General features: G+C 61.2%; 54 protein-coding genes and 1 pseudogene (2 of these 55 cut by a window edge). 26 read left to right on the plus strand and 29 right to left on the minus strand.

The features are described from left to right. On the minus strand, positions 1-37 hold the 5' portion of the coding sequence (gene erdR, locus NA647_RS11320) for a response regulator transcription factor ErdR (RefSeq protein WP_256057778.1). It extends 614 nt beyond the left edge of the window; 37 of the gene's 651 nt are visible here — the first part of the coding sequence; the start codon lies at positions 35-37; its stop codon lies beyond the left edge, outside the window. Positions 38-271: 234 nt separating this feature from the next. Here erdR and NA647_RS11325 point away from each other — a divergent pair, with 234 nt between their 5' ends. Continuing rightward, positions 272-1195 carry a DMT family transporter gene (locus NA647_RS11325; RefSeq protein WP_256057779.1) on the plus strand — a complete coding sequence of 308 codons (924 nt, stop codon included), beginning with the start codon at positions 272-274 and terminating at the stop codon, positions 1193-1195. 14 nt (positions 1196-1209) lie between these two features. Here the strand turns inward: NA647_RS11325 and NA647_RS11330 are convergent, their stop codons facing one another. Further along, complete coding sequence (locus NA647_RS11330) at positions 1210-1926, minus strand: tRNA-uridine aminocarboxypropyltransferase (RefSeq protein WP_256057780.1); 717 nt, start codon at positions 1924-1926, stop codon at positions 1210-1212. Positions 1927-2044: 118 nt separating this feature from the next. Here NA647_RS11330 and NA647_RS11335 point away from each other — a divergent pair, with 118 nt between their 5' ends. Together NA647_RS11335 and NA647_RS11340 are read left to right on the plus strand one after the other, a co-directional pair. Continuing rightward, on the plus strand, positions 2045-2437 hold the full coding sequence (locus NA647_RS11335) for a PA3611 family quorum-sensing-regulated virulence factor (protein ID WP_256057781.1): 393 nt from the start codon (positions 2045-2047) through the stop codon (positions 2435-2437). A gap of 315 nt (positions 2438-2752) precedes the next feature. Then, positions 2753-3835 (plus strand): LOG family protein, encoded by a 1083-nt coding sequence (locus tag NA647_RS11340; RefSeq protein WP_256057782.1) that lies wholly within the window; start codon positions 2753-2755, stop codon positions 3833-3835. A 74-nt stretch (positions 3836-3909) separates the two neighbouring features. Here NA647_RS11340 and recX read toward each other — a convergent pair whose 3' ends face one another. The 4 genes from recX to NA647_RS11360 form a co-directional block, all read right to left on the minus strand. Continuing rightward, complete coding sequence (gene recX, locus NA647_RS11345; protein WP_256057783.1) at positions 3910-4377, minus strand: recombination regulator RecX; 468 nt, start codon at positions 4375-4377, stop codon at positions 3910-3912. 5 nt (positions 4378-4382) lie between these two features. Further along, positions 4383-5426, minus strand: coding sequence for a recombinase RecA (recA, locus tag NA647_RS11350; protein ID WP_181102714.1), 1044 nt, complete (start codon positions 5424-5426; stop codon positions 4383-4385). A 90-nt stretch (positions 5427-5516) separates the two neighbouring features. Beyond that, positions 5517-6011 (minus strand): CinA family protein, encoded by a 495-nt coding sequence (locus NA647_RS11355; RefSeq protein WP_256057784.1) that lies wholly within the window; start codon positions 6009-6011, stop codon positions 5517-5519. A gap of 168 nt (positions 6012-6179) precedes the next feature. Continuing rightward, positions 6180-6350: a hypothetical protein gene (locus NA647_RS11360; RefSeq protein WP_256057785.1), complete on the minus strand. Its 171-nt coding sequence runs from the start codon at positions 6348-6350 to the stop codon at positions 6180-6182. A 263-nt stretch (positions 6351-6613) separates the two neighbouring features. On the opposite strand from NA647_RS11360, the gene mutS reads away from it, so the two are divergent. Together mutS and fdxA are read left to right on the plus strand one after the other, a co-directional pair. Continuing rightward, positions 6614-9193, plus strand: coding sequence for a DNA mismatch repair protein MutS (gene mutS / locus NA647_RS11365; protein WP_272889650.1), 2580 nt, complete (start codon positions 6614-6616; stop codon positions 9191-9193). Positions 9194-9322: 129 nt separating this feature from the next. Continuing rightward, a complete protein-coding gene (gene fdxA / locus NA647_RS11370; RefSeq protein ID WP_014851990.1) occupies positions 9323-9646 on the plus strand; it encodes a ferredoxin FdxA in 324 nt (107 codons plus the stop codon). 103 nt (positions 9647-9749) lie between these two features. On the opposite strand, the gene murB is transcribed toward fdxA, so the two are convergent. The 8 genes from murB to NA647_RS11410 form a co-directional block, all read right to left on the minus strand. Beyond that, positions 9750-10769 carry a UDP-N-acetylmuramate dehydrogenase gene (gene murB, locus NA647_RS11375; RefSeq protein WP_256057786.1) on the minus strand — a complete coding sequence of 340 codons (1020 nt, stop codon included), beginning with the start codon at positions 10767-10769 and terminating at the stop codon, positions 9750-9752. Continuing rightward, entirely contained in the window at positions 10766-11230 is a 465-nt protein-coding gene (locus NA647_RS11380; protein ID WP_256057787.1) for a low molecular weight protein-tyrosine-phosphatase, read from the minus strand. The genes murB and NA647_RS11380 overlap by 4 nt, the downstream gene beginning before the upstream one ends. Further along, positions 11227-11997 carry a 3-deoxy-manno-octulosonate cytidylyltransferase gene (kdsB, locus tag NA647_RS11385; protein WP_256057788.1) on the minus strand — a complete coding sequence of 257 codons (771 nt, stop codon included), beginning with the start codon at positions 11995-11997 and terminating at the stop codon, positions 11227-11229. The genes NA647_RS11380 and kdsB overlap by 4 nt, the downstream gene beginning before the upstream one ends. After that, positions 11994-12179, minus strand: coding sequence for a Trm112 family protein (locus NA647_RS11390; protein WP_131648208.1), 186 nt, complete (start codon positions 12177-12179; stop codon positions 11994-11996). Before NA647_RS11390 ends, kdsB begins: the two co-directional genes overlap by 4 nt. A 41-nt stretch (positions 12180-12220) precedes the next feature. Further along, positions 12221-13225: a tetraacyldisaccharide 4'-kinase gene (gene lpxK / locus NA647_RS11395; protein WP_256057789.1), complete on the minus strand. Its 1005-nt coding sequence runs from the start codon at positions 13223-13225 to the stop codon at positions 12221-12223. Continuing rightward, entirely contained in the window at positions 13225-13653 is a 429-nt protein-coding gene (locus NA647_RS11400; RefSeq protein ID WP_256047891.1) for an ExbD/TolR family protein, read from the minus strand. The genes lpxK and NA647_RS11400 overlap by 1 nt, the downstream gene beginning before the upstream one ends. Beyond that, complete coding sequence (locus NA647_RS11405; protein ID WP_256057790.1) at positions 13650-14282, minus strand: MotA/TolQ/ExbB proton channel family protein; 633 nt, start codon at positions 14280-14282, stop codon at positions 13650-13652. Before NA647_RS11405 ends, NA647_RS11400 begins: the two co-directional genes overlap by 4 nt. A gap of 71 nt (positions 14283-14353) precedes the next feature. Next, positions 14354-16579 (minus strand): DNA internalization-related competence protein ComEC/Rec2, encoded by a 2226-nt coding sequence (locus NA647_RS11410; RefSeq protein WP_256057791.1) that lies wholly within the window; start codon positions 16577-16579, stop codon positions 14354-14356. A 177-nt stretch (positions 16580-16756) separates the two neighbouring features. Here NA647_RS11410 and NA647_RS11415 point away from each other — a divergent pair, with 177 nt between their 5' ends. Next, on the plus strand, positions 16757-17272 hold the full coding sequence (locus NA647_RS11415; RefSeq protein ID WP_256057792.1) for a DUF2062 domain-containing protein: 516 nt from the start codon (positions 16757-16759) through the stop codon (positions 17270-17272). A gap of 202 nt (positions 17273-17474) precedes the next feature. Here the strand turns inward: NA647_RS11415 and NA647_RS11420 are convergent, their stop codons facing one another. From NA647_RS11420 to NA647_RS11430, 3 genes are read right to left on the minus strand one after another with little or no spacing between them, the layout of a single operon-like run. After that, positions 17475-18722 (minus strand): lipoprotein-releasing ABC transporter permease subunit, encoded by a 1248-nt coding sequence (locus NA647_RS11420; RefSeq protein WP_256057793.1) that lies wholly within the window; start codon positions 18720-18722, stop codon positions 17475-17477. Further along, positions 18722-19420: a lipoprotein-releasing ABC transporter ATP-binding protein LolD gene (lolD, locus tag NA647_RS11425; RefSeq protein ID WP_131648948.1), complete on the minus strand. Its 699-nt coding sequence runs from the start codon at positions 19418-19420 to the stop codon at positions 18722-18724. The genes NA647_RS11420 and lolD overlap by 1 nt, the downstream gene beginning before the upstream one ends. Before the next feature lie 7 nt (positions 19421-19427). After that, positions 19428-20675 (minus strand): lipoprotein-releasing ABC transporter permease subunit, encoded by a 1248-nt coding sequence (locus NA647_RS11430; RefSeq protein ID WP_256057794.1) that lies wholly within the window; start codon positions 20673-20675, stop codon positions 19428-19430. A gap of 99 nt (positions 20676-20774) precedes the next feature. On the opposite strand from NA647_RS11430, the gene NA647_RS11435 reads away from it, so the two are divergent. From NA647_RS11435 to NA647_RS11445, 3 genes are read left to right on the plus strand one after another with little or no spacing between them, the layout of a single operon-like run. Next, a complete protein-coding gene (locus tag NA647_RS11435; protein WP_256057795.1) occupies positions 20775-21347 on the plus strand; it encodes a PilZ domain-containing protein in 573 nt (190 codons plus the stop codon). A 1-nt stretch (position 21348) separates the two neighbouring features. Then, positions 21349-21654, plus strand: coding sequence for a phosphodiesterase (locus NA647_RS11440; RefSeq protein WP_256057796.1), 306 nt, complete (start codon positions 21349-21351; stop codon positions 21652-21654). After that, a complete protein-coding gene (locus tag NA647_RS11445; protein WP_256057797.1) occupies positions 21651-22373 on the plus strand; it encodes a glycerophosphodiester phosphodiesterase in 723 nt (240 codons plus the stop codon). Before NA647_RS11440 ends, NA647_RS11445 begins: the two co-directional genes overlap by 4 nt. Positions 22374-22545: 172 nt before the next feature. Here NA647_RS11445 and sthA read toward each other — a convergent pair whose 3' ends face one another. From sthA to NA647_RS11495, 10 genes are all read right to left on the minus strand, one after another. Continuing rightward, positions 22546-23940: a Si-specific NAD(P)(+) transhydrogenase gene (gene sthA / locus NA647_RS11450; RefSeq protein ID WP_131648198.1), complete on the minus strand. Its 1395-nt coding sequence runs from the start codon at positions 23938-23940 to the stop codon at positions 22546-22548. A 175-nt stretch (positions 23941-24115) separates the two neighbouring features. After that, positions 24116-24346, minus strand: coding sequence for a (Na+)-NQR maturation NqrM (gene nqrM, locus NA647_RS11455; RefSeq protein WP_256057798.1), 231 nt, complete (start codon positions 24344-24346; stop codon positions 24116-24118). Continuing rightward, positions 24343-25368 carry an FAD:protein FMN transferase gene (locus tag NA647_RS11460; protein ID WP_256057799.1) on the minus strand — a complete coding sequence of 342 codons (1026 nt, stop codon included), beginning with the start codon at positions 25366-25368 and terminating at the stop codon, positions 24343-24345. The genes nqrM and NA647_RS11460 overlap by 4 nt, the downstream gene beginning before the upstream one ends. A gap of 1 nt (position 25369) precedes the next feature. Beyond that, on the minus strand, positions 25370-26593 hold the full coding sequence (gene nqrF / locus NA647_RS11465) for an NADH:ubiquinone reductase (Na(+)-transporting) subunit F (protein WP_256057800.1): 1224 nt from the start codon (positions 26591-26593) through the stop codon (positions 25370-25372). 15 nt (positions 26594-26608) lie between these two features. After that, complete coding sequence (gene nqrE, locus NA647_RS11470) at positions 26609-27217, minus strand: NADH:ubiquinone reductase (Na(+)-transporting) subunit E (protein ID WP_122165194.1); 609 nt, start codon at positions 27215-27217, stop codon at positions 26609-26611. Beyond that, positions 27217-27891, minus strand: coding sequence for an NADH:ubiquinone reductase (Na(+)-transporting) subunit D (locus NA647_RS11475; protein WP_256057801.1), 675 nt, complete (start codon positions 27889-27891; stop codon positions 27217-27219). The genes nqrE and NA647_RS11475 overlap by 1 nt, the downstream gene beginning before the upstream one ends. Next, on the minus strand, positions 27888-28676 hold the full coding sequence (locus tag NA647_RS11480; RefSeq protein WP_256057802.1) for a Na(+)-translocating NADH-quinone reductase subunit C: 789 nt from the start codon (positions 28674-28676) through the stop codon (positions 27888-27890). The genes NA647_RS11475 and NA647_RS11480 overlap by 4 nt, the downstream gene beginning before the upstream one ends. Next, positions 28669-29880 (minus strand): NADH:ubiquinone reductase (Na(+)-transporting) subunit B, encoded by a 1212-nt coding sequence (locus NA647_RS11485; RefSeq protein WP_256057803.1) that lies wholly within the window; start codon positions 29878-29880, stop codon positions 28669-28671. The genes NA647_RS11480 and NA647_RS11485 overlap by 8 nt, the downstream gene beginning before the upstream one ends. Before the next feature lie 3 nt (positions 29881-29883). Beyond that, positions 29884-31221 carry a Na(+)-translocating NADH-quinone reductase subunit A gene (locus NA647_RS11490; protein ID WP_256057804.1) on the minus strand — a complete coding sequence of 446 codons (1338 nt, stop codon included), beginning with the start codon at positions 31219-31221 and terminating at the stop codon, positions 29884-29886. A gap of 309 nt (positions 31222-31530) precedes the next feature. After that, entirely contained in the window at positions 31531-32982 is a 1452-nt protein-coding gene (locus NA647_RS11495; RefSeq protein ID WP_256057806.1) for a glyceraldehyde-3-phosphate dehydrogenase, read from the minus strand. A 159-nt stretch (positions 32983-33141) separates the two neighbouring features. On the opposite strand from NA647_RS11495, the gene mfd reads away from it, so the two are divergent. From mfd to NA647_RS11520, 5 genes are all read left to right on the plus strand, one after another. Further along, positions 33142-36591, plus strand: a complete 3450-nt coding sequence (gene mfd, locus NA647_RS11500) for a transcription-repair coupling factor (RefSeq protein ID WP_256057808.1) — start codon at positions 33142-33144, stop codon at positions 36589-36591. 44 nt (positions 36592-36635) lie between these two features. Beyond that, entirely contained in the window at positions 36636-39917 is a 3282-nt protein-coding gene (locus NA647_RS11505; RefSeq protein ID WP_256057809.1) for a DEAD/DEAH box helicase, read from the plus strand. A 212-nt stretch (positions 39918-40129) separates the two neighbouring features. Further along, entirely contained in the window at positions 40130-40687 is a 558-nt protein-coding gene (locus NA647_RS11510) for a hypothetical protein (protein WP_256057810.1), read from the plus strand. Positions 40688-40853: 166 nt separating this feature from the next. Further along, complete coding sequence (locus NA647_RS11515; protein WP_256057811.1) at positions 40854-41870, plus strand: ligase-associated DNA damage response exonuclease; 1017 nt, start codon at positions 40854-40856, stop codon at positions 41868-41870. Between the two features lie 76 nt (positions 41871-41946). Continuing rightward, positions 41947-43650: an ATP-dependent DNA ligase gene (locus NA647_RS11520; RefSeq protein WP_256057812.1), complete on the plus strand. Its 1704-nt coding sequence runs from the start codon at positions 41947-41949 to the stop codon at positions 43648-43650. A 526-nt stretch (positions 43651-44176) separates the two neighbouring features. Here the strand turns inward: NA647_RS11520 and NA647_RS11525 are convergent. After that, positions 44177-44626, minus strand: a pseudogene (locus NA647_RS11525) (REP-associated tyrosine transposase). Positions 44627-45054: 428 nt separating this feature from the next. On the opposite strand from NA647_RS11525, the gene NA647_RS11530 reads away from it, so the two are divergent. The 5 genes from NA647_RS11530 to NA647_RS11550 all read left to right on the plus strand — a co-directional run bounded on the left by NA647_RS11530 (position 45055) and on the right by NA647_RS11550 (position 50394). Then, positions 45055-45888 carry an urease accessory protein UreD gene (locus NA647_RS11530; RefSeq protein ID WP_256057813.1) on the plus strand — a complete coding sequence of 278 codons (834 nt, stop codon included), beginning with the start codon at positions 45055-45057 and terminating at the stop codon, positions 45886-45888. A 91-nt stretch (positions 45889-45979) separates the two neighbouring features. Beyond that, positions 45980-46282: an urease subunit gamma gene (gene ureA / locus NA647_RS11535; RefSeq protein WP_131648182.1), complete on the plus strand. Its 303-nt coding sequence runs from the start codon at positions 45980-45982 to the stop codon at positions 46280-46282. Positions 46283-46391: 109 nt separating this feature from the next. Further along, positions 46392-46697, plus strand: coding sequence for an urease subunit beta (locus NA647_RS11540; protein WP_256057814.1), 306 nt, complete (start codon positions 46392-46394; stop codon positions 46695-46697). A 106-nt stretch (positions 46698-46803) separates the two neighbouring features. Beyond that, entirely contained in the window at positions 46804-48504 is a 1701-nt protein-coding gene (ureC, locus tag NA647_RS11545; RefSeq protein WP_256057815.1) for an urease subunit alpha, read from the plus strand. 423 nt (positions 48505-48927) lie between these two features. Continuing rightward, positions 48928-50394 (plus strand): NCS1 family nucleobase:cation symporter-1, encoded by a 1467-nt coding sequence (locus NA647_RS11550; RefSeq protein ID WP_256057816.1) that lies wholly within the window; start codon positions 48928-48930, stop codon positions 50392-50394. On the opposite strand, the gene NA647_RS11555 is transcribed toward NA647_RS11550, so the two are convergent. Continuing rightward, positions 50334-50732, minus strand: a complete 399-nt coding sequence (locus NA647_RS11555; protein ID WP_256057817.1) for a hypothetical protein — start codon at positions 50730-50732, stop codon at positions 50334-50336. The genes NA647_RS11550 and NA647_RS11555 overlap by 61 nt on opposite strands. Between NA647_RS11555 and ureE the strand changes: the two genes are divergently transcribed. The 7 genes from ureE to urtC form a co-directional block, all read left to right on the plus strand. Beyond that, complete coding sequence (gene ureE, locus NA647_RS11560) at positions 50718-51218, plus strand: urease accessory protein UreE (RefSeq protein WP_256057818.1); 501 nt, start codon at positions 50718-50720, stop codon at positions 51216-51218. The two genes, NA647_RS11555 and ureE, sit on opposite strands and share 15 nt — an antisense overlap. Further along, the gene (locus NA647_RS11565) at positions 51215-51892 is read left to right on the plus strand and encodes an urease accessory protein UreF (protein WP_256057819.1); all 678 of its coding nucleotides are present in this window, start codon (positions 51215-51217) and stop codon (positions 51890-51892) included. Before ureE ends, NA647_RS11565 begins: the two co-directional genes overlap by 4 nt. Positions 51893-51951: 59 nt before the next feature. Beyond that, positions 51952-52566 (plus strand): urease accessory protein UreG, encoded by a 615-nt coding sequence (gene ureG, locus NA647_RS11570; RefSeq protein WP_256057820.1) that lies wholly within the window; start codon positions 51952-51954, stop codon positions 52564-52566. Positions 52567-52680: 114 nt separating this feature from the next. Next, complete coding sequence (locus NA647_RS11575) at positions 52681-53256, plus strand: HupE/UreJ family protein (protein WP_256057821.1); 576 nt, start codon at positions 52681-52683, stop codon at positions 53254-53256. Between the two features lie 244 nt (positions 53257-53500). Further along, positions 53501-54769, plus strand: a complete 1269-nt coding sequence (urtA, locus tag NA647_RS11580; protein ID WP_256057822.1) for an urea ABC transporter substrate-binding protein — start codon at positions 53501-53503, stop codon at positions 54767-54769. A gap of 204 nt (positions 54770-54973) precedes the next feature. Continuing rightward, positions 54974-56539 carry an urea ABC transporter permease subunit UrtB gene (gene urtB, locus NA647_RS11585; protein WP_256057823.1) on the plus strand — a complete coding sequence of 522 codons (1566 nt, stop codon included), beginning with the start codon at positions 54974-54976 and terminating at the stop codon, positions 56537-56539. A 208-nt stretch (positions 56540-56747) separates the two neighbouring features. After that, a protein-coding gene (gene urtC, locus NA647_RS11590) for an urea ABC transporter permease subunit UrtC (protein ID WP_256057824.1) crosses the window boundary here: on the plus strand, positions 56748-57671 show its 5' portion. It continues 156 nt past the right edge of the window; the window shows 924 of its 1080 coding nt (coding positions 1-924); it begins with the start codon at positions 56748-56750; the stop codon falls past the right edge of the window.

Raw genomic sequence — 57671 nt, forward strand, 5'->3', positions numbered from 1 at the left:
GATGATCGTCAGCGATAAGGATTTCGTAAGCAGCCATGGCAGACCTATGATTTTTTTATTGGCGCTTTCACCGGCCTGAGCCGGATGCCGACTTCAGGTCGAAGAACCCGAGGCGTTCCTGATGGACCGCGGTGATGATATCGCGCCACCACTCGAAATTCGATCACCGTTCCGCATTTAATCAGGGGCCCAGCCTAGTGGGCCGATGAATCTGTGGCCAATCGCATCGCTTTGATGCACAGTTCGCAGGTTTCTCCAGATGAACTCAAACATGCGTAACCAAGCCCTTCGCGCTGATTTCCTGATGCTCATTACGGCCATGATCTGGGGCAGCGCTTTCGTCGCACAGCGGGTCGGAATGGATAACATCGGCCCCTTCCTTTTTACCGGCCTGCGCTTCGCCCTGGGCGCCATCGTTCTCTTGCCTCTGCTACTGCATCAGGGCCGTGGAGCTGCTCGGCACGAGCCTTTCTTTCAGCGCAGCCTGCTGTTGGGCGGCCTCTGCATGGGGCTTGCGCTAACACTGGGCATCAATCTGCAACAGGTCGGCCTGCTCTTCACCAGCGTGACCAATTCCGGCTTTATCACCGGTCTGTACGTCATCGTCGTACCGCTGCTGGGGCTGATCATCGGCCAGCGAACCGGGGCAGGCACTTGGTTAGGTGCGATTCTGGCAGTGATCGGCATGGCCCTGCTCAGTATTGGCGAAAACTTCCAGGTCGCCTCCGGCGACTGGATACAACTGGCCGGCGCTTTCGTCTGGGGCGTACATGTGTTGCTGGTGAGTTTTTTCGTCGGGCGCCACGACGCCATCCGCCTGGCCTTTCTGCAATTTGCCACCTGCGCGGTGGTCAGTCTGGTGCTGGCGGCGGTCTTCGAGGAAGCCAGTCTGAACAGCATCTGGCTGGCGGCACCCGCTTTGATCTATGGCGGTCTATTTGCAGTGGGTGTTGGTTACACCTTGCAAGTAGTGGCGCAGAAGCACGCAATTGCCTCGCATGCGGCCATCATTCTGTCGCTCGAAGCGGTATTCGCCGCGATCGCCGGCGCGGTGTTTCTCGATGAAAGCCTCAGTATGCGCGGCTATTTCGGTTGCGCGCTGATGTTCGTCGGCATGCTCGCCGCGCAGCTTTGGCCGCGTAAGCCCCTGCCTATGGCTGTCGATAATGAAACTCCACAAACAGCCAGGCACTGATCGCGCCGACCCTTTCAGCACCGCCTGAACGCCGCCAATGCCCGATGTGTGGCGTCGTCCGGATCAGGCTTACGGTGGTGCTTGGCGCCCAGGTAATGATCGGTGAACACATCCAGCCAGGCATCCAGCGCACCAGCTGCCTGATCGTCCCCCGCCAGGTCCAGGCACAACGCGGCGACTTCAGCAGTGCAAAAATGCTCGCTACGCGTCGAGCGACGCAAACGATAGCGTGACACCGCCTCGGCCTGCAGGCTCAGCACGGGCAGGCCGCTCAGATAAGGACTCTTGCGAAACATCTTGCGTGCTTCGGTCCAGGTCGCATCGAGCAGGATGAACAGCGGGCGCTTGCCTGAGGACACTTCCACTTGTGAAACCACCCGCTCGGGCTCGGCATACTCGCCGGGAAACACCACAATCGGCTGATACCGGGAATCGGCGAGCAGCGCCAGTAGCGCTGGATCCACCCCGACCCGCTGCCAAGTGAAGGCGTAGGTATCGGCAACGATATCGGCAATCAGCCAGCCGGTATTGCTCGGCTTCAGCGGCTCGATGTCATGCATGACCAGGCACACTGCACTGTTCGCCGCCACCCGCGGAAGCCAGTCACATAAGCAATGACTAGTGGCGACCCGACAACGTGGGCAGCGCGACGTACGCGATCCGCGTGCGATAAATGGCTTGGCGCTACGGGCCAGGCGCGCTTCACGCAAACGGGCTACAGCATGTGGCATGGGAAATTCGATCAGTCTGAGCGGGGCGGCAGTTTAGCAGCCTGGCCGGAAACCATGGCAGCCGCTGAACCGTGCAGGCGGACACCGGTCGAACGACGGCAGTCACCAGGAGATCACCATGCACCGTCTGACCACTCTATTCACGCTCTGCCTCGCCCTACCCTTCGCTCACGCCGCCACGGCACAGGATCAGGCACTCGGCCCGTTACTCGAGAAAGTCGCGAGCGAAAGCAGCATCGGAACACCGCGGGCAATCAACTCCGACCTCCTCGACGAAGGGTACAGCGTCGACGGTAATGAGCTGGTCAACCATTTGAGCGTCCAGCCCCGCCATGCCGCGCAGATGCGTGACAATCCCAAGCAGGTCCGCACGCAGCTGGCTGCGAGTGTTTGCAGCAATGATGGCCTACGTCAGCTGATGGACCAGGGCGCGGTGTTGCGCTTCGAATTCAGCGAATACGAAAACAAGAAGCCGATAACAACCGAAAGGTACCGTGCTAGCGATTGCTGAAAGTCCCTAATTGCTGAAAGCCTCTCAAAAGGGCAACTGCGTGCCTGCCCTGCCGCCTGGCAAAAGAATCGTGCTCGCTTGCCCGTTACTGATATGTCTTTATTCGATTGAACAAGGCGGTTCGCAGCACCAAGCAAGCACGCGGCTGATATCTCGATCTCCGCGATGGGCTACCGTTAACTTCAAAAGGCACAGAGCATTGCCCGATCTTGGTCTGTTCCAAAGATTACTGGCAAGCTTAAGCACACCGCGCGAACCCCTCGCGCAAGGCGGCCCAGAGCAACGCCGCAGGTTCCAATGCAAGGGAGACGTAGTATGCCTTTCGAACCGAACGACGACTTATCACGACATTTCGCGGCCAGCGGTGTCGAGCTGTCGAAAAGGGTTGATGACTTGGCGGCCTTGGTTGTACCGGCAGACAGCCCGAACCTCCCCCTTTACCGCGAAATGCTGATCACCATCATGCACCTGGCGCAAGCGGATCGAAGCCGTTGGAATGCCAAGATAATGCTGCAGACCATGCGCGAAATGGAGCATGCCTTCAGCCGACTCGAACCGTTCAAGCGGCGCCGCAAGGTCACGGTGTTCGGCTCGGCACGTACGCCCGTCGAGCATCCGCTGTATGCGCTGGCACGCGAACTGGGTGAAACCCTGGCGCGCTACGACCTGATGGTCATTACCGGGGCCGGCGGTGGCATCATGGCGGCCGCCCATGAGGGCGCGGGCACGGACAACAGCCTCGGACTGAATATCACCCTACCCTTCGAGCAACGCGCCAACCCCACGGTGGACGGTACTGAGCATTTGCTGTCCTTCCACTTCTTTTTCGTGCGCAAGCTGTTCTTCATCAAGGAAGCCGATGCCTTGGTCCTGTGTCCCGGAGGATTCGGCACGCTGGATGAAACATTGGAAGTGCTGACGCTGATACAGACGGGAAAGAGCCCATTGGTGCCTATCGTTCTGCTGGACGAGCCCGGCGGCTCCTTCTGGAAGGACGCGCTGGACTTCATGCGCCGCCAACTTGAAGGCAATCGCTACATACTGCCCACCGACATGCGCCTGATGCGGCTGGTTGATAACGCCGAAGACGCTGCCGTAGAAATTGATAAGTTCTACAGCAACTTCCATTCGAGCCGCTGGTGGAAAGACCGCTTCGTCATGCGCTTGAACCACCAGCTGACCGACGCCGCACTGGACGTTCTGAACACCGAATTCGCAGATCTTTGCCTGAAGGGTTGCTTCGAACAGCAGCCATGCTGCGCGATGGAACTGGATGAGCCGGAGTTGCGACAGCTACCGCGGCTGAGCTTCGTATTCAATGGCCGCGACCACGGTCGCCTACGCGAGCTGACCGACCTCATCAATGAGCGGCAGAACTGGGCAGTTTCACCAGAGTGAACGACTGAACCGCGAATAGGCTGCCTATCCGCCACCCAGGCCTGGAAAACATGCTGCGAAAAGAATCAGCCGCCTCAGCTATCGAGCGATCCGCGCTTTAACAGCCGGCCTATCATATCCAGAGGGTAACCGCGGTAACTGAGGAATCTGCCCTGCCGAGCGCGTTCCCGCTGGTCGCTCGGTAGCTCGCCGGCGAATTTGCGCATCCAGACCTCATGTAACTGCGCAGCCCAATTGAAGCCGCTATCACGCAACGCCTGCTCGATATCGTCCCGAGCAAGCCCTCGCTGAGACAGCTCCTCACGGATACGCAAGGGGCCGTATCCCGCGTTTGCACGCATGCGGACAAAGCTTTCCAGATAGCGTGTTTCGCTGAGCAGTCCCTCCTCGCTCAACCGATCCAGCGCCGGCTCGATGAGTTCGGGCTGCGCGCCGCGCGTGCGCAGCTTGCGACTGAGCTCAATGCGCCCATGCTCGCGACGGGCCAGAAGATCCATGGCTGCCCGCCGCACGGCGGCGGGACTATCGAGCACAACCGGCATACGGATCAGAGATCGGCTTCGGCCAGATCTTCAGCCACCGGGTTGGCTTTGGTGTTCGGTGCGACCACCAACAATTTGTCGCGGATCTGTTGCTCGATCTCGCGGCCAATTTCCGGATTTTCTTCCAGGTATTTAGCGGCGTTAGCCTTACCCTGACCGATCTTATTGCCTTTGTAGGCGTACCAGGCACCGGACTTTTCAACCAGGCCCTGCTGCACACCGAGGTCGATGACTTCGCCGTTGCGGTAGATGCCCTTGCCATAGAGGATCTGGAACTCGGCCTGGCGGAACGGCGGCGCCACCTTGTTCTTAACGACCTTGACGCGCGTTTCGCTGCCAACCACCTCGTCGCCTTCCTTCACTGCACCGGTACGACGAATATCCAGGCGTACCGAGGCGTAAAACTTCAGCGCGTTACCACCAGTAGTCGTTTCTGGGCTACCGAACATCACACCGATCTTCATGCGGATCTGGTTGATGAAGATGACCAGGCAGTTGGCGTTCTTGATGTTGCCTGTGATCTTGCGCAGCGCCTGAGACATCAGACGCGCCTGCAGGCCTACGTGGGTATCGCCCATTTCACCTTCGATTTCCGCCTTGGGTACCAGCGCCGCCACCGAGTCGACGATGATCACGTCGACGGCATTGGAACGCACCAGCATGTCGGTGATTTCCAGCGCCTGCTCGCCGGTGTCCGGCTGAGAGACCAACAAGTCATCGACATTGACACCGAGCTTGCCGGCGTAATCGGGATCCAATGCATGTTCGGCATCGACGAAGGCGCAGGTAGCACCCGCCTTCTGCGCCTCGGCAATCACCGACAGCGTCATGGTGGTCTTGCCCGAGGACTCGGGACCATAGATCTCGACGATACGGCCTTTCGGCAGACCGCCAATGCCCAGTGCGATATCCAGGCCCAGCGAGCCGGTAGAGATAGAAGGAATAGCCTGGCGATCGTGATCGCCCATACGCATGACCGCACCTTTACCGAACTGTTTTTCGATCTGGCCCAAGGCGGCGGCCAAGGCGCGCTTCTTGTTCTCGTCCATTACAATCCTCACTTGATCAAGAGGGCCAGAGGCCACGACAACTGTATAAGTAGACAGTATTAGAGCATAGGCAAAATAAAGCGCCTAGCCCTAAACCGATTTTTCTCCCGCCGCGAGCCGGATCAATCCGACGAGCGCGGCGTCCACGCTCTGCTCACGTACGGCCTGCCGGTCGCCGTCGAACTGGAAGCGCTTGGCAACGATCTGGTCACCTGCCGCCCAAGCCAGCCACACGGTGCCAACCGGTTTCTCCGGCGAACCACCACCTGGGCCCGCAATACCGCTAACGGCGACGCCGTAATGCGCTCCGCTGGCGCGCAGTGCACCACGCACCATCGCTTCTACAACCTCCTGACTGACTGCACCGACCTGGGAGAACAGATCGGCTGGCACGCCCAGCTGACGTGTCTTTTGCACATTGGAGTAAGTGATGAAACCCGACTCGAACCAGGCCGAACTGCCAGCGATGCGGGTAATGGCTTCGGCGATGCCGCCGCCGGTACAGGACTCGGCAGTGGTGACCTGTGCACTGGCAAGCTGCAGCGCGCGGCCCAGTTCGGCGGCGAGTGCTTCGGTCGGGTTCATCGCGATGTCCTCAGTGCAACGAAAAGACTACAGCCTACCTCAGCCAAAGGCGCTGTACAGCCGGTCTTCCGTTGGCCCATTGGAATCAGCACGCATTCCAAAGCTGTCCTTGGACAATAGAAAACAGCCCCGCCGAAGCGGGGCTGATCATCTTCAAGCGGAAGCTTTTCAGACCGTCGGAATGTCTGGATCGTCCTCGAACAACTCGACGTCCTCGTCGGTCAGCTCGCCATTGTCCGGATCCGACATGGGTGCGTCGTCGATGCCGGCGCCTTCCGGGTCGCCGGGTAGCTGCGCAGACGAATCGGGATTGTTAGGGTCGCTTTGGTCTTGCATCATTCACCTCCAACGAGGCCGCCTGTGGCCTCCTGTCATTCGAGCGGCACAGAGATGGATCGTGCAGACCGCCAGTCAGGATCAGGCCGACGTCCCCCGTCGACATTCGCTTCCGACCGCGCGTTAGCCCGGACTGATGGCCGTGATAACCTTGCGTCCCCCAAAAGGACGAGCGGCGAACTTCGAACCATTCGGCGCGAATACAACCCGACTGCCTGACCTCAATCCTGCCCCACCGCAAACACTCGAACAGCTCTAATTCATTGATGAAAAAAGAAATTCAGGATCTTTCCAAGCATACGCCCATGATGCAGCAATATTGGAAGCTCAAGCGCGAGCATCCAGATCAGCTGATGTTCTACCGCATGGGCGACTTCTATGAGCTGTTCTACGAGGACGCCAAGAAGGCTGCCAAACTACTGGATATCACTCTCACCGCGCGTGGCCAGTCGGGCGGTAATGCCATCCCCATGGCCGGGATTCCCTTTCATTCTGCCGAGGGCTATCTCAGCCGCCTGGTGAAGCTTGGCGAGTCAGTGGTGATCTGTGAGCAAATAGGCGATCCGGCCACCAGCAAGGGACCGGTGGAGCGCCAGGTGGTTCGCATCGTTACCCCTGGCACGGTGAGCGACGAGGCGCTGCTCGATGAACATCGCGACAACCTGCTGGCCGCAGTGGTCGGCGATGAGAGGTTGTTCGGACTCTCGGTGCTGGACATCACCAGTGGTCGCTTCACGGTGCAGGAATTCGGCGGCTGGGAAACCCTGCTAGCCGAAGTGGAGCGGTTGAATCCCGCCGAACTGATGATCCCCGATGACTGGCCCGCAGGCCTGCCGTTGGAAAGACGCCGTGGCGTGCGCCGTCGTGCGCCTTGGGATTTCGACCGCGACAGCGCCTTCAAGGGCCTCTGCCAGCAGTTCACGACCCAGGACCTGAAAGGCTTCGGCTGCGAGAAGCTGACCCTGGCCATCGGTGCCGCCGGCTGCCTGCTGACCTATGCCAAGGAGACCCAGCGCACCGCCCTGCACCATCTGCGCAGCCTGCGTCATGAACGCCTCGACGACAGCGTGGTACTGGACGGCGCCACCCGACGCAACCTGGAGCTGGACATCAACCTTGGCGGCGGGCGCGACAACACCCTGCAATCGGTGGTCGACCGCTGTCAGACCGCCATGGGTTCGCGCCTGCTGAGCCGCTGGCTGAACCGCCCGCTGCGCGATCGCCGGGTGCTGGAAGCTCGCCAGGACTCGATTACCTGCCTGCTGGAACACTACCGCTTCGAGCAGGTCCAGCCGCAGCTCAAGGAAATCGGCGACCTGGAACGCATCCTTGCCCGGATTGGTCTGCGCAACGCTCGCCCGCGTGACCTGGCCCGCCTGCGCGATGCGCTGGCCGCCCTGCCGCAACTGCAGGCGGGCATGCAGGAGCTGGTGGCACCGCACCTGATCGAACTGGCCGCGAGCATCCGCACCTACCCTGAACTGGCCGAGCTGTTGACCCGCGCCATCATCGACAACCCGCCTGCGGTGATCCGCGAAGGCGGCGTGCTCAAGACCGGATACGATGCGGAGCTGGACGAATTACAGTCGCTCTCCGAGAACGCCGGCCAGTACCTGATGGACCTGGAGACGCGCGAGAAGGCACGCACCGGGCTGGCCAACCTCAAGGTCGGCTACAACCGCGTCCACGGCTACTTCATCGAGCTGCCGAGCAAGCAGGCCGAATCCGCCCCCGCCGACTACATCCGCAGGCAAACGCTCAAGGGCGCCGAGCGCTTCATCACGCCGGAACTCAAGGAATTCGAGGACAAGGCACTGTCGGCCAAGAGCCGCGCCCTGGCCCGTGAAAAACAGCTATATGAGGAATTGCTGGAACTGCTGATCGGCCACTTGGCGCCCCTGCAGGACTCCGCCGCCGCGCTGGCCGAGCTGGACGTGTTGAGCAACCTCGCCGAACGCGCGCTGACCCTCGATCTGAACCGTCCACGCTTCGTCGAACAGCCCTGCATGCGCATCGAGCAGGGCCGTCATCCGGTAGTCGAGCAGGTGCTGCAGACGCCCTTCGTCGCCAACGACCTGGGACTCGACGACGACACCCGCATGCTGGTGATCACCGGGCCGAACATGGGCGGTAAATCCACCTACATGCGCCAGACGGCGCTAATCGTGTTGCTGGCGCAAATCGGCAGCTTCGTCCCGGCCAAGGCCTGCGAGCTGTCGCTGGTGGACCGCATATTCACCCGTATCGGCTCTTCCGATGACCTGGCCGGCGGTCGCTCCACTTTCATGGTGGAGATGAGCGAAACCGCCAACATCCTGCATAACGCCAGCGACCGCAGCTTGGTATTGATGGATGAAGTCGGCCGTGGCACCAGCACCTTCGACGGCCTGTCGCTGGCCTGGGCCGCTGCCGAACACCTGGCAAAGCTTCGCGCCTTCACACTGTTCGCCACTCACTATTTCGAGCTGACCGTGCTGCCGGAAAGCGAACCGGTGGTGGCCAACGTGCATCTGTCGGCCACCGAGCACAACGAGCGCATCGTCTTCCTGCATCACATACTGCCCGGCCCAGCCAGCCAAAGCTACGGCCTAGCAGTGGCGCAGCTGGCCGGCGTGCCGGGCGAAGTGATCCAGCGCGCCCGCGACCATCTGTCGCGCCTGGAAACCACCAGCCTGCCCCACGAAATGCCGAAAATAGAGCCCGGCCAGCCCGCGCCGCCGCTGCAGAACGATCTGTTTGCCAGCCTGCCGCACCCGGTCATCGAGGCGCTGGGCAAGGTTCAGCCCGATGACCTGACCCCGCGTCAAGCGCTGGAGCTGCTATACAAGCTGAAAACGCAAATCTGACGGGCCGCAAAAAGCTGCTAGAATCGCGCGCATTTTTGGACATGAGCGGCATTTGCCTGGTGCCGCTGAGCCTGCCGAACCGGGGGCATCATTGCAACGCCACCCGAAACGCCTGAGGAGATAATAGAAATGACCTTCGTCGTCACCGACAACTGCATCAAGTGCAAGTACACCGATTGCGTAGAAGTCTGTCCGGTGGACTGTTTCTACGAAGGCCCGAACTTCCTAGTCATTCACCCGGACGAGTGCATCGATTGCGCGCTCTGCGAGCCGGAATGCCCCGCCCAAGCGATCTTCTCCGAAGACGAGGTGCCGGAAGACCAGCAGGAATACATCGAGCTGAACGCTGATCTGGCTGAAGTTTGGCCGAACATCACTGAGAAGAAGGACTCGCTGCCTGACGCCGAAGAATGGGACGGCGTGAAGGACAAGCTGCAGTATCTGGAGCGCTGAGCCGCTACCGATAACGAAGAAAAAGGGGATGCTTCTGCATCCCTTTTTCGTTCAATCCTTGGCAGCCAACTCAACCGGAAAGTAGCGGGCCTCGGCAGGTCGGCTAGATAACGTTCGGCTCTATTTCCAGCTGCACACCGAAACGCTCGCCGATATCCCTCTGAATGCGCCGAGCAAGCTCCAGAATCTGCCGTCCGGTGGCCTCACCGTAGTTGACGAGAACCAGCGCTTGCAGTTTATGCACGCCAGCATCACCTTCCCGATAACCTTTCCAGCCGGCCCTTTCGATCAGCCAACCAGCCGCAAGCTTGACCTGCCCATCCCCCTGCGCAAACGCCACCAGTTCCGGAAAGCGTTCGCGCAAGATGTCAGCTGCCGCCTGAGACACCAAAGGGTTCTTAAAGAAGCTGCCGGCGTTGCCCAGGACGCTCGGATCGGGCAGTTTCTCGCTGCGAATCGAACATATTGCACGGCTTACATCCGCCGGCGTCGGGGACTCGATAGCATGCTGTTGCAGCCAATGACGAAGCGGTCCGTATTCGAGCTTTAAATTCGGTGTCCGCTGCAACTCGAAGCGCACCCGCAGAATGATGTAGCGCTCGGGTTGGCGCTTGAACACGCTGTCGCGATAACCGAATTCACACCCCTGCGGACTGAACTCAACGAGCTCCCCGGTTTCCCGATCCAACGCCGTCAGCCCTGCGAAGACATCCTTGATCTCGACGCCGTACGCTCCGACATTCTGAATGGGCGCAGCGCCGACGGTACCTGGAATCAGGCTGAGATTTTCCAGCCCGTACAGGCCGAGCGCCAGACTGTGCAGCACGAAGGGATGCCAGGGTTCTCCCGCCTCCGCCTCGATCACCGCCCGCTCCCCGTCATCCTCGACAATCCGAATGCCTCTGCTGGCCATACGCAGCACTAGTGCATCCACATCCCCGGTCAGCACCAAGTTGCTGCCGCCGCCGAGCATCCACGGTCGAACGCCGAGACGCCTAGCCTCTGCGAGCGCTTCGATGACCTCTTGATCGTCATGCGCTTCGGCAAAGCGCGTCGCGCGCGCCTCGACGGCGAAGGTATTGAACGGTTTAAGCGAGCGATTCTGCTCAATGAGAAGACTCACAGACGCCCCCGGATTTCGCAGAGCAGCGCCGCGGATGCCCTCTCCACCAACTCAAGCACCCGCTCGAAGCCCTCGTCGCCACCAAAATACGGATCGGGCACAATGTCCTCGCCCAGCTTGTAGCGGCGCAGGAACAGGTCGAGTTCACTACGCGAATCAGCAGGCCGCAGCGCCTGCAATCGCTCCAAGTTGTCATGATCCATCGCCAGAATCAGATCAAAGCGCCGGAAATCATCCTCTATCACCTGCCGCGCTCTCAGCGCACTGAGATCGTAGCCTCGTCTGGCGGCGGCCAGGCAAGACCGCTGATCCGGCCCCTTTCCAACGTGCCAGTCACCGGTTCCGGCCGAATCGATGCTGATTCGATCATCCAGCTGGGCATCCTGAACACACTTACGAAACACGGCCTCAGCAGTGGGCGAACGGCAGATATTCCCCATGCAAACGAACAGAACCTTCACGCTCGGGCTCCGAGCAACTTACGGACGCGCTCGAGATCCTCGGCGGTGTCGACCCCTGCCGGAGGCGCCTCGACCGCATCGGCCACGTGAATGCGCTGGCCGTGCCAGAGGGCACGCAGCTGCTCAAGGCACTCGGTGTTCTCCAGCCAGCAGGGGCCCCAGGCTACGAAGTCAACCAGGAACCCGGCTCGGTAGGCATAGATACCGATATGTCGGCGATATGGAACGCCGGACGGCAAAGCATTCCGGTCCTGTGCAAATTCGTCCCGCGCCCAAGGCAGTGGCGCACGACTGAATGTCAGCGCCAAACCATTGATATCGCTGAGCACTTTGACCACGTTCGGATTGAACAACGCCTGCGAATCGCTGATCGGCTCGGCAAGGGTAGCGATTGCCGCTTCGGGGTGCGCGGCCAGGTTGAATGCGACCTGATCGATCACCGAAGGGGGAATCAACGGCTCGTCGCCCTGCACATTGACCACTATTGCATCTGTCGCGAGACCCAGCTTTTCCGCCACTTCGGCAAGGCGATCCGTCCCCGAGTTGTGCTCGACTCGGGTCAGCACGGCGTCCGCACCAAAGCCTTCGCAGGCCTCCAGAATGCGCTGGTCATCGGTCGCCACCACCACCCGTTGCGCACCACTCTTGCACGCCTGTTCCCAGACGTGGCGGATCATCGGTTTGCCTGCGATATCTTGTAGCGGTTTGCCAGGCAAGCGGCTGGACGCGTAACGCGCCGGGATCACAACGGTATAGGAGCTACTCATTTGTCCAGACGCTCATCCACTTCGAGGGTGCGGGCTTCACTCTCCAACATCACCGGGATCCCGTCTCGCACGGGAAAGGCCATGCCGTCAGCCTTACAGATCAGTTCGGACTTGTCGTCGGCCAGCTTCAGCGGACCCTTGCAGAGGGGGCAGGCGAGAATATCGAGCAGTTTGGTATCCATGCGCAGTCCTTGGATCGACCGCACCAGGCAAGTCGAGCGGCTTAGGGGTGTTCCGGCAGCAGTCGGTCCAGCTGGGCATCGAACCAGGTCACGAATGCCGCCGAAGGCGCGGCCTGTACCTGCAGATAGCACCAACCCGGCAACGCGAATGCCCGGCATTTGACCGCATCCTTCTCCGTCATCACTAAGGGGAGCTCGGGGCTGAAACTCAACTGCTCCAGGCTATAGCGAGCGTGATCGGCAAAGGGGTGCGGAATCGGTCGCCAGTGTAGCGCCTCGAGCGTGGTGAAGAAACGCTGCGGATTGCCGATTCCGGCGACCGCATGCAGCTGCTGACCCCGAGGGAAATGATCGAGCGGCCAGCTCTGTCCGCTGACCAACTCGACCAAACGTGATGGCTGCAGGGCAAAGGCGAAACCGGAGGGGTCGTCGGCAAGCGCTCCATTGAAAAGCACCGCATCGACCGACTCCAGCCGCTCCACTGGCTCACGCAATGGGCCGGCCGGCAGGCAGCGACGGTTGCCGAGCCCGCGGGCGGCATCGATTAGCACCAGCTCAAGATCACGTGCAAGCCGGTAGTGCTGTAAACCATCGTCGGAAAGAATCAGATCGAGCGATTCGATCTTCAGTAGCTCGCGAACCGCACGGGCGCGATCCGGATCGATCATCACCGGTACGCCCGTCCGTTGCGCGATCAGTAACGGCTCGTCGCCCGCCTCGGCCGCTGTCTGCTCGGGCATTACCCGCCACGGATGGGCCGGTGGCGTGGCGCCGTAACCCCGACTGACCACGCCGACCTTAAGGCCGCGCTGGCGACAATGCTCGATGAGCCAAAGAATCAGAGGCGTCTTGCCGGTTCCGCCAACGGTGATATTGCCCACCACCACCACGGGCACCGGGGCCCGATAACGGTCGGTCGAACCACTGAGAAACTTCTGTCGCTTGGTAACGACCACCCGCCGGTAAACCGCCTCCCATGGGGCGAGCAGGGCCAGAGCCGGGTGCCCTTGATACCAGGCTCGCTGTAGACGTTCGGCAAAGGACATCAGGGTTCCGGCTGGGCCTCGACGGTAGTGATGCGCAGCTGTGCAAAGCCCAATTTACCCGCCGCATCCATGGCGGTGATGACCGCCTGATGTGGCGTCTTACCGTCGGCGCTGATTACCATCGGCAGATTGGTGTCGCCCTCTGATTCCTTGCTGAGTGCTGCCATGAGCGTGCTCAGATCATGCTTGATCAAGGTCTTGCCATTGAGGGTGAATTTACCTTCGACATCGATGACCACTTCCAGCCGCTTTGTCTCGGCTTGCTGTGGTGGCGTACCGCTGGCCGCTTCAGGCAGATCGACTTGGAGCTGGGTTTCACGGGTGAAGGTTGTCGTCACCACGAAGAACAGCAGCAGGATAAACACTACATCGATCAGCGGCGCCAGGCCGATATCGACGTTTTCCCGCGCCTTGCGTCGAAATTTCACGCCTTGCCCTCACCCAGATCGACGTCACGGTCGCCCTGTACGACCTCGACCAGCTTGATCGCTTGCTGCTCCATGCCGACCACCAGTTCTTCGACGCGGCGTAGCAGGAAACGATGGAAAAACAATGCTGGGATTCCGACCATCAAACCTGCTGCAGTGGTGATCAACGCCTTGGAAATACCCGCTGCGAGCAACGGTGCGTTCGCCATGCCGGAGCCCATGAAGGCACTGAAAATCTCAATCATCCCAAGCACCGTACCCAGCAGCCCAAGCAGTGGAGCGATCCCGGCGATGGTGCCCAGTGCATTGAGGTAACGCTCGAGGTCATGGACGACACGCGCCGCAGCCTCCTCAATGCACTCTTTCATGATCTCCCGGCCATGTTTGGAGTTAGCCAGGCCTGCTGCCAGAATCTCGCCTAGCGGCGAATCGGCGCGCAACTCCTTGAGCTTCTGATTACTGAGCTTCTTTTCCTTGATCCACTTCCACACCTGGCCGAGCAGATGCGGCGGGGTCACGCGAGCAGGCCGTAGCGTCCACAGCCTTTCGGCGACGATACCAGCGGCAGCGATGGAACAGAAAATGATTGGCAGCATTATCCAGCCGCCCGCTTTAACCAGCTCCCACACGAGATGAATCCCCCTCGAAAAAGTGGCGCCACTCTAGCATAGGGTCGATGGGCAGCCGACGGCCTCGGTTCTCATTTTTCCCGCCAGAAACGCCGTTCGGCGCGCAATCCCTGCGCAAATTCGAAGCGCCCGAGGAGGATTCGTATGGCACCCTGCTCGGCGGTGTCGTAAAGCTGCATATTGGCTGCTTGTAGACGCTGCACGACGTCCGGATGCGGATGACCGAAAGCATTATGAAAGCTGCGCGAGACCAGTGCCCCGTCAGCACCCGACGCCTCGATGAACGCTGCGGAAGACGAGCTGCGACTACCATGGTGCGGCACCAGCAGCCACCGCACCTCGAGTGGCATATCACTCGCTATTAGCGCCTGTTCCGCTGCCGCATCAATGTCTCCGGTGAGTAGCAGCCGCTCGCCAGCCGCTTCAACCAACAGTACGCAAGAAGACTGGTTGCTATTTTTGCTTTCTGGCCATTGCCAAAGCGTGAAGCTGACATGATCCCACTCCCAACGATCCCCTGAACGGCACCACTCGGCGTCCAACTTAGCAGGTAGTCGCTCCGGTTCGCCGCTGAGTACCCGTGCTACCGGTAGCAATCGCTGAATTGCCTCGGCGCCTCCCGAATGATCACTATCAGCATGGCTGAGGATCAGCAGATCGAGATCGGCCAGCCCCAACGCCCTCAGCGAAGGAAACACAACACGCTCGCCGATATCGAACTCCCCGTAGCGCGGCCCCGCGTCATATAGCAAGGCATGCTCACGCGTACGCACCAGCACCGCCAGCCCCTGACCGACGTCGAACACCCACACTTCCGCCTGCCCTACAGCGGGTGTGTTCGCCGGTGGAAACAGCAAGGGCGCGAAGAACACCCACCCCAGCGCCCGAAACGGCACTCCGCACGGCAACAGGATCAGCAGCATGCCCAGCGCAACCAGCAACCAACTCCACAGCGGCAAGGACGTTGACAGCCATGCCGGTTGCCAGCCAGCGAGCCATTGCAACGCATCGAATAGAAACGCCAGCAGTCCACCAGCCAGCCATAGCAGCAACTCGCCGACATCCGAAAGCCACAACAGCGAGGTGCCTAATAATGACAAAGGTACAATCAGCGCACTGACCAGCGGCACGGCAAACAGATTAGCGATCGGGCCGCTCAGGCTTACCGGCAAGCCCAACGCAAGCAACACTGGTAACAAGCCGAACGCCATGCCCCACTGTGCCCGGCCCAAAGCCCGCCACCAGACCCAGCTGCCGAGCCGACCGCGAAAAATCAATACAAGTAATGCTACCGCCAGGAACGACAGCCAGAACCCCGATTGCAGGCTTACCAGCGGATCCAGCAGCAGGACACCATCGACCGCAATCAGTAGGGGCAGCCATACACCGAGATGTCGAAAGCGCAAGCGCCACAGAAGTACTAACGCGACCATCATGCAAGCGCGTTGCACCGGCACTTCGAAGCCCGCCAGCCAGCCGTATCCAAGCGCACCTGCCAGGGCGAAGCCACACGCCCAAGGCAGCCAGGCGACCCGTGGTGGCCAGATACCCCAGCGGGCCATCAGCGCGACCAGGCCATAAAGCAGGCCGGCAAGCATTCCTACATGCTGGCCCGAGATCACCATCAGATGCACGGTTCCGGTGTCTTGAAGGATCCGCCAATCGGACGTAGACAAACCACTGTCGTCGCCAACCACCAGCGCTGCGATTGCGCCCGAGCGTGCCTGCGCATCGACTGCCAACAAGCGTTGGCGCAGCCGATCGCGCCACGACTGATTTCCTTGCGCGACCGACACGCGCTCTCCGGCCTTGATCGTGCCGCTGGCGCCAATCCGCCGCGCCAGGAGCCAGGCCTCGTAATCGAATGAGTTCGGATTGACCAGACCACGTGGTCGTTTCAGCTTGGCCGCAAGCCGCCAGCGTTCTCCGGCCTGCAACACCGGCCCGCCGTACCAAGCCAATCGCATCCGCGATGGTAGACCGGCATGACGCGACGAAATATCCACCAGTTCGAACCGCACCACGCCATCACTGATGTCCGGCAGTCCGGTCACGCGTCCTTCCATCCAGAAGGTGCGCCCGTCGAGGTCTACCGGCAAGCGATCATCCAGCGCCCAATGAGCACTCAGGCAGGCCCAGCCAAATCCAAAGCAAAAAAAGGCGCCCGGCCAAAAGCGCGACGGTAGCAGCGCCAAACCGGACATGCAGATGAAGGGCAGAGCCCACATCGGTGGTAACTGCGGTAGAAAGCGCAGCAGTAGGAGGCCTGCCGCCAGCGCCAGCATCGCTGCACGCATTACATCTCCCAGATTCCCTTCCAAAACGATAAACGCGACCCGAAATATTCGGGTGGTCTACCACGAAGCTCGACATCCTGTCGGCCGGGGCAGTGTATACCTAATGTCACAAACTCTAGCAGTGCCGGGTCTCGTTTCAGGCATAATCGCCGTGCTTACGCCTGCCAGAGAAACGCCATGCCGCGTCGCTTTTTCAAACGCTACATGCCGCACCCGGATCGCATAAAAGAGGACAAGTCCCTGCGCTTTCTTGGCGCGCTGATTCACGATCCCAACCTGCTGCACCTCAATCGGCATTCCGTTTCCAGGGCGATGGCTATCGGCCTGTTCTGGGCCATGATCCCCATGCCCATGCAGATGCTCGCCGCCGCAGTTTGCGCAGTGCCCGCCAGAGCCAACCTGCCAATCGCCATAGGCCTGGTATGGCTGACCAATCCTCTGACCATGCCGCCGATTTTCTATTGCAACTACAAGATTGGTACCTGGCTTATGGACACTCCGGCCTCGCCAATGCCAGTGGAATTGAGCCTCGCCTGGGTGCGCCAGATGCTCAATAGCCATTGGCAACCGCTTTATCTAGGCTCCTTCGTCGTCGCCATAGTTCTATCGATATTGGGCTACGTTGCCACCCAGGCATATTGGCGCTGGTGGGTTGGCCGCAGCTGGCGCAAACGCCAGCAGAATCGCCGCTGACCTCTATCTATTTCCTACGGCTGGCAGGCCGTTGAATGCATGAGCATGGCGAACCAAGGCGCACTGACTTGAATTGCTTACAGCCACAGACTGGCTCGACGGTTGAGCGCAACGCTCAACGGATCAAATTCCTTCTACCACCGCAATGATTGACCGACCCGCAACCAGGGCCGGTTCGATACGGCATGGCCAACGTGCAACACTACTCGTAGCGCAGTGCTTCGGCGGGCTGTGTCTGTGCAGCGCGCCAGGCGGGATAGAGCGTTGCAAGAAAGCTCAGCACAAGTGCCGCAAGCGTCACCAAGGCGACGTCTTCAAGCCGCAATTCGGACGGCAACGTGCTGATGAAATACACATCGGAGCTGAAAATATGCTGCCCCGATATCTTTTCCAGCCAGGCCACTAGAGCGCTGATGTTCAACGCGCCGAGGACTCCAAGAACAGTACCTATCAGCGTACCGGTCAGGCCGATGATGCTGCCCTGCACCATGAAGATCGCCATGATCTGACGGGGCGTTGCGCCCAGGGTACGCAAAATCGCGATGTCGGCACGCTTATCGGCGACTACCATGATCAAGGTCGCGATGATGTTGAAGGCGGCAACTGCCACGATCAGCAGAAGCAACAGGCCGATCATTGTTTTTTCCATCTTCATCGCACTGAACAGACTGCCTTGGGTTAGCGACCAATCCTCGCCACGATAGTCGCCATCGAGCCTGGTAATGATCTCGGCCGTCGTTTCAGGTGCACGATATAGATCCGCCAGCCTGACCCTCACGCCTTCGACTTGATCCGGCTGCCAACGGAGCATCCGCGCCGCATCGGCCCGATGAATCATCGCCAGACTGCCGTCCAGCTCGGCACCGACCTTGAACACGCCTACGACATTCAAACGCTGCATGCGTGGCGTGACACCACCGGGCGTATCGCTCAGCTCCGGCACGATCAGCGTAAGCTTGTCGCCCAGTTTCAGACCGAATCGGCGCGCGGTCATCAACCCGAGAATGACCCCGGATTCGCCCGGCTTGAGGTCGTCGAGCCTGCCAGCCATCATTTTCGAGCCGAGGATCGATACCTCCCCTTCCGTCCGCGGATCGATACCCTTGATCTCGATAGGCTGCATGGCCCCTTTGAAGGAAAGCATGCCTTCGAGCTGTGTAATCGGCGCGGCGCCGAGCACTTCAGGATGCGCCAAGACTTGGTCAGCTAACGCTCGCCAGTCATCAACCGGCTGTCCGTCGCCTGCGATGACTGCATGCGGGACCATTCCGAGAATGCGATTGCTCATCTCGCGCTGAAAACCGTTCATGACCGAAAGCACCATGATCATCGCCAGCACACCCAGCGAGAGGCCTATCATGGACGTCAGGGAGATGAACGAGATGAAGTGGTTACGACGCTTGGCCCGCGTGTAGCGACTGCCGATGAAGATACTGAGCGGCCTGAACATCAATCAGCCACCAGCCGACCGTCTTCCAGACGCAGTATGTGATCCATCTGGCCCGCCAGTTGCGGGTCGTGGGTCACGACAAGAAAGGCTGTGCGCAACGAACTGCTCAACTCCAGCATCAGGTCCTGAATACCCTGCGCAGTATGGTGATCAAGGTTGCCAGTCGGCTCGTCGAGTAGCACCAACGCCGGGCGATTGGCCAAGGCACGAGCGATCGCCACACGCTGGCGTTCGCCTCCAGACAGCTCCGACGGCTTGTGAGCCAACCGGTGGCCAAGCCCAACCCGCTGCAACAGTTCGGTGGCCCGCGTGCGCGCTTCAGGTATCGGCACCCTGCCGATCAGCAGCGGCATGCACACGTTCTCCAGCGCGGTGAACTCCGGCAACAGATGATGAAATTGATAGACGAAGCCCAGCGCGCGATTACGCAGCAATCCGCGGTCCTTTTCGCTCAATGCCGAAAGTTCTTCGCCGGCCAGCCAGACGCTGCCCTCGCTGGGCGTGTCGAGGCCTCCGAGCAGGTTCAACAATGTGCTCTTGCCCGAGCCGGAACTGCCGACAATGGCGACCCGTTCGCCCGGAAAAAGCTCCAGCTGCAATCCGGACAGCACACTAACCGACTCTGGGCCTTCCTCGTAGCGCTTGCCCAGGTTGCGGCAACTCAGTACCGCGCGATCGTTCGAAGACCTTTCGTTCATAACCAGCTCACTCATAACGTAACGCCTCGGCCGGTTGGGTACGGGCCGCTCGCCACGCCGGGTACAGGGTGGCGAAAAAGCTCAGGACGAGCGCCGCGACACAGACCTGCACCACGTCGGCAGCCATCAGCCGAGACGGCAGGTAATCGATGAAATACACCTCGGCACTTAGAAACTTGTGCCCGATCAAGCGCTCCAGCGCTGCGATCCAACTGCTGACATTGAGCGCGGCGCAGATGCCGAGCAAGGCCCCCACCAAGGTACCGACAACGCCGATTACCGTACCTTGAACCATGAAAATCGCCATGATCTGACGGGGCGTCGTACCGAGCGTACGCAGAATGGCGATGTCGCCACGCTTGTCCGTCACGACCATGACCAGCGTGGAAATGATATTGAAGGCGGCTACCGCGACGATGAGCAACAACAAGAGGCCGATCATGGCCTTTTCCATGCGTATTGCCTGATAGAGGTTGCCGTGCGTGCGGGTCCAATCGCGGGAATAGAAGTCGTCGCCCAATTGGCCGGCAAGCTCCCAGGCGATACGCGGAGCCTGAAACAGATCGGCGAACCGCAGGCGCAGCCCCTGAACCTGATCCGGTTTCCAGCGATGCAATCGTGCAAGATCGGAAATGTTGGCCATCGCCACGTAGCCATCGATCTCACCCGCGCCGACATGAAAGATGCCGCTAACGGTAAAGCGCTTCATGCGAGGGAAAACACCGGCCGGAGTGACCGACACTTCCGGCGCAACGAAGGTGACCTTATCGCCGACGCCAACTCCAAGCTTGGCCGCAGCCCTGTCACCGATAACGATTCCGAACTCGCCTGGCTGCAGGCTATCCAGCGACCCTTGGCTAAAGAACTGACCGATGATGGATACATCCGGTTCGAGTGCCGGGTCCACCGCATTGATGAGGATTTTCGTGACCTCGCCACGATTGGTCAGCAGGCCTTGCATCTGGATGAACGGCGCTACCGCCTCGACTTGCGGATGCTGCACGAGTCGCTGACCCAACGTTTGCCAGTCGTCGATCGGCGTCGCGCTTTCGACCGTGGCGTGCGGAACCATACCCAGCACACGGGTGCGCATCTCGTGGTCGAAACCATTCATCACCGACAGCACGACGATCATCACCAGCACACCCAGCGCGAGCCCGATCATGGAGGTGAAGGATATGAAGGAGACGAAGAGGCTGCGACGTCTGGCGCGTGTGTAACGCGCCCCGATATATACGGACAGCGGTCTGAACATAAATCGATGGGTTCGCTTTCGCTGGCGGAAATAACAAGCTGAATGACGTTGCCAGGCGGCCTGATACACTCAAACCATCACTGCAGCCCAGGGAACGACATGCCCATAGAAGATACTGAAGATCGCCGCGAATACTACCGTATCGAGGACGTGATCGCACTGGAAATCCTGCCGCTGGAACACCCAGCAACAGTCAAGGACAGCGGCGCAAACCAGCTGTTCGACCTGCTTGGCGAGCTGCACCAACTCGACTTCGAAGCGCAACATCTCCTACGCCAGATAGCCGAGGGCAACCGCACACTGGCCAACTATCTGAAGGTACAGAACAAACGCATCGACCTGATCGGCCAGGCACTGGCGCAGGACCTGGTGAGAAATCTCGCCCCAGCGCGCACGGTCGTGCTGTCGGAAGGCGGCATCAGTTTCGTAAACGATCAGCCTCTCGAAGAAGGTTCGGTCTGGATGCTCAAGCTGGTGCTGATGCCGCAGGGCCTGGGTATGTTGCTCAACGCACGCATCGCCAGCTGCCAGGCACTCGACGAGAATCGGTTTGCAATCGGTACGTCTTTCGAAGCGCTGACTGATGCACAACGGCAACTGCTCGCTCGACATATCCTTCAGAAACAGGCGACTGAACGACGCCTCGCCCGTGAAAGCCTGCAAGGAACTTGAAATGCCTCGGTTAGTGATCCCTCTCCTGACAATTGCACTCTGCATCCCGGCACATGCCGATATCATCCGTATTCCCGTTGGCCAGCAGGGCTCTGCCGAGCTGGCCATGCCCATTCGGGGCGACTCCAAGAATCTTGTACTGGACCGCTTTGGTCTCGCCGATGAGGAACACCCTGCCGTGGGCCAGCCGCCCATCACGCGTTGGGATTACCGTGAATTTACCGTCTACTTCGAGGGCAACCGGGTCATCAACAGCGTCCAGCATCATCAACGCATCACGCCGCTACAGCGAGGCATACAACCGTGACCCTGATCTACGGACATCGTGGCGCTAAGGGCGAAGCCCCGGAAAATACCCTGGTCAGCTTCCAGCAGTGCCTCGACCATGGCGTGCGTCGCTGCGAACTGGATCTGCATCTTTCCAAAGATGGCGAACTGATGGTCATCCATGACCCAACGCTAAAGCGCACCACCGGCCGGCGCGGCAAGGTTGTGGAGCACGATGCCGCAGAGCTGACTCGTTACGATGCGCGCCAGGGTGGGCCTGGCTGGAAACAGCCCTGCCCTATTCCGCGCCTGTCGGAGTTGTTCGAGAAATGCGCGTTCGACCACTGGCAGCTGGAAGTCAAAAGCGCCTCCAGAGTCCGTGCCGCACGCTCGGTACTGGCGATCCGTGAGCTGGCCGAACGTCACGGCCTGCTTGATCGGATCACGGTGACGTCCGGATCACGGGAGGTATTGCGGGCGCTGAAGCGACTCACGCCAGAAATCTCTTGCGGTCTGGTGGCCGAATACGCCTGGCTCGACCCGCTGAAAGTGGCCAAGCAATACGACTGCGATCTGCTGGCACTGAAATGGACGCTATGCACGCCCGAGCGGATAGCAAAGGCTCGCCAGCAAGGCCTGCACGTATCGGTCTGGACGGTGAACGAACCGGCGCTGATGCGCCGGCTCGCCGATTTTGGCGTGGACAGCCTGATTACAGACTTCCCCGGTTTAGCGGTTGAAACATTGGCCAAGCGATAAGCTGGAAGCTGGTGTGCTTGGTGCAGAAACACTGTCAAGCGCTCTTCCTGCTTTTACTTCAAGCTCCACCTTCAGCTTCCAGCTGCTTTACCTGATCAAAAACTCTCCCGATTAGGCCAGCGCCAGTTCCGGGTATCTTCTCCGACCGGCTCAGGCCACCGATCGGAGCCGCTCAAAAAAGCCGGTTTAGCCCGTCGAATGCAGCGACGCGATAGGCTTCGGCCATGGTCGGGTAGTTGAACGTGGTGTTGATGAAGTACTTGATCGTATTCGCCTCACCCGGCTGATTCATGATCGCCTGACCGATGTGGACGATTTCCGAAGCCTGATAGCCAAAGCAATGCACGCCAAGCACCGCCAGCGTCTCGCGATGGAAGAGGATTTTCAGCATGCCGACCGGTTCGGCTGAGATCTGCGCCCGCGCCATTCCTTTGAAGAACGCTTTGCCCACTTCGTAGGGGACCTTCGCCTCGGTCAGTTCACGCTCGTTCTTGCCGATCGAACTGATCTCCGGAATGGTGTAGATACCGGTTGGCACGTCATCAACGAAGCGCCAGCTGTCGTTCTCGACGATACTGCCAGCGGCCGAACGCCCCTGATCATACGCAGCACTGGCCAGCGAGGGCCAACCGATCACGTCTCCAGCCGCGTAGATGTTGCCCACGTCGGTACGGTAATGCTCGTCTACTTTTATCTGCCCGCGGCTGTTGACCTTCAGACCAATGTTTTCCAATGCAAGCTTATCAGTGTTACCGGTCCGCCCATTGCACCAAAGGAAGGCATCTGCCTTGATCTTCTTGCCTGACTTAAGGTGCAGGATGACGCCGTTGTCGACACCCTCGACGCGCTCATACTCCTCGTTATGGCGGATCAATACGTTGTTGTTACGCAGGTGATAGCTGAGCGCATCAGAGATTTCATCGTCAAGAAAGCTCAGCAGCTGATCGCGGTTATCGATAAGGTCGACCAGCACACCAAGCCCACTGAAAATCGACGCATACTCGGAACCGATCACACCGGCGCCGTAAATGATCAGCCGGCGCGGTGTATGGCTCAGGGTCAGAATGGTGTCGCTGTCGTAGACGCGCGGGTGCGAGAAGTCGACGTCGGAGGGACGATAAGGGCGCGAACCGGTGGCGATGATGAACTGGCCGGCCACCAGCTTTTCCACCATGCCGTTGGCACTGACGACTTCTACCGTTTGCTCATCAGCGAAACTTGCGGTGCCGAAGAAGATGTCGATGCGGTTACGTGCGTAATAGCCGGTGCGCGAGGTCACCTGTTTGGCGATTACGCTCTCGGCGCTCTTCAGCACATCGGGGAACGAAAACCAGCGCGGCTCGCCAATCTGGCGAAACAACGGATTGGTGTTGTATTGCATGATCTGCCGCACCGAATGGCGCAGCGCTTTGGAAGGGATGGTACCCAAATGGGTAGAGTTGCCACCGACGTGCGGTCTGCTATCGATTACGGCTACCTTGCGCCCCGCTTTGACCGCGTTCATCGCCGCGCCTTCGCCAGCTGGCCCCGAGCCCAATACCACTACATCGTAATTGTAGACAGCCATACTCCCCCCTGAACACGCAGCAGGAACCCTGCTGCTTTAACGAATTGGTCGACCAGCAAGATCGTTTGCGCGTCGATGCCCTGAGTCAGGCGCCGAGCACCCGTGCGGCATCGACGCGAAACTCAGCACTTTGGAGTCCGATGGCCGAATCCGGCAGTCCGGTCAACGCCCACTGTCAGCGTCTGGTCGCGTCGTATGCGAGATCCGCTTTTTCACCCTGGCTCGTCTCCTTGTTGACCTCTTCGCATTTCTCGCGGCTTCCGCCGCAGATCGAGCACTCCTTCTCGATGCCAAGGTTGGCGATACCGCCACAGGAACCAGCAATGGGCTTGCGCCCCATGATCACACCGATGGACATGCCGAACACGACCAACAACATGACGAGAAAAACAATTAACCAAGTCATTGCCCTACTCCCGCACCGAACAGGTCATCGAACGCCTCGGTGCTTCTGCTTACGAACTTCTGCCCTTCGCGAATGACGAAGAACGCTGCGATTTTACGCTCCGCCGCATACGCTAACCCCCGCTCGGGACCCAACACCATCAGCACAGTAGACAAGCCATCGGCCCGCAATGTTGAAGGATCGACAACCGTTACGGCTGCCAGGTGATGATCGATAGGGACACCGGTCTGCGGATCGAGCGTGTGGGAATAACGCTTGCCGTCACGCTCGAAATAATTGCGATAGTCGCCGGAAGTGGAAACGGCGTAGCCATCCAGTTCGATGATCCGCTGAGCGACGCGCTCATCATCATGCGGCGCTTCGATAGCGATGCGCCAAGGCGCGCCGTCCGGCTTACGGCCCCGAGCCTTGAGCTCCCCAGTGATTTCTACCAGATAGCTGCTAATGCCAGATGCCTCGAGCGTTTCCGCCACGTGATCCACCGCGTAGCCTGCGGCGATGCTGTTGAAATCGACCTGAACGGCCCTGACTTTGCAAAGTTGCTCGCCTTCGACTCGCAGATGCTGCTGGCCGACATCCTGCCGAACCCTGGCGATTTCTTCCGCCGACGGAACCCGCTCGCCTCGTCCCTGCGGACCAAAGCCCCAGAGGTTGAGCAGCGGCTCGATGGTCAGATCCAGAGCACCGTCGCTTTCCTCCGAAAGCCGCTGTCCTGCCACGACCAACTCGCGCACGCCGCTCGGCATGGCCATGCATTCACCGGCAGGCAAGGCATTGAAAACTTCGATATCCGAATCAGAGCGATAGGTCGACATTTGCTTGTCAATCTCCGCCAGTATCGACTCGGTGTCACGCTGTAGTTGTGCCTTGTTGGCGGCCTGGTCGCCCGCCACGTACTTCACCGAATAGGTGCTGCCCATGGTGGGGCCGCCGAAGCTTTCCACTTTTTCCTGAAAAAGACAGCCCGTCAGGGCTGCCGCTAAGGCGGCAACGATGACGGGCTGCAATAACGCGTGGTTCATGCTAGCCGCCGAAGTCGTCGAGCAGGATGTTCTCCGGTTCCACGCCCATGTCGGTGAGCATTTTGATGACCGAGGCATTCATCATCGGTGGGCCGCACATGTAGAACTCGCAATCTTCCGGCGCCGGATGGTCCTTCAGATAGTTCTCGTACAGCACGTTGTGAATGAAACCGGTCGGACCTTCCCAGTTGTCTTCAGGCTGCGGATCGGACAGCGCCAGGTGCCACTCGAAGTTTTCGTTCTCGGCCTGCAGCTGATCATATTCCTCGACGTAGAATGCCTCGCGCATCGAGCGCGCACCGTACCAGAAGCTCATTTTGCGCTTGGACTTCAGGCGCTTTAGCTGATCGAAGATGTGCGAGCGCATCGGTGCCATGCCGGCACCACCGCCGATGAAGACCATCTCGGCATCGGTGTCCTTGGCGAAGAACTCACCGAATGGGCCGTAAACGGTAACCTTGTCGCCCGGCTTGAGGTTGAACACCCAAGAAGACATCTTGCCTGGTGGCAGATCGTCCTTGCCCGGTGGCGGAGAAGCGATACGGATGTTGAACTTCACCAGACCGACTTCTTCCGGGTAGTTCGCCATCGAATAAGCACGGATCACCGTCTCGTCAACCTTGGACACGTATTTCCACTGGTTGAACTTGTCCCAATCGCCGCGATACTCCTCCTGAATGTCGAAGTCCTTGTAGCGGACCTCGTGAGGCGGGCATTCCAGCTGAACGTAACCACCAGCACGGAAGTCGACGTTCTCGCCTTCCGGCAGTTTCAGGGTCAGCTCCTTGATGAAGGTGGCGACGTTGGGGTTGGACTCCACCGTGCATTCCCACTTCTTCACTCCGAAGACTTCTTCTGGCACCTCGATCTTCATGTCTGCCTTGACCGGCGTCTGGCAGGACAGACGCCAGCCCTCCCCTGCCTCGCGACGGGTGAAGTGCGACTCTTCGGTGGGCAGCATCTCGCCACCACCGCTCTCGACGATGCACTTGCACTGCGCGCAGGTGCCCCCACCACCACAGGCGGACGAGAGGAAGATATTGTTGGAGGCCAGCGTCTGAAGCAGCTTGCCGCCGGCTGGCACGGTAATGGTGCGTTCGCCGTTGATCTCGATGTTGATATCGCCGCTGGAAACCAGCTTTGCGCGCGCCGCCAGGATGATCATCACCAACGCAAGCACGATGGCGGTGAACATGCCTATGGCGAGGAAAATTTCGTAACTCATCTGTTCATCCCGTCCTTAGAGCTGTACGCCAGAGAATGACATGAAGCCCAGCGACATTAGGCCGATGGTGATGAAGGTGATGCCCAGACCCTGCAGACCATCCGGAACATCGCTGTATTTCAGCTTCTCGCGGATGCCCGCCAGCAAAGCGATGGCCAGTGCCCAGGACAAGCCCGAACCAACGCCATAGACAGTACTTTCCGCCAGGTTGTAATCACGCTCGACCATGAACAAAGTGCCGCCCATGATGGCGCAGTTCACGGTGATCAATGGCAAGAACACACCCAGCGCGTTGTAGAGGCTGGGCACGTACTTATCGAGGGTCATCTCGAGAATCTGAACGATGGCCGCGATCACGCCGATGTAGCTGAGCAGCCCAAGAAAACTCAGGTCCACTTCAGGCAAACCGGCCCACGACAGCGCACCGGCCTTGAGCAGATAGGTGTAGATCAGGTTGTTGGCCGGCACGGTGATGGTTTGGACCACGATAACCGCGATACCCAAGCCAATCGCCGTTTCCACCTTCTTCGAGATCGCGATGAAGGTACACATGCCAAGGAAGAACGCCAGCGCCATGTTCTCGATGAATACGGCACGGACGAACAGACTGATGTAATGCTCCATTAGTAAGCCTCCTTGTTCGAGACTTGCGGCGCCATCTTGAAGGACGGCTTCTCGACCTGCTCCCTCTTCCAGGCACGGATACCCCAGATGAACAGACCGATCAGGAAGAACGCCGAAGGCGGCAGCAGCATCATCCCATTGGGCAGATACCAACCACCGTCGTTGACCACCGGCAGAATGGTGTAACCCATCAGCTTGCCGGCACCGAACAGCTCGCGAATGATGCCGAGCGCGATCAGCATGGCGCTATAGCCCAGACCGTTGCCCAGACCATCGAAGAACGACAGCATTGGCGGGTTCTGCATGGCAAAAGCCTCAGCGCGACCCATGACGATACAGTTGGTGATGATCAGACCGACGAACACCGATAGCTGCTTGGACAGCGTGAAGGCATAGGCCTTGAGCACCTGATCCACCAAGATCACCAGCGAGGCGATGATCACCATCTGCACGATCATACGGATCGAGTTGGGGATCTGGCTGCGAATCATCGAGATGAACAGGTTGGAAAACGCCACAACCAGCGTCAGCGCGACGGACATTACCAGCGCTGTGTTCAGGTTGGAGGTAACCGCCAGCGCCGAGCAGATCCCTAGGATCTGCAGGCCGATTGGGTTGTTGTTGAAGACCGGATTGAACAGGACTTCCTTAATGGTAGGTTGCGACATGATCAAGCCTCCCCAGCGCGCAGGTTAGCGATAAATGGACCGAAGCCGTGTTCGCCCAGCCAGAAGTGGAGCAGGTTATTCACCCCGTTACTGGTAAGCGTAGCGCCCGCCAGACCGTCGACCTGATGATCGGCCCTGGGGCTCTGCGGGTCGACGCTGCCCTTGACGATCTGGACTGCAAGCTCGCCGTTCTCGTTGAACAGCTCCTTGCCTGGCCACTGGTTGCGCCACTTCGGATTGTCTACCTCACCGCCCAGACCGGGCGTTTCGCCGTGCTGGTAGAAGCCGAAACCGGCAACGGTGTTGAGGTCGCCCTTGACGGCGACGAAACCGTAAAGCGTCGACCACAGACCGTAACCGCGCACCGGAAGGATCAGCGTATCCATCTGGCCGCCCTCCTCGACGATGTATACGGTGCTGTAGCGCTCAAGACGCTTGATCGAGGCGATGTCTTCGCGGCTAGGCAGCGCCTCGGACAAGGCCGGATCCTTCGCAGCGACAAGCGGGTCGAAGGTATTGGCATCGAATTCATCACTGAATTCGCCGGTTTCGAGGTCGACCAGTCGAGCGACGATACGCTCGGCGTACAGCGTCTTGACCTGATCGCCAGACATGCCCGCCTCACCCAACCCGGCAATCGCCAGGATGCTGCGCTGCTTGTCCAGCTGGCGGTTCTCCAGCTGGGTCGGTCGCAGGGCGACCGCCGCACCTGCGACGAACACCGAGCAGACCAGGCATACCAGCAAGGCCACGACGAGTGTGCGGGCGGTGGATTCTTTCTGACTAGACATTACGTGCCAGCCTCCGCTTTATATTGGCCTGGATGACAAAGTGGTCAATCAACGGTGCGCACAGGTTGGCGAACAGGATCGCCAGCATCATGCCTTCCGGAAACGCCGGGTTTACCACCCGGATCAGCACTACCATCACGCCAATGAGAATGCCGAACACCCACTTGCCGGTATTGGTCATGGACGCCGACACCGGGTCGGTGGCCATGAAGATCATGCCGAAAGCGAATCCGCCCACCACCATATGCCAGTACCAAGGCATGCCGAACAGGGGGTTCGTCTCGGAACCGATCAGATTGAACAGGACGCTCAGGGCAATCATGCCGACCATCACGCCGGAGACGATGCGCCACGAGGCAATCTTGGTCAGCAGTAGCACGGCACCGCCGATGAAGATCGCCAACGCGCTGGTTTCGCCGATCGAGCCGTGAATGGTACCGACGAAAGCGTCCATCCAGGTGATGCCACCGTCGATGACATTCTCGATGCCGCCGGCAAAGCCCAGGCTCAACGCCGTGGCGCCGGCATAACCGTCGACCGCGGTCCAGACTTCGTCACCGGACATCTGCGCCGGGTAGGCAAAAAACAGGAACGCACGCGCCGTCAGGGCCGGGTTGAGGAAGTTCTTGCCAGTACCGCCGAAGATTTCCTTGCCAATCACTACACCGAAGCTGATGCCCAGCGCTACCTGCCACAGTGGAATGGTCGGCGGCAGGATCAACGCGAACAGCACTGAGGTGACGAAGAAGCCTTCGTTGACCTCATGCTTGCGGATTGACGCAAACAGCACCTCCCAAAAGCCACCGACGATGAATGTCACCGCGTAGATGGGCAGGAAGTAAGCCGCGCCCTGGATGAAGTTATCCCAGAGGCTATTCGGATCGAAACCGGCGAGCATGCCAATCAGACCGAAGCGCCAGCCGTCCTGCGCAGCCAGAAGATCCGGATTCTGCGCGAAGATCAGATTGGCCTGGTAGCCGGTGTTCCACATGCCAAAGAACATCGCCGGGAAGGTACACAACCAGACGGTGATCATCATGCGCTTGAGGTCAATGCCGTCACGCACGTGCGCCGTGGTCTTCGTGACGCTGCCCGGACGATAAAGGAAGGTGTCGGCCGCTTCGTATAGCGCGTACCACTTTTCGTACTTGCCGCCCTTTTCGAAATGATGCTCGACCTTGTCGAGGAATGCGCGAATGCCCATACCTTACCCCTCCTTCTCGATGCGGGTCAGATTGTCCCGCAGGATCGGGCCGTATTCGTATTTGCCGGCACAGACGTAGGTGCACAGCGCGAGATCCTCTTCATCCAGCTCGAGGCAGCCAAGCTTCTGCGCCACCTCGGTGTCACCCACGATGAGCGCGCGAAGCAACTGGGTCGGCAGGATGTCCAGCGGCATCACTTCCTCATAGTTGCCTACTGGCACCATCGCCCGCGGGCTGCCATTGGTAGAGGTGGATAATGCGAACTTCTTGCTGGCGTTGAGCTTGGAAATGAAGATATTCAGCACTGAATGCTTTTCCGCACCTGCACGCAGGTAATGCAGCATTTCGCGCTCCTTGCCTTCACGCAGGCAGGAGACCTGCTGGTGGTAGCGACCAAGGTAGGCGAAGGCGCCATGGGCAGTACGACCACCGAGCAGCGACCCGGAAACGACGCGATTAGCGCCCGGCTGCAGCTCACCCGCGGTCAACTCATCCAGATTGGCACCCAGACGCGTACGCACCAGGCGCGGCTGTTCGACCACGGGGCCGGCAAGCGACACGACTCGCTCGACCGACAGGCGACCAGTGGTGAATAGCGCGCCAATGGCGATCACCTCCTGATAGCCGATAGTCCAGACACTCTTGCTGGCGCTGACGGGATCAAGAAAGTGGATATGCGTGCCAGCCAGGCCCGCCGGATGCGGACCAGCAAAACTTTCGGTCGTGACCTTAGCGAGCTGTTCGCCTGGCAGCGAAGCGCCGTCAGCCTTGCAAAGGAACAGCTTGCCTAGATGGCCGAGAACCTTAAGGCCAGCCTCGAAATCGGCGGCACGTTCGGCAATTACGATCGCTGGATCGGCTGCCAACGGATGGGTGTCGATCGCTGTGACGAAAATGGAACTGGGCACGGCATCGATCGCTGGAACCTTGCTGTATGGACGCGTGCGCAGGGCAGCCCAGAGGCCCGACTGCTGGAGATTCTCGCGAACCTGCGCATCGCTCAGCCCTTCGAGTTCGGCCGCGCCAAACTGGCTGAACGTCACTTCGTCCGTTCCGTCCAAGTCGATGACCACCGACTGCAGGACGCGCTTTTCACCACGATGGACTGCACTGACAATGCCGGCGCCAGGCGCCGTGAAAACGACTCCAGGCGTCTTTTTGTCCGAGAACAGGACCTGCCCCAACTTGACCCGGTCACCGACCTGAACGTCCATGGTCGGCTTCATGCCCGGGTAGTCAAATCCCAAAACGGCGACGCTGCGCACGGGCCTTGCAGCCTCGATACGCTGCGCCGGCGCACCTGCAATGGGCAAATCAAGCCCACGTTTTATATTGATCATCGGTTCGCTAACCACTGATTGAAGGCTTTTTTACGAGCCTGCGACCTAGCTCAAAGTCGAATTGCACGACACGCACTGATGATTTATCAGCGCGACGCCATGCCGCAGGTCCCAAGTAGAAATCCGCCCGATTATAGAGGTCGCGGACCAAGACTGGCCACCCAAGAGCTTTCAATTTTTTGACTGTGGACAAGCGCGTCTTGTAACCAACTATTGACGCGGACCGCTACATGGCTTGATACGGCGGAGATCTGTTTACGGTCACAATGAAAACGGGAGCCGAAGCTCCCGTTTATTATTTGCTCAGACTCAGCGCGGAAAGGCTGGCGGATTGACCCCTGCCATATCTTCCATAACGCGCACTACCTGGCAGCTGTAGCCGAACTCATTGTCATACCAGACATATAGCACGACGCGGTTGTCGCTACAGATGGTTGCCTCGGCATCTACAACGCCGGCATGGCGCGAGCCGACGAAATCCGTGGAAACCACTTCCTGTGAATTGACGAAGTCGATCTGCTTCTGCAGGTCCGAATGCATGGCCATCTGGCGCAGGTATTCGTTGATCTCGTCGCGGTTGGTAGCCTTTTCCAGATTCAGATTCAGGATCGCCATAGAGACGTTCGGCGTCGGAACGCGGATAGCATTGCCAGTCAGCTTGCCCTTTAGCACCGGAAGCGCCTTGGCCGCCGCAGTTGCAGCGCCGGTCTCCGTGATGACCATGTTCAGGGCGGCACTACGACCACGACGACTGCCTTTATGGAAGTTGTCGATCAGGTTCTGGTCGTTGGTGTAGGAATGCACGGTCTCGACGTGACCGTTGACGATGCCGTACTGGTCGTTGACCGCCTTGAGCACCGGCACGATGGCGTTGGTGGTACAGGAAGCAGCGGAGACGATCTTGTCGTCTTCGGTGATATCGGCATGGTTGATGCCATGCACGATGTTCTTCAGCTCACCTTTGCCTGGCGCGGTCAGGACGACGCGGGCAACGCCAGGACACTTGAGATGCTGACCGAGGCCTTCGGCGTCACGCCACTTGCCGGTGTTGTCCACCAGCAGCGCGTTCTCGATACCATACTGGGTGTAGTCCACCGAAGCCGGATCGTTGGAGTAGATCACCTGGATCAAGTTGCCGTTGGCAGTGATGGTGTTGTTCTCGGCATCGATATGAATGGTGCCGTCGAACGGGCCGTGTACCGAATCGCGGCGCAGCAGGCTGGCGCGCTTGACCAGGTCGTTCTCGGCACCCTTGCGCACAACGATGGCACGCAGGCGCAGGCCGTCGCCGCCACCGGTTTTTTCGATCAGGATGCGCGCCAGCAGGCGGCCGATGCGGCCAAAGCCATAAAGCACGACGTCGGTGCCTTTGTGGACGCCGGTCGTGTTGCGCTTGCCAGCGACTTCAGCCAACTCATCACGCACGAACTGGTCAAGGCTGCGGCCGTTGCCCTCGGCCTTGAACTTGGCGACGACCTTGCCCAGGTCCACCGAAGCGGCACCAAGGTCCATGCTGCTCATGGTCGTGAGGATCTGATGGGTTTCGTTGACACAGAGTCCGGCTTCGTCAGCCTGGCGGTGACGAGCGAAACGATGCGCTTTGAGCAATGCGATGACCGAACGGTTGATCAACCCGCGGCCATAGATGGAAGTCACCACGTTATTGTTACGATACAGCTGACCAATCAGCGGAATCATCGCTTCGGCGAGGGCTTCTCGATCAATCCATTCACCAAGACACTGGTCGGGCTTCTGAGTCACGGGCAGTTCCTTCCAACATGTAGGGGCTGAGAAAAAGGGCTACATTATGCCGGTGCGCCCCAGCCCCGGCAATCTGTGCAGCGGAAACACTGACAGCGTCCCGCGTGGATAGTTACAATCCCGACGGTCCATTTTCCAAGACCGGAGTCACGTCCACTCGTGTCCGTATTGCGCCTTCCGCCCATGCCTGCCGCCAGCGGCAAGCAAACCTGGGGCAACCTTCCCGGAGCCGCGCTGAGCCTGGCCATTGCCGAGTCCGCCAGCAGCGCAGCGTGCTTCACCCTTCTCCTTACCGCCGACAGTCAGGGCGCCGAGCGCCTGAAGGAAGAGCTGGCATTCTTCGCTCCCGAGCTGCCGGTGCTGCACTTTCCCGACTGGGAAACGCTGCCCTACGATGTGTTTTCACCGCACCAGGACATCATTTCCCAGCGCATCGCGGCGCTTTACCAACTCCCCGAACTGACGCACGGCGTGCTGGTAGTTCCGATTACCACGGCGCTACATCGCCTGGCGCCCAAGCGCTTTCTGCTGGGTTCCAGCCTGGTGCTGGATGTCGGCCAGAAGCTCGACGTCGAGCAGATGCGCTTGCGCCTGGAGGCGGCGGGCTACCGCTGTGTGGACACGGTTTACGAGCATGGCGAATTTGCCGTGCGTGGCGCGCTGATCGACCTCTATCCGATGGGCAGCGCCCTGCCCTATCGCATCGATCTGTTCGACGACGAAATCGAAACACTACGCACCTTTGATCCGGAGAATCAGCGCTCCATCGAAAAGGTCGACTCCGTACGCTTGCTGCCCGCTCGCGAGTTCCCGCTGAAAAAGGAATCGGTCACCGGCTTCCGCGCGCGCTTCCGTGAACGCTTCGACGTGGATTTCCGCCGCTGCCCGGTCTATCAGGACCTTTCCACCGGCATTACCCCAGCAGGCATCGAGTACTACCTGCCGCTGTTCTTCGACGAAACCTCGACACTGTTCGACTACCTGCCGGACGACACCCAGGTGTTTTCCCTGCCCGGCATCGAGCAGGCCGCCGAGCATTTCTGGAAGGATGTGCGCAACCGCTACGAGGAGCGCCGCGTCGATCCGGAGCGGCCGCTGTTGCCGCCGGCGGAGCTTTTCATGCCGGTGGAAGACTGCTTTGCCCGGCTCAAGCTGTGGCCGCGGGTGGTCGCCAGCCAGGAGGACGTGGAAACCGGCATCGGCCGCGAGCGCTTCCCCGCCAGCCTGCTTCCCGAGCTGGCCATCGAAGCCAAGGCCAGCGAGCCTCTGGGTGCGCTGCGGCGCTTTCTCGACGAGTTTCCCGGGCGCGTGCTGTTCACCGCCGAATCGGCGGGCCGTCGCGAAGTGCTGCTGGAGCTGCTGGCACGGCTGAAATTGCGGCCGCAGGAGGTCGATGGCTGGCCCGGGTTTCTGCAAAGTGAGGAGCGCCTGGCGATCGCCATCGCGCCACTGGACGACGGGCTGCTGCTACAACAGCCGGAACTGGCGCTGATCGCCGAGAGCCCGCTGTTCGGCCAGCGCATCATGCAGCGCCGCCGGCGCGAGAAGACCCGCGATGCCGGCGAGAACGTCATCAAGAACCTCACCGAGCTGCGCGAAGGCGCGCCGGTGGTGCATATCGACCACGGCGTGGGCCGCTATCAGGGCCTGATCACCCTGGAGATCGAAGGCCAATCGGCGGAATTCCTCCAGCTGCAGTACGCCGAGGAAGCCAAGCTCTACGTGCCGGTGGCCAGCCTGCACCTGATCGCCCGCTACACCGGCAGCGACGACGCCCTGGCACCGCTGCACCGGCTGGGCTCGGAAACCTGGCAGAAAGCCAAGCGCAAGGCCGCCGAACAGGTACGCGACGTTGCCGCCGAACTGCTGGACATCTATGCCCGCCGCGCCGCCCGGCAAGGCTATGCCTTCCAGGACCCGCAGCTGGACTACGACACCTTCAGCGCCGGCTTCCCCTTCGAGGAAACCCCGGACCAGCAGGCGGCCATCGACGCGGTGCGCGCCGACCTGCTCGCGCCCAAGCCCATGGATCGCCTGGTCTGTGGCGATGTCGGCTTCGGCAAGACCGAAGTGGCCATGCGCGCGGCCTTTATCGCCGTTCACAGCGGCAAGCAGGTCGCCGTACTGGTCCCCACCACGCTGCTCGCCCAGCAGCACTACAACAGCTTCCGCGACCGCTTCGCCGACTGGCCGGTAAAGGTCGAGGTGATGAGCCGCTTCAAGTCGGCGAAGGAAATCCAAGCGGCGGTAAACGAACTCGCCGAAGGCAAGGTGGACATTCTCATCGGCACCCACAAGCTGCTGCAGGATGATGTGAAGTTCACCAACCTGGGGCTGGTGATCATCGACGAGGAACACCGTTTCGGCGTGCGCCAGAAGGAGCAACTCAAGGCGCTGCGCAGCGAGGTGGACATCCTCACCCTGACCGCCACACCGATTCCACGCACCCTGAACATGGCCGTGGCCGGCATGCGCGACCTGTCGATCATTGCCACACCGCCGGCACGCCGCCTCTCGGTGCGCACCTTCGTCATGGAGGCCAACAAGCCGACCATCAAGGAAGCACTGCTGCGCGAGCTGCTGCGCGGCGGCCAGGTCTATTACCTGCACAACGACGTGAAGACCATCGAGAAGTGCGCCGCAGACCTCGCCGAACTGGTGCCCGAGGCGCGTATCGGCATTGGCCACGGGCAGATGCGCGAGCGGGAACTGGAACAGGTGATGGGCGACTTCTACCACAAGCGCTTCAACGTGCTGGTGGCCTCGACCATCATCGAGACCGGTATCGACGTGCCCAGCGCCAACACCATCATCATCGAGCGCGCCGACAAGTTCGGCCTGGCCCAGCTGCACCAGCTGCGTGGCCGCGTCGGGCGCAGTCACCACCAGGCCTACGCCTACCTGCTAACCCCGCCACGCAAGCAGATGACGCCAGACGCGGAAAAGCGCTTGGAAGCCATCGCCAACGCGCAGGACCTGGGTGCCGGCTTCGTGCTGGCCACCCACGACCTGGAAATCCGCGGCGCCGGCGAGCTGCTCGGCGACGGCCAGAGCGGGCAGATCCAGGCGGTGGGCTTCACGCTTTATATGGAAATGCTCGAACGCGCGGTCAAGGCCATCCAGAAAGGCGAGCAGCCAAATCTGGACCAGCCCCTGGGCGGCGGCCCGGAAATCAACCTGCGGATCCCGGCGCTGATCCCCGAGGACTACCTGCCGGACGTGCATGCGCGGCTGATCCTCTACAAGCGCATCGCCAACGCCGCCGACGAGGACGGCCTGAACGAGCTGCAGGTGGAGATGATCGACCGTTTCGGCTTGTTGCCGGATGCCGCCAAGCACCTGATCCGCCTGACGCTGCTCAAACTGCAGGCCGAGAAGCTCGGCATCACCAAGATCGACGCCGGCCCGCAGGGCGGACGCATCGAATTCGCCGCCGATACGCCGGTCGATCCGATGGCATTGATCAAGCTGATCCAGACGCAGCCCAAGCGCTACAAGTTCGAAGGGGCGACGGTGTTCAAATTCCAGGTGCCCATGGAGCGGCCCGAGGAGCGCTTCAACACGCTGGAAGCATTGCTCGAACGTCTGACACCGGCGGCTGGTCAGTGAGGTCATTCGCCGTTGTCCCGACTGTCCCTGCTTGCGGCTGACCCATGCCTGAGACTTTTTTCGCTCACCTTCCCGAACCCTGGACGACCTGTTTCTCACCACTGGCCTTGAGCCGTGGTGAGCAATACGCCGCCGAAGGACGGGTGCGGATCATTGAGCAGTCGGCGCAGCGGGTCGCTGCCAGTTGCCAGGGGTCGGGGAATAACAGTTACCGGCAAACCCTGACCCTCGGCCCGCGCGGCGAGCTGCACTGCCTCTGCACCTGCCCGGTGGGCTGGGCCTGCAAGCACGCTGCGGCTGTGCTGTATGAACTGAAGCGAAAACAGCAACAGCCACGATCCGCCGCTCCGGTGAGCGATTCCCAGGACGGGCTGCACGGCGCGCTGCAAGCCTGGCTTTCGCATCTGCCTCAAGCCCTCGGCGAGGCACCGTCGGCGCCGGAGCAGTACCGCCTGCACTATCTGCTCGAACCAGATCTCACCGTCACCGTATATAAAGTGCGACAACTCCAGGATGGCAGCGTCAGCACTCGCCAGCTCTATTTCGCAATGCGCGAGGCGAGCTTTCGGCAGCCACGCTTCATGCAGCCGATCGATTTGCGCATCGCCGCTCTGCTGAACCTGTGCGCAGGCGGCAGCAACACGTTCCAGCTGGAAGGCCCGAATGGCGGCGAGGCGCTGCGGCTCGTGCTTGAAAGCGGGCGCGCCTTCTTGAGCTTCGACCGGCCCGCCTTGCAACCCGGTCTCTGCCGCGACGCACAGCTGCAATGGCGCACCAATCGCGACGGAACTCTATACGCCAGCCTCGTTCCGGAGGGTGTCGAATTGATCGAAGCCATCGACCCTCTCTACTACCTGGACGAGGCGAAGAACGAGTTGGGTGTGATCGCTCACGGTCTCGGCGATGCCCTGGCCCGGCATCTGCTCAAGCTGCCCGAAGTGCCTGCCGCGCAGGCCGCGTTGTTTAGCCTCTCGCTGAACGATATCGCCCCCAAGCTACCCGCACCGAGCAAACCACAGGAAAAACGTATCGACGACCTGTCGCCCCGGCCGCGCCTGACGCTAGGCAGCCATCAGTTCATGAACTACCACCCCGGCAGTGGGCACATGGTCAACGAGCATCAGCACCGCGCCGGGCTCAGCTTCGTCTATGACCGCACGGCGGTGCACGGCAAGGGCAAGCCTGACGAGCGCGTACGCCAGATCGGCGGCCAGGACATCCTCAGCATCGCCCGCCAGCCAAAAGCCGAACAGACGCTGCGCCAGCGCCTGCAGCAATTCGGCCTGCGCGCCGCCCTGCGCCAGAGTCAGGCATTGCCCAAGGACTCGGCAGAAATGTATGAGCTGCCCAACGAGGCCGCCTGGCTGCAGTTCGTTCAGCAGCACCTGTCGCAGCTACGCGACGAAGGTTGGGAGATCGTCATCCAGCCGGGCTTCGCCTACGATCTGACGGAGGTCGAGCATTGGTACGCCGAGGTCGATGAATCGCCGGAACACAGCTGGTTCGAGCTGGAACTGGGCATCGTCGTCGAAGGCGAACGGATCAGCCTGCTGCCGGTGTTACTGGACGTGATCCGCAAGACGCCGGGGCTGCTGGCTCCGGAACAACTGACCCAGCGCCGCGATGATGAGACGCTACGCATCACCCTCGCGCGCCGCGACGACGGCCCTCCACTGCAAGTGCTGCTGCCCTTCGGTCGGCTCAAACCGATTCTCGCGACCCTCGGCGATCTGTATCTGCAACAGCCCTCGGCCATGAGCGACAGCCTGCGCTTGGGCCAGGCCGACGCCGCGCGTCTGGCTCAGCTCGACGCGCTCCCGCTGGAGTGGCACGGCGGCGAGCGCCTGCGCGATTTCGCTCAGCGCCTGCGCGACTACCGCCAGCGCCCCTACCCACCGCCCGCAGGGCTGAACGCCGAGCTGCGGCCCTATCAGTTGCAGGGGCTGTGCTGGATGCAGACGCTGCGTGAATTGGAAGTGGGCGGCATTCTCGGCGATGACATGGGGCTGGGCAAAACCCTGCAGACCCTGGCCCATCTGCTTACGGAAAAACAGGCCGGCCGCCTCGACCGCCCCGCCCTTGTGGTGATGCCCACTAGCCTGATTCCAAACTGGCAGGACGAGGCGGCGCGCTTTACTCCCGATCTTAGGGTGCTCACCCTGCACGGCCCGACCCGGCAAAAACACTTCGACGAGCTGGCCGAATACGACCTGCTATTGACCACCTATGCCTTGCTGCCACGCGATATCGAGCACCTGGCCGAACAACCACTGCATGTGCTGGTCCTGGACGAGGCGCAGAACATCAAGAACGCCGGCAGCAAGGCCGCCCAGGCGGCTGGCCAGCTGCAGGCGCGACAGCGCCTATGCCTGAGCGGCACCCCACTGGAAAACAACCTCAGCGAGCTTTGGTCGCTGTTCCACTTCCTCATGCCCGGCTGGCTGGGCAACGCCAAGGAATTCAACCGCACCTATCGCACGCCCATCGAGAAACACGGCGACCCCGTGCGGCTGCAGCATCTGATCGGTCGCATCCGCCCCTTCCTGCTACGCCGGCACAAGGAAGAGGTGGCGCACGAGTTGCCGCCCAAGACCGAGATCCTGCATTGGGTGGAGCTGACCCCGGCGCAACGCGATCTCTACGAGACGGTGCGGCTGGCCATGGATCGCAAGGTGCGCGACGAGATCGACCGTAACGGTCTGGCGCGCAGCCAGATCATCGTTCTCGACGCCCTGCTCAAGCTACGCCAGGTCTGCTGCGACCTGCGACTGGTCAAGGGTGAAACGGCGCGCGCGGTTCGCGGCGGCAGCTCAGGCAAACTGGACAGTCTGATGGAGATGCTCCAGGAACTGCTCGCAGAAGGCCGCCGCGTGCTGCTGTTCTCGCAGTTCACATCGATGCTGGCGCTGATCGAGGTAAGCCTGCAGCAGCGCGGCATCGATTACGTGCAGATTACCGGCGACACCCGCGACCGTCGCACCCCGGTGCAACGCTTCCAGAATGGCGAGGTGCCGGTGTTCCTGATCAGCCTCAAGGCCGGCGGCACCGGGCTCAACCTCACCGCCGCCGACACGGTGATCCACTACGACCCCTGGTGGAACCCCGCCGTCGAAAACCAGGCCACTGACCGCGCCTACCGCATCGGCCAGGACAAGCCCGTGTTCGTTTACAAACTCATCGCCCGCGGCACGGTGGAAGAGAAGATCCAGCAACTGCAGGCCCGCAAGGCCGAGCTGGCGGCCGGTGTACTGCAAGGCAGCGGCGACGCCGACTGGACGCTACAGGAAAGCGATATCGATGCGCTGCTGGCACCGTTGGATAGGTGAAAGCCGGAAGCCAAGCCATTGGACTGCGACTTCCGATGGGCACCGACCCTAGAGCCCCGGAGACGGCTGCGTGAGTGCATGAGGTAGGAGCATGCGAAAAGGCAGTACACATCAATATTCCCTACACACCCAAGCTGGATGACGACCTGCTTTTAGTCCAAGCTTCCCACCACTACCGCAAGCCGCCATCGAACCAGACAAAGGACATGCCGATGAGCCTCTATGAAATCGCGTTTTCCGGCCAGTTGCTCCCCGGTGCACGGCTCGAGCAGGTCGAAGCCAACCTGAGCAAGTTGTTCCAGGCCGACGCCCAGCGCATCGCGCAGCTGTTCTCCGGGCGGCGCATGGTCATCAAGCAAAACCTGGATTTCGCCGCCGTAGAGAAGTACCGCCAGGCTTTGGAGCGCGCCGGCGCGCAGGTCGAAGTCAGGCCGATGCCGGTCGCCGTCGAGGAAATCGAACTGGCACCACCGCCTGCCGAGGAGCCGGACGCACCGCAGACGGTGCCGCAGGCCCCCACGACCGCACCTAAGCCACTCAAGGTCGCGCCGCGTGATGAGTACATGGCTGCTTTCGTCGATGTCGAGGCCCCGGATTTCGGTATCGCGCCGGTCGGTGTCGACCTGCAGGATGCCCGCCCGACAACCCCGCCACCCGCACTGAACCTGTCGCAGTTCAGCCTGGCGCCAGTGGGCAGTGATATGAGCGAACGCCGCCGCGCCACTGATGCTCCGGTACCGGATACCTCGCATCTGAAGTTGGTGGAATAACACGCTACATCGGACGGGCTGCGCTGCGTTTCAGCCTACCAGGTAGTTGGCCGGGAGAAGGGTGGGCTGACGCGGACGCCGCCAGCCCACCCTTCTCCACCAGCCAGCCGAACTCCCGCCGCTCCGGCAGGCTCCAAGACTACAAGCCCTCACAGTGCCTGTATTCATGGACCTAGTCGTCGCCCGTCCCGAAGGCCTCTACTGCCCGCCCGGTGATTTCTATATCGATCCCTGGCGTACCGTTGAACGCGCCGTCATCACCCACGCCCACGGCGATCATGCGCGCTGGGGCATGGGCCACTACCTGGCTTCCAGCGACAGCGAAGGCATCCTGCGCTCGCGTATCGCCGCCGATATGCCGTTGCAGACGCTGGGCTACGGCGAAACCATCAACCATCACGGCGTAACGCTCAGCTTCCATCCCGCCGGTCATGTACTCGGCTCGGCGCAGATTCGTCTGGAATACCGCGGCGAAGTTTGGGTCGCCTCGGGCGACTATAAGGTAGAGCCGGACGGCACCTGTGCGCCCTTCGAGCCGGTGCGCTGCCATACCTTCATCACCGAATCCACCTTCGGCCTGCCCATCTATCGCTGGCCGTCGCAGACCGAAGTGTTTCGCGACATCAACGACTGGTGGCGCGCCAACGCCGCCGCTGGACGCCCCAGCGTGTTGTTCTGTTACGCCTTCGGCAAGGCGCAACGGATTCTGCATGGTCTTGATGAAAGCATTGGCAGCGTGGTGGTGCATGGCGCGGTCGAGCCACTGAACAAGGTGTATCGCGAAGGCGGCATCTATCTACCCCCAACCGTCTATGCCGGCGAACTGAAGAAGGGCGACCCACGCCTTAAACAAGCCATCATCCTGGCCCCGCCTTCAGCTGGCGGCAGCACCTGGATGCGCCGTTTCGGCGACTACGCCGACGCCTTCGCCAGCGGCTGGATGATGCTGCGCGGCACCCGCCGGCGTCGTGGCGTCGACCGTGGCTTCGTGCTCTCCGACCATGCCGACTGGCCCGGCCTGCTCTGGGCCATCGAACAGACCGGCGCCGAGCGGGTCATGGTGACCCACGGCTCGGTGCCGGTACTGGTGCGCTACCTGCGCGAGATGCGCGGTCTCGATGCCCAAGCCTTCGAAACCGAATACGGTGAAGAGGACGACGCAGCCACACAGGAGGCCGAATGATTTGGCGCCCAAGCTCGCGGATCTGCAGGAGCGAGCCCGCTCAGCAGGCTGCGCCGGGACCTGAGGGTGGTACGAAATGAAAGCCTTCGCCACCCTTTACAGCCGCCTCGACGCGACCACCTCCAGCAACGCCAAGCTTGCTGCGATGCGCGACTACTTCCGCGAAGCGGATCCCGCCGACGCCGCCTGGGCGGTCTACTTCCTGTCCGGGGGCCGGCCGCGCCAGCTGGTGCCGACCCGTGTGCTGCGCGAAACGGCCATGCAGGCGTCCGGTTTGCCGGAATGGTTGTTCGAAGAAAGCTACCAGGCTGTCGGTGACATGGCCGAAACCATCTCGCTATTGATGCCCGAAGCCGAGCACAGCTCGGACGAAGGCCTGGCGGTATGGATGCAGGACAGGCTGCTGCCCTTGCGTGGCCTGCCACCGGAGGAGCTGACCGCGCGCCTGCCATTGCTGTGGGCACAGCTGGACCGGCTGAGCCTCATGGTATGCATCAAGCTGATCACAGGCGCCTTTCGCGTCGGGGTATCGAAGCTGCTGGTCACGCGAGCGCTGGCCTCGCTCGCCGATCTCGACCCCAAGCGTGTGGCGCAGCGTCTGGTCGGTTACACCGACCTGTCTCACCGTCCCAGCGCCGAAGGCTACCTGGCTCTGATCGCCGACGAATCGGAACACGAACATGCCCAGCGGGGCGGCCAGCCCTACCCCTTCTTTCTTGCCCATTCATTGCAGGCGCCCGTGGAGGAGTTCGATAGCCTGCTGGGCGCCCCTGAGAACTGGTTCGTTGAATGGAAGTGGGATGGCATCCGCGCCCAGCTGGTCAAGCGCGACGGGCAGATCTGGGTCTGGTCGCGCGGTGAGGAACTGGTGAGCGAACGCTTTCCCGAGCTATGCGAGCTGGCCAGCTGTTTACCGGACGGAACGGTGATCGATGGCGAAATCCTGGTCTGGAAACATCCTCCCGAGCAATCCACCACTGCGCTACCGGCCCTCGATGCCGCAGCGCCGGCAGCTGAAGGGTCCGGCGTACAACCCTTCGCCCTGCTGCAGCAGCGCATTGGTCGCAAGAACCTCACCGCCAAGGTGCTGCAGGATGCACCCGTTTCCGTACTCGCCTATGACCTGCTGGAATGGCAAGGCGAGGACTGGCGGCAACGACCGCACCATGAACGTCGGCAACAGCTCGAAGCAGTGGTCGCACAATGCCCGAACCCACGGTTGATGCTGTCAGCACTGGTCACAGGCACCGACTGGCAGGATCTCGCCCGCCAGCGCGAGGCCTCACGCACCCTGGGCGTCGAGGGCATGATGATCAAGGCCCGCGCCGCGCAATATGGCGTCGGTCGCACGAAAGATGTGGGCCTCTGGTGGAAATGGAAGATCGACCCGTACTCCATTGATGCCGTATTGATCTATGCCCAGCGCGGCCATGGTCGCCGTGCCAGCCTCTATACCGATTACACCTTCGCCGTCTGGGACGGCGAGCCGGGCAACCCCGAACGCAAGCTGGTGCCCTTCGCCAAGGCCTATTCGGGACTCACCGACGAGGAGATGCGCAAGGTGGACGCCATCGTGCGCAAGACCACCGTGGAGAAGTTCGGCCCAGTGCGCAGCGTGACGCCGACCCTGGTGTTCGAGCTGGGCTTCGAAGGCATCGCCGCCAGTAGCCGGCATAAGAGCGGTATCGCCGTGAGATTTCCGAGGATGCTGCGCTGGCGTCACGACAAACCGGTGGACGAGGCGGATACGCTGGAGACGCTCAAGGAATTGCTGGGATGAGCGTGCTCCAGCCAGCCCAACGGCCGAACAAGTTCGGCCCTACAACAAAACCGCACTCCCGCCCCCGGTCGTAGGGCCGAATTTTCGGGCAACCTGCCCCGCCTAATACCTGCGAATCGGCAGATCTGGCCGAACACGTTTCGGCGCCACAACAAAACCGCTACTCCGAACCCGAACGTAGGACCGTGTTCTTCGGCTAACCTGCCCCGCCTAACAGCTGCGAATCGACAGACCTGGCCAAACACGTTCGGCCCATAACAAAACCGCTGCCTCGCACCCGACCGTAGGGCCGAATTTATTCGGCCAACCTGCCCCGCCTAACAGCTGCGAATCGACACACCTGGCCAAACATGTTCGGTCCTCACAACAAAACCGCTGTCTCGCACCCGACCGTAGGGCCGAATTTATGCGGCCAACCTGCCCCGCCTAACAGCTGCGAATCGACACACCTGGCCAAACACGTTCGGTCCCACAACAAAACCGCTGTCTCGCACCCGACCGTAGGGCCGAATTCATTTGCTAACCATCACAACCACACCGCATCCCACCAGGGGTAATCACCGATACGCTCCACCAGCCCAGCACGCAGCGGGTTGGCGACGATGTAGCGCGCAATCGCCTGGACGTCTTCTTCGCAGCGCAAGGCATGATCGTGATAGCCCGGCTGCCAGACCGAACCCGGCCGTAGCAGCGCTCGGCTGAGGAGTTGCCCGCTGCGGCCCTTGAAGCGTTTCAGCACCTGATCGAGCGAATGGCGCTCGCCGAGCTCGAACAATCAGTGCAGATGATCCGGCATCAGAACCCAGGCGAGCGTGGAAACCCAAGCGTCGTCGTCCAAGACGCGCATCTGGCCAATGACCAGACGTGCGCAGGCCGGGGGCGAGAACAGCGGCTGGCGATTCTTCGTACAGGTGGTGACGTGGTAAAGCTGACCGGGCGCGGAATAGCGGCCCCGCCGTAGAGCATCGCGCGACATGTCCTTATGTCCGTGCGGCGGAGGAAGGCTAACCATAGGAGGGTTGCGTCGGCCGAACAAGTTCGGCCCTACGGGCATGTGACCACCTCCGCACTGGCGCATGTCCAAGCTTGGCCGAATGAATTCGGCCCTACGGGACGTGACCGCCGCCCAATCGGTGCATGCCTAACTCGACCGAAAATCGCCCTACGGGTGCTACCGCTGCTGCACCGACCTTCTCTGTAGGGCCGAATTTATTCGGCCGCGCCAGTCGCCGCACCACTTTCGGGCACGACAAATACGCTGCACACATCAAGCAGCACCACGCCGGTGCAGCCACCGGTTTCTAGCCCTCTCAAGACGCTGCTGCGGCAAGGCACAGCGGTCTTGCCACCCACAAGGCACGACTATTGCTGAATGACGGTTCAACCATTGATGAACCTTCGGCAATGACAGCGCTGACTTCCCTGTTTACTCCTCATTGGCACGCTGAGCTGGAACTCGGCTACGCGCGTTTCGGCGAGACGACGCGCCCGGTGTTACGCCGCCACAGCGGCCCGCTACGGGTGCAGAAGCATCTGTATGCCGAGGGCCCAGAAGTCTGCCAACACATCATCGTGCACCCACCAGGCGGGATTGCTGGCGGTGATCGCTTGGACATCAGCGCCACGGTCGGCCCCAGCGCCTGGGCACAGCTGACCAGTCCCGGTGCAGCCAAGTGGTATCGCGCCGCCGCCCCGGCGTTCCAGCAATTGGCACTGCGTGTCGAAGCCGGCGCCACGCTCGAATGGCTGCCGCAGGAGACCATCGTCTATTCCGCTGCGCAGGCCGAGTTGTCCACGGCTATCGAACTGGAAGGTGACGCCAGGCTGTTCTACTGGGACATGGTCGCGCTGGGCCGCCCCGCGGCGAACGAACGTTTCGACGCCGGGCATTTCCAGGCGCAACTGGAAATCCGCCGTGACGGCGAACTGCTCTGGCACGAATGCCAGCGCGTTATCGGCGGTGACGGTTTGCTGGATTCGCCGATCGGTTTCGATGGCCAACCGGTGTTCGCCACCCTGATCGCCACGGGAGAAATCGACGCCGGGTTGATGGAGCGCTGCCGCGAACTACCGAGCCGGGTTCGCGGCGACCTGACACAACTGCCGGGGCTAATCGTCGGCCGCTGCCTGGCCCGCGAAGCCCTGCATGCCCGTGCCTGGCTGATCGAGCTGTGGCGCTTGCTGCGCCCGGAGCTGCTAGGGCGCGAAGCCGTACCGCCGAGAATCTGGAGTACCTGATCCATCGGTGAGCCAGGCTGCGCCATGGCTCACCGACTACCAAACCGCAGGTGGATGCGAAGAACGGCATCCGTCAATGAATGGAGCACCAATGGACCTCACCCCAAGAGAAAAAGACAAGCTGCTGATCTTCACCGCCGGCCTGGTAGCCGAGCGCCGTCTGGCACGTGGTGTGAAGCTCAACTACCCGGAAGCGATGGCCTACATTTCCGCGGCGCTGCTTGAAGGCGCCCGCGACGGCCGGACGGTGGCCGAGCTGATGCATTACGGCACCACTCTGCTCAGCCGCGAGCAGGTGATGGAAGGCGTGCCGGAAATGATTCCGGAGATCCAGGTCGAGGCCACCTTTCCGGACGGCACCAAGCTAGTCACCGTCCATCAACCGATCGCCTGACGGCAGCCATAAGCTCAACGCTGGAAGCTGGAAGCCAGAGCGATTCCAGCGGCTTTATTCGCTACCAGCTTCTGGCTTCAAGCTTCCCGCTCAATTACGGAGTAATGCCATGATCCCCGGCGAATACCAGATCCAGGACGGCGACATCGAGCTCAACGCCGGCCGCCGCACCCTGACCCTGAGCGTGGCCAACGGCGGCGACCGCCCAATCCAGGTCGGCTCGCACTATCACTTCTTCGAAACCAACGACGCCCTCAGTTTCGACCGCGCCGCCGCACGCGGCATGCGCCTGAACATCCCCGCCGGTACCGCAGTGCGCTTCGAGCCAGGCCAGAGCCGCGAGGTCGAGCTGGTCGAGCTGGCCGGTGATCGCCGAGTGTTCGGTTTTGCCGGGCGGGTGATGGGCGACCTCTGATGACGAGCTGGAAGCCAGAAGCTGGAAGCTCGAAGAAAAGCGCGTCCGAATTGCTTTCAGCTTCTAGCTTCCGGCTTCCGGCTTCCAGCTATCGAAAGGAACAGACATGAAAATCAGTCGAAGCGCTTATGCCGACATGTTCGGCCCCACCGTTGGCGACAAAGTGCGCCTGGCCGACACCGAGCTATGGATCGAAGTGGAGAAGGACTTCAACGTCTACGGCGATGAGGTGAAATTCGGCGGTGGCAAGGTCATCCGCGACGGCATGGGCCAGAGCCAGCTGTGTGCTGCCGACGTGGTCGATACAGTGATCACCAATGCGCTGATCGTCGATCACTGGGGCATCGTCAAGGCAGACGTTGGCCTAAAGGACGGGCGTATCGCCGCCATCGGCAAGGCCGGAAATCCGGATATTCAGCCCGGCGTGACCATCGCTATTGGCGGGGCCACCGAAGTCATCGCCGGTGAAGGCATGATCCTCACCGCGGGCGGTATCGACAGCCATATCCATTTCATCTGCCCGCAGCAGATCGAAGAAGCCCTCATGAGCGGCACCACTACCATGATCGGCGGCGGCACGGGACCGGCTACCGGCACCTACGCCACCACCGTGACACCCGGCCCTTGGCATATGGCGCGCATGCTCCAGGCCGCCGAGGCCTTTCCGATGAACATCGGCTTCACCGGCAAGGGCAATGTCTCGCTGCCCGAGCCGCTGATCGAACAGATCCAGGCTGGCGCCATCGGCCTCAAGCTGCATGAAGACTGGGGGACCACGCCGGCGGCCATCGACAATTGCCTGAGCGTGGCCGACCAGTACGATATCCAGGTGGCGATCCATACCGACACACTCAACGAATCAGGCTTCGTCGAGACGACGCTGGGAGCATTCAAGGGCCGCACCATTCACACCTACCACACCGAGGGTGCGGGAGGCGGTCACGCGCCGGACATCATCAAGGCCTGCGGCTTCCCCAACGTGCTACCCAGCTCGACCAACCCGACTCGGCCGTTCACCAAGAACACCATCGACGAGCATCTGGACATGCTCATGGTCTGCCATCACCTCGACCCGAGCATCGCCGAAGACGTGGCCTTCGCCGAGTCACGCATCCGCCGCGAGACCATCGCCGCCGAAGACATCCTCCACGACCTCGGCGCCTTCTCCATGATCAGCTCCGACAGTCAGGCCATGGGCCGCGTCGGCGAAGTCATCACCCGCACCTGGCAGACCGCCGACAAAATGAAGAAGCAGCGCGGCGCCCTATCCGGCGACGGTCCTGGCAATGACAACTTCCGCGTGAAGCGCTACATCGCCAAGTACACCATCAACCCCGCTATCACCCATGGCATCAGTCACGAAGTCGGCTCCATCGAAATCGGCAAGTGGGCCGACCTGGTGCTCTGGCGGCCGGCATTCTTCGGCGTCAAACCGACCCTGATCCTCAAGGGCGGCGTCATTGCTGCCAGCCTGATGGGCGACGCCAACGCGTCGATTCCGACCCCCCAGCCGGTGCACTATCGGCCGATGTTCGGCAGCTACGGCGGTTCGCTGCATGCGTCGAGCTTTACCTTCATCAGCCAGGCCGCGTTTGAGGCCGGCGTGCCGGAGCAGCTCGGGCTGAAGAAAAAAATAGGCGTGGTAAAGGGCTGTCGGACGGTGCAGAAAAAGGACCTGATTCATAACGACTACACGCCACAGATCGACGTCGACCCGCAGAACTACCAGGTGAAAGCAGATGGCCAGCTGCTCTGGTGCGAGCCAGCCGAGGTGTTGCCGATGGCGCAGCGGTATTTCCTGTTCTGATCCTGCTGTTCTGACTCAACGTGCCGTACAGCGGCGGAAAAATTTCCGCCCTACGGATCACGGTCATTCAACACACCGCTCGAAGCGGAACACCGTGGGTTTTAACCCGCCATCGGCGCTCGGCTCAGCGCTGCAACGCAACGCAACGGCGAAAGAATCCACTTCAGCACCCCGCCGGGGCATGCGAGGTTTTTCTTGCGAGCTATCGGTGCATTACAGGGCGATTCGCGACCGGCCGCCCGGTTTTTTCATCGTCGCTTGTATACAAAGCGCATAGCGAAACATGCCGGACGGTCTAAGCTTCCGGTATCGAGCATGAACCGAGCGATCAACAATTTGCTCGATGCCTCGCGGGCCGAGCCGTACGCGGAACAAGAACTGCATACACCTATGCCACCTTGTCTTGCATACAGAGCGCACGCCATGAACCACGACGATTTCAATATCAAGCGGATCGATACCAGCCTGCACAACGCCGACCTTGCGCCCTTGTCCCCCGCGAAGCGCAAATGGGGCTGGTTCGAAATTTTCAACGTCTGGTCCAACGATATCCAGAGCCTGTTCGGCTACACCCTAGCTGCCACCCTGTTCATCAGCTATGGCCTGAACGGCTGGGCGGTGCTTGCAGGAATCGTACTGGCGGGGTTCATCGTCATGGGGTTGGTGCAGTTGACCGGCAAACCCAGCGTCAAGTACGGCATCCCCTTCCCGGTCATGGCCCGCGCCAGCATGGGCGTGCGCGGGGCGAACTTCCCTGCGGTAGTACGCGGCATCGTGGCGATCTTCTGGTACGGCGTGCAGACCTACTTCGCCTCCACGGCGGTAGCGCTGTTGATCCGCACGCTGTTCGGTCCTGGCTCGGATGCGACGCTGCTGGGCCTGACCTTCATCGATTGGATGGCCTACGTGATCGTCTGCGTATTCCAGGTGGCGTTATTCGTGCGCGGCGTAGATTGGGTCACACGATTCCTCAACTGGGCCGGCCCGCTGGTCTATCTGGTGATGATCGCGATGATGATCGCCATCTGCTACAAGGCCGGGCCGGGTCTCATCGGCGCGCTTGGCAGCATTTTCAGCGGCACCGGCAGCTATACCGGCGGCCCCATCGCCGCATTTGCTGCGGTGGTCGGCACCATGGTGGCCTACTTCGCGGCCGTGGTGATCAATTACGGGGACTTTGCCCGCTTCGTAAAGAACGAGCGGCAGATGCGCATCGGCAATTTCCTGGGGCTTCCGGTGAGCCTTGCAATCTTCTCCATGATCGCTTTGGTGATTACGGCCGGCACCGTAGTAGTGTTCGGCGAGACGCTGACTAACCCGACCGATATCGTCGCGCGGATCGATAATGTCGGCCTGACCCTGATCGCTGCGCTGACCTTCTTCGTCGCAACGGTGGGCATCAACCTGGTCGCCAACTTCATCCCCCCGGCCTACGACATCGCCAACCTGTCACCGGCCCGTATCAGTGCCCGTACCGGCGGATTCATCACCGCAACCATCGCCTTCTTCATCGGCGCACTCTGGGTATCCTTCATCAGCGCCGTAGGCATCGCCGCATTTGTCGACACGCTGGGCGCGGTGCTGGCGCCGCTGTACGGCATCCTCGTCGCCGACTACTACCTGATCCGCCGTCAGCAATTGAACGTGCAGGAGCTGTTCTCGGCGGAACCAGGTTCGACCTACTACTTCAGCGCAGGCTGGAATCGCAAGGCGATCATCGCCTTCGGCATCAGCTCGCTGTTCTCGGTCGCATCGGTATGGACGCCCGGCCTGGAAAGCCTGTCGGGCTTCGCCTGGTTGCTCGGCGCGCTATTTGGTGGAGTCGTGCATTACCTGCTGATGCGTAAACACCCGGTGGCTTCAGGTGTAGCACCCGCTGCGACGCCGTAAAGGGAGCGGGTCCGAACGGATCGGTCAGAAAGGATCGGTTCGTTCGATTTTGCAACGCCCGCGAACAGCTGATTCGCTAAGCGCATCGCCACACGGATCACCATTTTCGCAATCGGCACCACTGCGCCATCGCAACTGACGATCCTTACTGCCGGAACGGGCAGCGCACCAATGTAATGCGCGACGCTTTTCAGCGCACCACGACGACACAGATCGAGCCCCATTTTCAGGCACACCGGCCACTGCAGCCCGCACGACACGTCTATGAGGAAGGTTGGCAAGGGCCTTGCTCTGCTTGCGTCATCACACAAGCGGAACTGCCCATGCTGGTCATTCATCAACGCACCACCCCACAGGCCAAAGGCGACGCCGAGCTGGAACTGAGCTACGAGGCGCGCAGCAAGTCGCGCCTGCGCTGCTTTACCACCGATGGCGAGGAAGTTGGGCTGTTTCTCGAACGCGGCCAGCCGCCACTGCATGACGGTGAATGCTTGCAGGCCCAGGACGGCCGCATCGTCATCGTGCGCGCCCGCGCCGAACAGCTGCTCCACGTAACCTGCTCCAGCAGCTTCGAACTGACCCGGGCTGCCTACCACCTGGGCAATCGCCATGTAGCCCTACAAGTCGGAGATGGCTGGCTGCGCTTGCTCGACGACTACGTGCTCAAGGACATGCTGCTGCAACTGGGCGCCAACGTCGAACCCATCGAAGCGCCCTTCCAGCCGGAACACGGCGCCTACGGCGGCGGTCACCACCACTCCCACGCCGGCGAAGCCGAATTCAGCTACGCGCCGAGGCTGCACCAGTTCGGCGCGCGCCGGTGAATCCGGCTGCGTTCGCGCTGCTGCGGCTGGCCAGTCCCCAGCTGCCTATTGGCAGCTACAGCTATTCGCAGGGCCTGGAAATGGCGGTGGAGCAAGGGTTGGTACAGGACGAGACCAGTGCCCGGCGCTGGCTCGGCGACCAGTTGCTGCTCAATCTGGCGCGCTTCGAAATGCCGCTGCTGCTGGCCCATTGCGAGGCAGCCGCCGCCGAAGACTGGTTCGAACTGGAGCGCCTGGCCGCACGTAATCGTGCCAGCCGCGAAACGCGAGAGCTGCGCCTGGAAAGCAGGCAGATGGGCTATTCACTCAAGCAATTGCTGAGCAACCTGCCAGAACTGGACGACCCCGCCCGCGCTCTGTTTGCACGCATTGAAGAACCCGGCCTCGCCCTCGGCTGGGCGCTGGCTGCGCGCGCTTGGGCCATCTCGCCCGACGATGCACTCAGCGCCTGGCTTTGGGGCTGGCTGGAAAACCAGCTGGCCGTGCTGATGAAAACCTTGCCGCTGGGCCAACAGGCTGCCCAACGGCTGACGTCCGAACTGCTGCCGACGCTGGAGCAGGCCCAGCGTGCCGCGAGCGAGATCGATCCCAAGCACTGGGGCAGCGCCCCCTTTGGCCTGGCACTGACTTGTATGGCCCATGAGCGCCAGTACAGCCGGCTGTTCCGCTCATGAACGCAGCCGGCAGCGCCACATACGCAACCACACTCATTACCGCAACAGAGGACATCACCATGAACGCCCAACCCCTGCGTGTCGGCATTGGCGGCCCAGTCGGCTCCGGCAAGACCGCGCTGACCCTCGCCCTGTGCCTGGCCCTGCGCGAGCGCTACAACCTGGCCGTGGTCACCAACGATATCTATACCCAAGAAGACGCCCAGTTCCTGGTACGAAACGAGGCCCTGGCGCCCGAGCGCATCATCGGTGTGGAAACAGGCGGCTGCCCGCACACGGCGATCCGTGAGGACGCCTCGATCAATCTGGAAGCCGTCGATCAGCTCAACCGGCGCTTTCCAGGGCTGGACTTGATCCTTGTCGAATCCGGCGGCGACAACCTGTCCGCCACCTTCAGTCCCGAGCTGTCCGACCTGACTATCTATGTGATCGACGTCTCGGCCGGCGACAAGCTGCCGCGCAAGGGCGGGCCGGGCATCTGCAAGTCCGACCTGCTGGTAATCAACAAGGTCGATCTGGCGCCGATGGTCGGTGCCTCGCTGGAGGTCATGGACCGCGACACCCGCAAGATGCGCGGCGACAAGCCCTTCGTCTTCAGCAACCAGAAGGTCGGCCAGGGTCTCGACGAGATCATCGCCTTCATCGAGAAACAAGGAATGCTCAACGCCGCCTGAGCGAAACCATTCCTATAGGAGCGAGGGGGACCCCGAGTCCTTGCCCGCGAAACCGCAAACCGCAACCGACCTTCACGAATCCTGACCGCTCTAGAAAAACCAAAGGGACACCGCATGAACCTACACAGAAACTTCTTCCTCGCTTCCGCCCTGCTGCTCATCCCAGCATTGGCCTTTGCCCATCCCGGCCATGACCATGCCGGGGTGATGTCCGGCATCGCTCACCCGATCCTGGGTCTCGATCACCTGCTGGCCATGCTAGCCGTCGGCCTGTGGGCTTCGCAGCAGCAGGGCAATGCACGTCTGGCTCTCCCACTGACCTTCGTCGCCACCATGCTCGTCGGCGGCCTGCTCGGCTTCGCCGGCATTGAGCTGCCACTCATGGAAACCGGTATCGCCGGATCGGTCCTGGCGCTCGGCCTGCTGGTAGCGCTGGCGGTACGTCCGCCGCTGCCGCTGGCGGCCGGTCTGACCGCACTGTTCGCGATCAGCCACGGCATGGCCCACGGCCTGGAACTGCCGGAGCTGGCGAGCCCATGGGGTTATGCGGCCGGATTCATCGTCGCCACGGCGGCCCTGCATGCTGCCGGTTACGCCGTCGCACGCAGCCTGCCGCAAGCCGCCGCGCCGCTGGTGCGTATCGCCGGCGCCGCCTCGGCACTGGCCGGCGCCTGGCTGCTGGCCGGCTGAGTAAGGGCAAATCAACCTCTAGCCTTCGCACCACGAGCGTGCAGAGCTCCGCTCCGTCGCATCCCCACCGCCCCGTTTTCGCACCATACCGACGCGCCGCGCTTGTACGGCGCATGGTCGAAAACGGGGGCAAAGCCCCCATTTAGAGCGCTCCCGGAAGAATTGGCACGGATGCTGCGATAGAGCTTCACGTCCCCAAGGACCAACCCACAGTTGCGCATGGACAGCCAAGGAGCCGCCCACCATGAAACGCCGTCCTCTACTGAATTCCACCCTTGCCGCCAGTGCCCTGATGCTCAGCGGCCTGTTCCCCTTCACCCTGCAGGCCGCCGAGACCATTAAGGTCGGCATCCTGCATTCGCTGTCCGGCACCATGGCCATTTCGGAGACGTCGCTGAAAGACATGGCGCTGATGACCATCGACGAGATCAATGCCAAGGGCGGCGTGCTCGGCAAGCAACTCGAGCCGGTGGTCGTCGATCCGGCTTCCAACTGGCCGCTGTTCGCCGAGAAAGGCCGTCAGCTGCTGACTCAAGACAAGGTCGCGGTGACCTTCGGTTGCTGGACCTCGGTGTCGCGCAAATCCGTGCTGCCAGTCTATGAAGAGCTCAACGGCCTGCTGTTCTACCCCGTCCAGTACGAAGGCGAAGAGCTGTCACCCAACGTCTTCTATACCGGCGCAGCGCCCAACCAGCAGGCCATCCCGGCGGTCGAGTACCTGATGAGCGAAGACGGCGGCAGCGCCGAGCGCTTCTTCCTGCTCGGCACCGACTACGTCTACCCACGTACCACCAACAAGATCCTGCGCGCGTTCCTGATCAGCAAGGGCGTGCCGGAATCCAGCATCGAGGAGGTCTACACTCCCTTCGGTCACAGCGATTACCAGACCATCGTCGCCAACATCAAGAAGTTCTCCGTCGGCGGCAAGACCGCCGTGGTGTCGACCATCAACGGCGACTCCAACGTGCCCTTCTACAAGGAGCTGGCCAACCAGGGCCTGGACGCCACCGAGGTGCCGGTGGTGGCCTTCTCCGTGGGTGAAGAAGAGCTGCGCGGCATCGACACCAAGCCGCTGGTGGGCCACCTGGCCGCCTGGAACTACTTCCAGTCGGTGGAAAACCCGGTCAACACCGAGTTCGTCAGCAAATGGAAGGCCTACGCCAAGGCCAAGAACCTGCCGGGCGCTGACAAGGCGGTGACCAACGATCCGATGGAAGCCACCTACGTGGGCATCCACATGTGGGCGCAAGCGGTGGAGAAAGCCGGCACAACCGATGTTGGCAAAGTGCGCGATGCACTGGCTGGCCAGACCTTCGATGCACCGAGCGGCTACACCCTGACCATGGACGAAAAGAACCACCACTTGCACAAGCCGGTAATGATCGGCGAAGTCCAGGACGACGGGCAGTTCTCGGTGGTCTGGGAAACCGAAAGCCCACTCCGTGCACAACCGTGGAGTCCTTATATCCCAGGCAACGACGCGAAGCCGGATTACGCGGTGAAGTCGAACTGATTTCGTCTCTGTAGCCATCGTAGGGTGGGTCGAGCGGCGTTCCGCTTCAGCCCACCGCTACCTGACGACGCATTGAAGCAAGACGTTTTCGCCCGGTCATTGGTGGGCTTCAGCCCACCGAAGGAGGCCGTGGTGGGCTGAAGCCCACCCTACGGAAGCCTCCTGAACCTCGGCGACTTTGCCGCTTTTCCAGAGGTAACTGCCTTGTACCGACTTTTCCTCCTGCTCCTGCCCCTGCTTGCCCTGCCCTGGACGGCTCAGGCCGGAGACTCAGCCGACTACGCCAGCGCCAGCCCGGCGCAGCAGGCGAAACTGCTGGAACGCTGGGCCATCTCGCCAGTCCCTGAGCGCCTGCCGCTGATCGAAGCGCTGCGCGCCAATCGCGTCGCCATCGATAAGAACAAGTCGCCCTTCATCGAAGAGAACGGTGACTACCGCGCCCTCGAAGGCGATGCCAAACCGGTCGGCACGCCGAAGAAGCTGCGTTTGAATAACCGCCTGCGCGGCTTGCTCAATACCGCGCTGGCCAGCCATCAGCTGTTCTCCGACGCCCCGTTGCAACGCCTCAGCGCTGCCAAGCGCCTGCAGCGCAGCGGCCAGCCGGAACAGCTGCCGCTCCTGCAACAGCGGCTCGAAGCCGAAGATGATCCGGCCGTACGCGAAGCCCTCACACTGGCTCTGGCCAACCTCCAGCTGAGCGCTGAGGACTCCGCTGTGCGCCTGGCCGCCGTCCGCCTGCTGGGCGAAACCGGTGCGCCGCTGGCGCGGGTACGCCTGGAGAACTTACTGGCCGACGAAGCGGAAACCGACGCGGATGTGCGCAAGGCCGCCGAGACCAGCCTGGTCCAGGTCAAACGCAAGCTGCTGATCGGCGAACTGCTCGGCCAGGCCTTCAGCGGTTTGTCGCTAGGCTCGATCCTGCTGCTCGCCGCGCTGGGCCTGGCCATCACCTTCGGCCTGTTGGGCGTAATCAACATGGCCCACGGCGAGATGCTGATGCTCGGCGCCTACGCGACCTACATGGTGCAGGTGCTGATGGCGCGGCTGGCGCCGGATGCCCTGGCGTTCTATCCACTTGTCGCGCTGCCGGTAGCCTTCTTTGTCACCGCTGCCGTCGGTATGGCACTGGAACGCACCGTGATCCGACACCTTTATGGCCGACCGCTGGAAACCCTGCTGGCGACCTGGGGCATCAGCCTGATCCTGATCCAGCTGGTGCGCGTGCTGTTCGGCGCGCAAAACGTGGAAGTCGCCAACCCAGGCTGGCTGTCAGGCGGGTTACAGGTGTTGCCGAACCTGGTTTTGCCCTACAACCGCATGGTGATCATCGGCTTTGCGCTGTTCGTGGTGCTGCTGACCTGGCTGCTGCTGAACAAGACCCGCCTGGGCCTGAACGTGCGTGCTGTGACCCAGAACCGCAACATGGCCGCCTGCTGCGGCGTGCCGACTGGGCGCATCGACATGATGGCTTTCGGGCTCGGTTCGGGGATTGCCGGGTTGGGTGGCGTGGCGCTGAGTCAGATAGGCAACGTCGGCCCGGACCTGGGCCAGGGCTACATCATCGATTCGTTCCTGGTGGTGGTGCTCGGTGGTGTTGGCCAGCTGGCCGGCAGCATCTTCGCCGCCTTCGGCCTGGGCATCGCCAACAAGATCCTCGAACCGCAGATCGGCGCGGTGCTGGGCAAGATCCTCATCCTTGCGCTGATCATCCTGTTCATCCAGAAGCGCCCGCAGGGGCTGTTCGCGCTGAAAGGGAGGGTGATCGATTGATGCCGCCATCGCCCCACCGCCTGCCGCATCGCCGTAGGAGCGAGCTTGCTCGCGAACCGAGCTACGCGCCGAATTGCGGGACGATCCTACGCAGGGTTGTCGCGCAAGATTTCCGCTGCGTTGCGCCACGCCTTTCATGCGTAACGGCTTACGTTCAGATACCAACCCTTTGTTCGCGAGCAAGCTCGCTCCTACAGGAGAGCTGCGCATGAACCAGCCACTCACGCTCACCGCCGCGCAGAAAGCCGGCCCAACACTCACCGCCGTCGCCCTCGGCGTGGTACTCGCCATTCTGCTGGCCATGCCGCTGCTGCACCTGCTTCCGGCGGACAATGCCTTCCACGTCTCGGCCTACACCCTGACGCTGGTCGGCAAGATCCTCTGCTACGCCATCGTCGCCCTGGCGCTGGATTTGGTCTGGGGTTACGCGGGACTGTTGTCCCTCGGCCACGGACTGTTCTTCGCGCTTGGCGGTTACGCCATGGGCATGTACCTGATGCGAGAAAGCGCTGGCGACGGGCTGCCCGCGTTCATGAACTTCCTCGCCTGGACCGAGTTGCCCTGGTATTGGTACGGCACCTCGAGCTTTCTCTGGGCGATGTGCCTGGTGGTACTGGTGCCAGGTTTGCTGGCGTTCGTCTTCGGCTTTTTTGCCTTCCGCTCGCGAATCAAAGGCGTGTACTTCTCGATCATGACCCAGGCGCTGACCTTCGCCGGCATGCTGTTGTTCTTTCGTAACGAGACAGGCTTCGGCGGCAACAACGGTTTCACCGGTTTTACTCGCATCCTCGGCTTTGACATCACAGCGCCGGCAACCCGTGCGGCGTTGTTCCTCGCAACCGTGTTGCTGCTGACCGGCAGCCTGCTGCTGGGTTGGCAACTCGCTCGCAGCAAGTTCGGCCGAGTGCTGACCGCGCTACGCGACGCGGAGAACCGCCTGATGTTCTGCGGCTACGATCCACGCGGCTACAAGCTGTTCATCTGGACGTTATCAGCGGTGCTCTGTGGTCTGGCCGGGGCGCTCTACGTGCCGCAGGTCGGCATCATCAACCCCAGCGAAATGGCGCCGACGCAATCCATCGAGGCCGCCGTCTGGGTTGCCCTCGGCGGTCGCGGCACGCTGATCGGGCCG

The organism is Stutzerimonas stutzeri, assembly GCF_024448985.1.
Taxonomy (GTDB): domain Bacteria; phylum Pseudomonadota; class Gammaproteobacteria; order Pseudomonadales; family Pseudomonadaceae; genus Stutzerimonas; species Stutzerimonas stutzeri_AP.

Coding starts and splice junctions, on each gene's coding strand:
- recA (WP_181102714.1), bottom strand. CDS start 5,426: ATGGACGAGAACAAGAAGCGCGCCTTGGCCGCCGCCTTGGGCCAGATC.
- NA647_RS11415 (WP_256057792.1), top strand. CDS start 16,757: ATGCCGCGTCGCTTTTTCAAACGCTACATGCCGCACCCGGATCGCATA.
- NA647_RS11325 (WP_256057779.1), top strand. CDS start 272: ATGCGTAACCAAGCCCTTCGCGCTGATTTCCTGATGCTCATTACGGCC.
- nqrM (WP_256057798.1), bottom strand. CDS start 24,346: ATGACTTGGTTAATTGTTTTTCTCGTCATGTTGTTGGTCGTGTTCGGC.
- mutS (WP_272889650.1), top strand. CDS start 6,614: ATGAAAAAAGAAATTCAGGATCTTTCCAAGCATACGCCCATGATGCAG.
- lolD (WP_131648948.1), bottom strand. CDS start 19,420: ATGAACGAAAGGTCTTCGAACGATCGCGCGGTACTGAGTTGCCGCAAC.
- lpxK (WP_256057789.1), bottom strand. CDS start 13,225: ATGTCCTTTGCCGAACGTCTACAGCGAGCCTGGTATCAAGGGCACCCG.
- NA647_RS11460 (WP_256057799.1), bottom strand. CDS start 25,368: ATGAACCACGCGTTATTGCAGCCCGTCATCGTTGCCGCCTTAGCGGCA.
- sthA (WP_131648198.1), bottom strand. CDS start 23,940: ATGGCTGTCTACAATTACGATGTAGTGGTATTGGGCTCGGGGCCAGCT.
- NA647_RS11410 (WP_256057791.1), bottom strand. CDS start 16,579: ATGCGTGCAGCGATGCTGGCGCTGGCGGCAGGCCTCCTACTGCTGCGC.
- urtA (WP_256057822.1), top strand. CDS start 53,501: ATGAAACGCCGTCCTCTACTGAATTCCACCCTTGCCGCCAGTGCCCTG.
- NA647_RS11550 (WP_256057816.1), top strand. CDS start 48,928: ATGAACCACGACGATTTCAATATCAAGCGGATCGATACCAGCCTGCAC.
- ureG (WP_256057820.1), top strand. CDS start 51,952: ATGAACGCCCAACCCCTGCGTGTCGGCATTGGCGGCCCAGTCGGCTCC.
- NA647_RS11435 (WP_256057795.1), top strand. CDS start 20,775: ATGCCCATAGAAGATACTGAAGATCGCCGCGAATACTACCGTATCGAG.
- NA647_RS11510 (WP_256057810.1), top strand. CDS start 40,130: ATGAGCCTCTATGAAATCGCGTTTTCCGGCCAGTTGCTCCCCGGTGCA.
- recX (WP_256057783.1), bottom strand. CDS start 4,377: ATGCCGGTTGTGCTCGATAGTCCCGCCGCCGTGCGGCGGGCAGCCATG.
- NA647_RS11485 (WP_256057803.1), bottom strand. CDS start 29,880: ATGGGCATTCGCGCATTCCTCGACAAGGTCGAGCATCATTTCGAAAAG.
- NA647_RS11490 (WP_256057804.1), bottom strand. CDS start 31,221: ATGATCAATATAAAACGTGGGCTTGATTTGCCCATTGCAGGTGCGCCG.
- ureC (WP_256057815.1), top strand. CDS start 46,804: ATGAAAATCAGTCGAAGCGCTTATGCCGACATGTTCGGCCCCACCGTT.
- NA647_RS11430 (WP_256057794.1), bottom strand. CDS start 20,675: ATGTTCAGACCGCTGTCCGTATATATCGGGGCGCGTTACACACGCGCC.
- NA647_RS11505 (WP_256057809.1), top strand. CDS start 36,636: ATGCCTGAGACTTTTTTCGCTCACCTTCCCGAACCCTGGACGACCTGT.
- NA647_RS11520 (WP_256057812.1), top strand. CDS start 41,947: ATGAAAGCCTTCGCCACCCTTTACAGCCGCCTCGACGCGACCACCTCC.
- NA647_RS11515 (WP_256057811.1), top strand. CDS start 40,854: ATGGACCTAGTCGTCGCCCGTCCCGAAGGCCTCTACTGCCCGCCCGGT.
- NA647_RS11575 (WP_256057821.1), top strand. CDS start 52,681: ATGAACCTACACAGAAACTTCTTCCTCGCTTCCGCCCTGCTGCTCATC.
- fdxA (WP_014851990.1), top strand. CDS start 9,323: ATGACCTTCGTCGTCACCGACAACTGCATCAAGTGCAAGTACACCGAT.
- kdsB (WP_256057788.1), bottom strand. CDS start 11,997: ATGAGTAGCTCCTATACCGTTGTGATCCCGGCGCGTTACGCGTCCAGC.
- NA647_RS11355 (WP_256057784.1), bottom strand. CDS start 6,011: ATGAACCCGACCGAAGCACTCGCCGCCGAACTGGGCCGCGCGCTGCAG.
- ureE (WP_256057818.1), top strand. CDS start 50,718: ATGCTGGTCATTCATCAACGCACCACCCCACAGGCCAAAGGCGACGCC.
- ureA (WP_131648182.1), top strand. CDS start 45,980: ATGGACCTCACCCCAAGAGAAAAAGACAAGCTGCTGATCTTCACCGCC.
- NA647_RS11540 (WP_256057814.1), top strand. CDS start 46,392: ATGATCCCCGGCGAATACCAGATCCAGGACGGCGACATCGAGCTCAAC.
- NA647_RS11335 (WP_256057781.1), top strand. CDS start 2,045: ATGCACCGTCTGACCACTCTATTCACGCTCTGCCTCGCCCTACCCTTC.
- NA647_RS11340 (WP_256057782.1), top strand. CDS start 2,753: ATGCCTTTCGAACCGAACGACGACTTATCACGACATTTCGCGGCCAGC.
- NA647_RS11480 (WP_256057802.1), bottom strand. CDS start 28,676: ATGTCTAGTCAGAAAGAATCCACCGCCCGCACACTCGTCGTGGCCTTG.
- NA647_RS11360 (WP_256057785.1), bottom strand. CDS start 6,350: ATGATGCAAGACCAAAGCGACCCTAACAATCCCGATTCGTCTGCGCAG.
- NA647_RS11440 (WP_256057796.1), top strand. CDS start 21,349: ATGCCTCGGTTAGTGATCCCTCTCCTGACAATTGCACTCTGCATCCCG.
- NA647_RS11530 (WP_256057813.1), top strand. CDS start 45,055: ATGACAGCGCTGACTTCCCTGTTTACTCCTCATTGGCACGCTGAGCTG.
- nqrF (WP_256057800.1), bottom strand. CDS start 26,593: ATGAGTTACGAAATTTTCCTCGCCATAGGCATGTTCACCGCCATCGTG.
- NA647_RS11390 (WP_131648208.1), bottom strand. CDS start 12,179: ATGGATACCAAACTGCTCGATATTCTCGCCTGCCCCCTCTGCAAGGGT.
- NA647_RS11330 (WP_256057780.1), bottom strand. CDS start 1,926: ATGCCACATGCTGTAGCCCGTTTGCGTGAAGCGCGCCTGGCCCGTAGC.
- NA647_RS11555 (WP_256057817.1), bottom strand. CDS start 50,732: ATGAATGACCAGCATGGGCAGTTCCGCTTGTGTGATGACGCAAGCAGA.
- nqrE (WP_122165194.1), bottom strand. CDS start 27,217: ATGGAGCATTACATCAGTCTGTTCGTCCGTGCCGTATTCATCGAGAAC.
- NA647_RS11420 (WP_256057793.1), bottom strand. CDS start 18,722: ATGTTCAGGCCGCTCAGTATCTTCATCGGCAGTCGCTACACGCGGGCC.